We start from the raw sequence: 57,671 nt of genomic DNA, 5'->3' as shown, positions 1-57,671 counted from the left end.
TGGACAAGGGCGGCCACCGCCCCTTCACGGCGGAGTTCAACGCCCGTGGTCGGATTCAACCGCCAGCGCTGCTCGAAGCATTTGCCGAAGGTGGGGCCAAGGACAATGAAATCTGCCTCGAGCTTTCGTTCAAGGAGCGCGAGCCGAACGATCGGCAGGTGATCTCGCAGATCGCCGAAAGTGTCGCCTTCTGGGCTCCCTACATCGACACGGGCATCGACAGCCTGCATATCTGAGCGGGGAACGAACCAAAGCACACACAGGATAAGCGCGTGACACAATCAGGAAAGAGCCGCCGATGACAGATCCGGAACAGTCGCTCGCCGTGCGCGCTGCCTGGCTGCATTATGCCGGCGGCCTGACGCAGTCGGAAGTGGCCAAACGCCTCGGATTGCCGTCCGTGAAGACCCATCGTTTGATCGCCCGCGCCGTTGCCGATGGTGTTGTCAAGATCACCATCGAGGGCGATATCATCGAGTGCGTCGCGCTGGAAAACAGCCTTTCGGAGCGCTTCGGGCTGCAATATTGCGAAGTGACGCCCTATGTCGGCGAGGACGAATCGATCTTTCGCACGCTCGGCCTGGCAGGCTCGAATTTCCTGAAACGTGAGATCGAGCGCGGCGACAACGAGGTGATCGGCCTTGGCCACGGGCGGACGCTTTCGACCGCCGTGCAGTTGCTGCCGCGCGTCAGCGCCCGCAATCTTCGCTTCGTCTCGTTGCTCGGTGGCCTGACCCGAAACTATGCGGCCAACCCCTACGATGTGATGCACCGCATCGCCGAGAAGACCGGCATGCCTGCTTACGTCATGCCCGTGCCGTTCTTTGCCAACACGGCCGAAGATCGCGAAGTGCTGCTGGCACAGCGCGGCGTGAAGGAAGTGATGGATCTCGCCAATACTGCCACGCTCAAGCTTGTCGGTCTCGGCACGGTCGATACCCAGGCACAGCTCGTGCAGTCCGGCATGATCGAGGCACGCGAGATCAAGGATGTGGCTGAAGCGGGCGGCGTTGGTGAAATTCTCGGATATTTCTTCGATGCCAACGGTCGCATTCTGGAGACGGCGCTCACGGAGCGTACGCTGTCTGCTTCGCTGCCTCCACCGAGGACAGAACGGCTGGTGGCGCTGGCAGGCGGCAAGGGCAAGGTTGAAGCGATCCGCTCGGTGCTTCGCAGCGGCAGCCTCCACGGACTGATCACCGACGAGCGGACGGCGCAGGCGCTGCTGCAATAGCTGCGCCGGTGCAGTGAACACGACAGATAGAGATACGAATGGGATTGCACATGACCAAATCACCGCGGTTCTGGATTGGCACCAGCTGGAAGATGAACAAGACGCTGGCCGAGGCGCTGAGCTTCGCGAGCGGCCTGAAGGATGCCGATGGCGCCCGCGATCCGCGCATCCAGCGTTTTGTCATCCCGCCATTCACGGCAGTCCGTGAGGTGAAGGCGATGCTGGCTGACACATCTGTCAAAGTCGGCGCGCAAAACATGCATTGGGCCGATGAAGGCGCATGGACCGGCGAGGTTTCGCCGGTGATGTTGAAGGATTGCAATCTCGACATTGTAGAACTCGGACATTCAGAGCGACGGGAGCATTTCGGAGAAACCGATGAAACGGTCGGCCTGAAGACGGAAGCCGCCGTTCGCCACGGCCTGATCCCGCTGATCTGCATCGGCGAGACACTGGCCGACCGCGAAAGCGGTCGCGCGGCAGAGGTGCTGGCGACGGAGGTCCGCGGTGCGCTTTCCAAGCTCTCGGGCGCGCAAAGGGATGCGGACATCCTGCTCGCCTACGAGCCCGTCTGGGCCATCGGCGTCAACGGCATTCCGGCAACTGCCGCGTACGCGGACGCCCGCCAGGCCGAAATCATCGCCGTTGCGCAAGACGTGCTCGGTCGCCGAATTCCGTGCCTCTACGGCGGATCGGTCAACCCCGGCAATTGCGAGGAACTTATCTCGAGCCCACATATAGACGGGCTCTTCATCGGCCGTTCGGCCTGGAATGTCGAAGGCTATCTCGACATCCTGGCCCGATGCGCTGCCAAACTTGACGCAAAACTCGAAGGAGAAAAAGCATGAAACTCGCAATCGCAGGAGACAGCGCCGGCGAAGGCCTCGCCAAGGTTCTCGCCGACCATCTGAAGGATCGCTTCGACGTGTCCGAAGTCTCGCGCACCAGCGAAGGCCCTGATGCATTTTACGCGAGCCTTTCCGATCGCGTCGCCTCGGGCGTCATCGACGGCACCTATGACAAGGCAATTCTCGTCTGTGGTACCGGCATCGGCGTCTGCATTTCTGCCAACAAGGTGCCGGGTATTCGCGCCGCGCTGACCCACGACACCTATTCGGCCGAGCGCGCCGCACTCTCGAACAACGCGCAGATCATCACCATGGGGGCCCGCGTCATCGGAACCGAGCTGGCAAAGGCCATCGCCGACGCATTTCTGGCCCAGACCTTCGACGAAAAGGGCCGCTCCGCGGGCAACGTCGATGCGATGAACGAACTCGACGCAAAGTACAATCAGCGCTGAGACAAGGCGTCTGACGGAGGCCCGGGGATAGCGGGTCGCTGATGATCACATGACAGCCCCGTCGCGCAATCTCGCGGCGGGGCTTTCTGCTTTGCGGCGTTTCACAGGGCAAGTGCCGCGATCGATCATTTAATCGTGCCGCTGCCGAAAAGGTGATTGTAAATCCGCGGGCACCGACCCTACTTTCGGTTGGCCCTCAGTTGCTGGTTCACCCGGCGCCACCAAAGCTACAATCCATCGTCTGTCCAACATCAGAGTGAACCCATGACATGTGACCGGAAACTGCATCTCGGCGCCTTCATGCGCCCCGTCAGCCTGCACACCGGAGCATGGCGCTATCCCGGCTCGTATCCGGATGCGAATTTCAATTTTGCGCACCTGAAGTCATTCGCGCAGAAACTCGAAGCCGCAAAGTTCGACGCTTTTTTCATGGCCGATCACCTCGCGGTGCTGAACATGCCGGTGGAGGCGCTGAAGCGAAGCCACACGGTAACATCGTTCGAGCCCTTCACGCTTCTTTCTGCATTGGCCTCGGTCACCAGCCGGATCGGGCTGGTTGCCACGGCATCGACGACATTCGATGAGCCCTATCATATCGCCCGCAGATTTGCCTCGCTCGACCATATCAGCGAAGGGCGCGCGGGGTGGAACATCGTCACGACGTCAAACCCGGACGCTGCCTTGAACTTCGGGCTCGAGGAGCATGTCGAGCATGGAGAGCGCTATCATCGCGCCCGCGAATTCTACGACGTCGTCACCGGCCTTTGGGACAGCTTTGCCGATAATGCATTCCCCCGGGATGTGGAAAGCGGTGTTTATGTCGATCCCGCCAAAATGCATGTGCTCGATCACAAGGGCGAGGAACTGAGTGTCCGCGGCCCGCTCAACATCGCCCGCGCGCCGCAGGGCTGGCCGGTGATCGTTCAGGCAGGCCAGTCCGAGCCCGGCCGCCAATTGGCGGCGGAAACCGCCGAAATGGTCTTCTGCTCGCCGCGCGATCTTGCCGCCGGCAAGGCGCTCTAGGCCGATATCAAATCGCGCATGCGTGCGATCGGCCGCAATCCCGATCACCTGAAGATCCTCCCGGCGGCATTCGTCGTGATCGGCGATACCGTCGAGCAAGCCCGGGCCAAGCGAGCCAAGCTCGATAGTCTCGTCTACTATGAAAGCGCCATCGCCTCGCTGTCGATCGCTCTCGGCCATGATGCTTCCGGCTTTGACCCGGATGCGCCGTTGCCGGACATTCCGGAGACCAATGCCAGCAAGTCCGGCCAGGCGCAGGTCATCAAGCTCGCACGGGATGAAGGCCTGACGGTTCGCCAGCTTGCGCAACGCTATGGCGGCTATTCCGGTCTTGCCTTCGTCGGCACGGCCGCCACCATCGCCGACCACATGGAAGAGTGGTTGACGGACGAGGGGTCCGACGGCTTCAATGTCGTCTTCCCTTATCTGCCGCAGGGGCTTGATGATGTGGTGGAGCGACTGGTACCCGAATTGCAGCGCAGGGGCCTGTTCCGGGAAGACTATACCGGCGTCACGTTGCGCGACCATCTCGGCCTTCCCCGGCCCGCAAACAGGTTCTTCAGCACGACGGAGTGAGCGCAGACCGCCGGCCGATGCCTTCAGTCTGCCCTCGACAGGTCTCTTCTTAGGTGCTTTCTTGCGCCTGTGCTTATGCCTGCCGCACTACGCCCGAAACGGCGACCGCGCAGCCAGGCGGCAAGGGAGGTAATCATCTGTGACTGAGGCATGTGTTCCGCCGGGTGCGCCCGGAATTGCGCCGCGCTGGACGTCGAGCGCCAAGACGGCAGTGGGTACCGCTGCCGGCGAGGCCGGCCGCGTCTGGTTCACCGCCAGCCACGGCATTCTGAACGAGGTCTACGCACCGCGTCTTGACCAGGCAAGCATTCGCGATTTCGGCTTCGTGGTCACGGCGCAGGACTATTTCTCCGAAGAAAAGCGCGATGCCGTGCACACTGTCGAGACGATCGAGGATGGAGTTCCGGCCTTTCGTCTCGTCAACACTGCAGGTGACGGTCGATACCGCATCACCAAGACCATCCTGTCGGACGCCAATCGCGAAGTCGTCCTGCAGGACATCCACTTCGAGGCGCTGATCGGCGAGCTGTCCGATTACCGGCTGCATGCGATCGTCTCTCCGCATCTTGTCAACGGTGGCGCCAACAACACCGGCTGGTACGATGAGTTCAAGGGGCATCCGATGTTGTTTGCGCAGGGGTCGGGTCGATCGCTGGCGGTCGCCTCCTCGGTGCGCTGGCTTGCCCGGTCCGTCGGCTTCGTCGGAAGCTCCGATGCCTGGCAGACGCTGTCGCGCGGCGAGGGGATAAGGCAGGAGTATCAGCGTGCCGAAGACGGCAACATCGCGCTTGGTGCCACGATCGATCTCTCTGGGAGCAACGGGCGCGCCTTGCTCGCGCTCGGTTTTGGGATGCAGCCGGAGGAGGCGGCGTTGAGGGTTCTGCTCAGCCTGCGCCAGGGCGTGGGCCCCGTTCTGAAATCCTACACATCCGGATGGCGCAAATGGCAGCGGGGGCTTCTGGCATTGGACGAGCCCCACGATCCGAATGACCTCAATCGCTACCGCGTCAGCACCTCTGTTCTGGCAACGCATCGCGACGAGGCATCGGGTGCCATCATCGCCAGCCTGTCGATCCCCTGGGGTTCGACCAAGGGTGACGACGACCTCGGTGGATACCATCTGGTCTGGACGCGCGACCTCGTCGAGACGGCTGGCGGGCTATTGGCTGCAGGCGCTGCCGACGATGCGCTTGCAGTTCTGGATTATCTCGTGGCGACGCAGGAAAAGGATGGCCATTGGGTGCAGAATTCCTGGCTGGACGGACGACCATACTGGAAGGGAATCCAGATGGACGAAACCGCCTTTCCAATCCTGCTCTATGACATGCTGTTGCGCGCCGAAGTGCTCGGTGCGTCCGATGCCAAGCGCTACGAGGAGATGATCCGGTCGGCGGCGCGCTACATCGTTCGCAACGGACCCGCCACGCAGCAGGACCGATGGGAAGAGGACGGAGGATACTCTCCGTTCACTCTGGCAGTGGAGATCGCAGGGCTTCTTGCGGCTGCCGATGCAATGGATACGGCGTCATGCGCGGCGGTCGCGCGGTACCTGCGCGAGGTGGCCGACAGCTGGAACGAACAGATCGAAAGCTGGACCTATGCCACCGACACGGCGCTGTCGCAAAGCCTCGGTATCGACGGCTACTACATGCGCATCGGCAGCTTCACCGGAGAAGGCCATTCCAGGTCGCCGGCGCTGGTGCCGATCAAGAACCGCAGCGATGCGGAGATGACGCTGGAGGCGGGATTGCTGGTCAGTCCTGATGCTTTGGCACTGGTGCGTTTTGGCCTGCGCGCAGCCGATGACCCGCGAATCGTCAACACCGTCAAGGCGATCGATTCTCTCCTTAAACGCGAGCTTCCGGCCGGACCCTATTGGTATCGCTACAATGAGGACGGTTATGGGGAGCAGGAGGATGGCGCGCCGTTCAACGGTGCAGGCATCGGTCGCCTGTGGCCGCTCCTGACCGGGGAGCGCGCCCACTTCGAGATCGCCGCCGGCAGGATCGATGAGGCCACCCGCTTGCTGTCGGCTCTGGAGGCTTCGGCGAGTCCGGGTGGGCTGTTGCCCGAACAGATCTGGGACGAAGCGGATATTCCGGAAAGGGAGCTGTTTCTTGGCCGCCCGTCAGGCAGCGCCATGCCTTTGGTCTGGGCTCATGCCGAGCATATCAAGCTGCTTCGATCGCTCCGGGACGGCGCTGTGTTCGACATGCCGCCCCAGACCTTTGAGCGATACGTGAAGGGCAGGCCAGCGCCGGCGCCTTGGGTCTGGCGGACGAATTCGACGATCGATACCGTGATGTCGGGTCGCGTTCTGCGCTTCGAGTTCAATGAGGAGGCGATCGTGCGTTGGTCGATTGACGGCTGGGCAACGACGAACGACAGTCCTGCCGCAGACACAGGGATCGGGACCTATATTGTCGATCTGCCAACGGTGAAGCTGGCCACCGGATCAACGGTGTCGTTCACGATTTTCTGGACAGAAGGGAACATCTGGGAGGGCCGGGACTTTCAGGTCGAGGTCACGTCAACCTAGCGCCGCGCTCGCTGGCCGTCGCCTCTCTGCGCAGCGCATTTCCGGCCTCAGAACAGACTTGTCATTCAGAAACAGGACATTTCCATGGACGCGCCCAGCCAGAACGCAGAACTCCGCAAAGACGCCAAGACGGTTCTTGCCATTGATCTCGGTGGCTCGCATGTGAAGGTGCATCTCAGCACCGGCGGCGAGAAGAAGGCGATGGTATCAGGGCCTGACATGACGCCCGACGCCATGGTCAAGGCGGTCAAGGAAATGGCCGAGGGCTGGGACTACCATGTCATCGGCATGGGATACCCCGGGCCGGTCTCCAACAATATGCCATCACTTGATCCGCACAATCTCGGCGCCGGATGGAAAGACTACGACTTTGCAACGGCCTTCGGAAAGCCTGTCCGCCTGGTGAACGATGCGCTGATGCAGGCCATCGGCAGTTACCAGGGCGGCCGGATGCTGTTTATCGGTCTCGGCACCGGTCTCGGCTCGGCACTCGTGGCAGACCATATATGCATGCCGCTGGAACTCGCCCACCTCCCTTACAAGAAGAAGCAGACATTCGAAGATGTTGTCGGGTTGCGTGGTCTCAACGCCCGCGGGAAGAGCAGGTGGCGCAAGTCTGTCGATGATGTCTCGCAGCGATTGAAGGCGGCGCTTCAACCGGATTACATCGTCATCGGTGGCGGCAATGTCGACAAGCTCAAGGACATGCCGGACGGCTGCCGCCGTGGGGACAATGAGAATGCGTTTGCCGGTGGCTTCCGAATTTGGCTCGACCCCGCGCTGAAGCTCTGACGAGGCAGGCACTTGGCGCCACCCGGCGGCGGCGGGTTTTTCAAGACCGCCTCGCTACTTGATCGGCGACCAATCAGCATCGGCGCTGAGCATCCACGGGTAGGAAAACGCAGCAAAGCGTTCGGCAACATCTGCTGCGCCGGGCGACTTGCTGGCGACGCCGGCGACCAGCCCTTCGATCAGCCCAAGAATCGCCGTGTCCGATGGCGGATTGTATTCGTGATAGGCTTCGACGAAGAGAGATAGATCGCCCAGTGCGGCGAGCGGCGATTTCAGATGATCGGTGATTGAAAGCAGCGGGATTCCGTGTCGTTTGGCGTGGCCGGCGATGACGATGGTATCGCGCATGTAGAGCGAGAAGGCGATGGCGATCACCAGGTCGTCTGGCCCGAACTTGTAGAGCTGCCGGGCAGCACCGACAGCACCGCCGCTATTCTCGATCACCCGGACATTGGCGCCGGTCAGTTCCAGGCGGCAGGCCATGATGGCGGCGAGATGCCCGGCATTTTCAAAGCCGACGATAAAGATGCGCTTGGCGCCGATGATCATATCGACGGCCTGCTCGGCCCGATCATTGGTCAGGTTGCGGATTGTTGCCTCCAGGTTGGCAATGTCCTCGCGCATCGAGGCGATCATGGCCGAATGCGGCGAATGCCCCTCGGCGACCTTCTGCTTCAGACGTTCAACCGGCTCGAACAATGTTTCGAAGCCGCGGATCAGCTCCGTCCGAAAGTGGGGATAGCCTTCGAAGCCGATGGCGGTTGCAAACCGGTTGGCGGTAGCGACGGAAACCCCAACCTCGGCGACGGCATCATGGATGCTCAGCCTCGCCAGCCTGAGTGGTTCGGCGAGTACGAAATCAGCGAACTGGCGCAGCGCCGACGACAGGGTCGGATAGTGCTTGGCAATCCGCTCCGCCACCAGCGTTTGAGCCGGAAGCCCATTTTTTTGGCGCCTGTTGATGTCTGCCAATTTTTTCCTCATGGGCTATTGAAATATTTATTACATTGGATAGCATGACCTGTAATAAAATAAATATCCAGTTTCTTCCACAAAACCGTGCCAGCGGCGACGCTATGGAGTCCTCACCACATGCCATCTTCATTCAGTATGTCCGCCAGCCGCAGGCAGGTTCTTCTGGGAGCCGCCGGGCTGAGCATGGCATTATGCTCCAGACCCGCCGCTGCACAAGCGCTGGCTCCGGTAACGACGGCGCTTGGCTGGATTCCGAACGCGGAATATGCGGGTCTCTGGGTCGGCATCGAAAAGGGCTACTTCGCCGAGGGCGGCATCGACATCAAATATACGCCTGGTGGCCCGAATGCGCCGGGTGTGCTCGTCAGCCTCGCTGCCGGCAAGGCGGACTATGCCGGTGCCGACTGGATGCCATTCCTCGAAACGGTCGAGAAGGGCAATGATTTCGTCGTCCTCGGCGCCGCATTCCCGACCAGCCCGGCCGCGATCCTGTCGCTGGCAAAGCGCCCGGTCCTTGAGCCGAAGGATCTGGTCGGCGCCCGCATCCTCACCCAGATGCCGGCAGACAAGAATACGGTCGACTATATCCTCACCAAGGCCGGCCTGCCGCTCGATTACACTTTGGTGCCGACCGGCTTCTCGCCCGAGCCGCTTCTGGCCGGTGATGGCGATGCCTATTTCGCATTCGCGACCAATCAGCCAATCACGCTCGAAACCATGGGCATGAAGGAAGGCGTCGATTTTCATGTGACACTGATGGACACGCTCGGCTACAAGACGCCAGCCGGCATCATCGTTGCGAAGAAGTCCTATGTCGCCGAAAACCGTCCGCTGGTGGTTGCCTATCTGAAGGCGCTCATTCGTGGCTGGCGCGAAAATTCCAAGGACCCAAAGGTGGCCGCGCAGCTCATCATCGACAAGTATGGCGCCGATTACGGGCTGGAACTCAAGCAGCAGATCCGCCAGAACGAGCTGGGTATCCCGTTGATCGAGACAGCAGGATCGCGCGGGCCCTTCTGGTTCGATCCGGCGGTCGTTCAATCGACCATCGCCGAGATCGCCAAATCGGCAGGCCATGCCAAGATGCCGGCGACGGCCGATATCGTCGATCTGTCGCCGCTTGAAGACGCCATTGCATCGCTGTGAAGCCCGTATGCCAATCATCCAGGTTAGCAGCCCTCTAGGGCGGCCGGTACCCTCATGGCGGAGCATGCCTTGAACGCCTCAACAATCAGTGGCCCTCAGCCGGCGATCCACCTCGACGGCGTGAGCAAGTCTTACACGCTCGACAATGGCGACGAGGTGCGTGCGCTTGACGATATCGACCTGCGCATCGGCAAGGGCGAGTTCGTCGCACTGCTCGGGCCATCCGGATGCGGCAAAAGCACGATCCTCAGGCTCGTCGCCGCTCTCGAAGCGCCGTCAGCGGGCCAGGCGACGATCGAGGGCGTCTCACCCAACCTCGTCAGCAAAACGCACCGTTTGGGCGTAGCGTTCCAGGATCACGCGCTGCTTCCCTGGCTCGATATCGCCTCCAACGTCTCTCTGCCGTTTCAGATCGCCGGCCGGCGGGTCGATAGGCAGCGCGTGTCGGAACTGCTTGCTCTTGTCGGGTTGACTGAGTTCGAGAATGCCAAGCCCCGGCAGTTGTCGGGTGGGATGCGCCAGCGTGCCTCGATCGCGCGGTCGCTGGTGCTGGAGCCTGACGTGCTGCTGCTGGACGAGCCGTTCGGCGCGCTGGATGCGGTGACGCGGCGGCAGATGAACGTCGAGCTACAACGCATCTGGAGCGCCCAGAAAATCACCACCCTGCTTGTGACGCATTCGGTCGATGAAGCGCTGTTTCTGGCCGATCGCGTTCTGGTCATGAGCGGCCGGCCGGGGCGCATCATCAAGGACGTCGCGGTTCCTTTCGATCGTCCCCGGCTGCCGTCGCTGATGCGCGATCCTCTGTTTCATGCGCTTGCCGACGATCTCACGCTGGCGCTCGAACCGAACGAAGCCGGACACCCGTGATGCGTGCTTTCGGCGACATGGGACAGCGCTTCCTGCTCGGACTGATCGGCGTCGGCCTGTTTCTCGGCCTGTGGCAGGTGATCGGCGAACTGAAGCTTGCCGGCCTCACCTGGCCGCCGCTGACCACGGTTCTCGCATTCCTGTTCGACCCGGCGAAACGCGCGCTGATGGTTCGCGCAACACTTGCCACCTTTTCCTCTGTCGCGCTCGGCTATATCGGCGGCGCGCTCGGTGGTATCGCAGTGGCAATGCTTGGCCATGTGGTGATCGGGCTGCGACCCGGTATCGATCGGCTGGTCGCACTCATTCATGCCATCCCGTTGATTGCGCTTGGACCGCTCTTCATGGTGACGATCGAGCGCAATTCGACAGCGGCGGCAATCTCGGGGCTCGGCGTCTTCTACCTGATCTACGTTGCGACCACGTCAGGGTTTTCGGCATCGTCTCCCGGCCACAACGACCTGTTTCGGGTGTTCGGATCGAGCCCGCTGACGCGCTTCTGGCGACTGGATCTGCCGGCGGCAATGCCTTCCGTCGTCTCGGGCCTGAAACTCGCCATTCCCGTCGCTTTCATCGGCGGCATCGTCGGCGAGTGGTTCGGCGCCTCGCGCGGGCTGGGGCTGCTAATGGTCAGCGCGATGCAGAATTTCCAGATCCCGCTGTTGTGGAGTGCCGTTCTTGTCACCACCGTCACATCGCTTGCGCTCTTCGGACTGATGAGCATCGTCGAACGGTTGGTGAAGGCGCGGTTCCAATGAAGGCGCTCGTGCAAACCAGACCCAAGCGGGCAATGCGGTTGTTTGCCATGATCGTCAGCCGCTATTGGGGCGTGCTTGGCATTCTCGCGATCTGGCAGCTATGGGTCACGATTGGCGGCGTCAATGCCGTGGTGCTGCCAAGCCCCGCAGATGTCGTTGCGGATATGGCCGGCAATCCGGCAGTCTACATCAGCAATGCCAGCGAGACGCTGCTCGTCGCTTTTCTCGGCCTGGCAACAGGGTTCGCTGCCGGCGTGCTGCTTGCGGTCGTCGCCTGGGCGTCGAGAATCCTCAACGGGTTGCTGACACCCTTCGGCCTGGTGTTCTCGTCGATCCCGGTTGTGGCGCTGATCCCGATCATTGCCCGGCTACTTGGCTATAATGTCTACACGGTGCTGGCGATCGTCGCGATCTCGGCTTTCTTCCCGACCTTTGTCTTCGCCGGCGCCGGATTGCGGTCGATCCCGGCCGGTACGGACGATCTGTTCACGGCGCTTGGCGCCAGCCGGTGGCAGCGGTTCAGGCGTCTGGTGCTGCCGGCATCGGTGCCGAGCCTTATGGTGGCATTGCGACTGACGGCGCCGGAGGCGGTTCTCGCCGCCATTCTGGCCGAGTTGCTGATGGGCACATCAGGACTTGGCTACATGTTCCGCGAAGCGGCCGGTCGATTTGCCATGGAGCGTGCCTTCGGCACCTCGATCATTGCCACCGTAACCTCTGTCCTCTGCTTCGGCCTGGCGCTGACGGCGGAGCGGCGGGTGAATGCCCGCTGGAAATAGCAGCTTTCTCAGTTCCCAACACGTTAGGAGTACAATCAATGGTCAAAGTTCAACAGCCGCCGGATCCATGGCAGCGTACAACGACCGAACACGGCTTTCATGCCGACGAGGTGATCTCGGCGTTGCAGAAGTGCCTGCGCCGCGGGATGACCGATAATGTTCTGCTGCTCGCCTGGGAGATGTTCATCACCAGTCCCGAGATGGAAGAGATGCTGTGGTCGCGCCTTTGCGTCATCGCCGTCGAGGATATCGGTTTTGGACGGCTGGATGCGCCGGTCTTGATCGAGACGCTTTACCAGCAGCACAAGCGCTATCCGCGTCCGCAGGGTGATCGCTTCCTGTTCGCTGCCCATGCCGTTCGTGTCCTCTCGGGTAGCAAGAAGGACCGTACCACCGACGACATGGTGAACTGGGCCAAGCACGTCACCGGTCTTGGCGACCGCCTGCCGGAGATCCCGGATGTCGCGCTGGATATGCACACGCGCCGCGGACAGGAAATGGGCCGCGACTACCTGTTCTTCATGTCGGAAGCGTCGCGCGTCATTCCCGAGATCGAGGACAAGGACCAGACCTATCGCGACTGGATCATGAAGGCGCTGGCCGATGGCAGGCTGAAATGAGCAAGATGCTGAAAGTATACATCGCTGGACCGGACGTTTTCTTTCCGAACGGCGATGACGTCATGCGGCATAAGGGCGAACTCGCGCTGAGCTATGGCTTCGAGCCGAGCACGATGGCGGAGAATGATCTCGACCCGAAGGGCGTCTCGGCCTTTGCCTTCGGTTGTCAGATCAGCGCTGCGAATGAGCGCATGATGCGGGAGTCCGACTTCGTCATCGCCAATCTCACGCCTTTCCGCGGGATCGCGGCCGATGTCGGAACCGCGTTCGAAGTCGGCTTCATGCGCGCTCTCGGCAAGCCGGTGTTTGCCTATACGAACAGCGCCAGAGGCTATTTCGAGAGGCTGACCGAGGACTTTTACGAGGGTAAGGCTACGCGACAAAGCGATGGCTATATCCGCGGTCCCGATGGAATGATGGTGGAAAACCACGGCATGGTCGACAATCTCATGCTGGACGCCAGCGTCGATGAAAGCGGCGGCGTCCTCATCCGGCGCGACGTGCCAAGCGGTGACCTTTACAACGACGTGGCGGCATTTGAAGAATGCCTGATCGAGGCAAAACGGCGATTGGGCTGAGGTGATGACACGCGTGCCGACAGGGTGGTCCCGCGAGCGCGTCTGATGACTCCGGCTTCCGCCTCCAGGCGGGATGTTCGATAGGACAAAAGCGCGCACCCCATGCGTGCCTCTCTGGCCGAGACCTGCGGAGCCTTGTTCCGCAGGGTCAAGTCCAAAATCTTAGCAAAGTCGGTCACTTATGTGTGTATCGACGCTGATATATCTGTGGGCTAGGTGGGCTGGCGTCCAGCGAGCGGCGGACCACAGAAAAGCCTCCCAAGGCTGTTGCCGCGACCGGTGCCGTTTCGTCCATGTGACGAGCGCTACCGGTCGCGGCTTCCTGTTTTGATCCGGGCGATCCGTTGTCTGGAGCCATCTCACGGCACTGATCAAAGCAACTTCCATAAAGTCAGCCGCAACGGCCTGTGGTGAAGCACCTTTGTGGTTCTCCGATCCGTCTGCACACCATCGATAGTGCGCTGACGAACCGGAGTCGCTATGTCCCGGAGTAGCCGACCTTAACGCTTGCGCCGTGCGCGCACGCCTTCAGCGAGCGTTTCCAGTGCCACGATCGTTGTCGGCCAGTCGATGCAGCCGTCGGTGATGCTCCGGCCATATGTCAGTGGTTTGCCTTCGACCAGTTCCTGTCTTCCGCCAACGATGTTGCTTTCGAGCATCGCCCCGATGATCCGGCTATCGCCGGCCGCCAGTTGCTGGGCGATATCCTGCAGAACCGCCGGCTGGTTGTCGGGGTTCTTGCGGCTGTTGGCATGGCTGGCGTCGATCATGATGCGAGGCTGAAGCCCGGCTGCAACTGATGCGGCGGCGGCAGCTTCGACGCTTGCGTGATCGTAATTCGGCTCCTTGCCGCCGCGCAGGATCACGTGGCAATCCTCGTTGCCGCGTGTCGAGGCGATGGCCGCGCGGCCGTCTTTCGTCACGGCAGGGAAATGATGCGGCTGGGATGCTGCCATGATCGCGTCAAGCGCGATCCTGACGTCACCGCTCGTGCCGTTCTTGAAACCGATCGCGCTGGACAGACCGGAAGCAAGCTCGCGATGCACCTGGCTTTCGGTCGTGCGCGCGCCGATCGCGCCCCAGCTCACCAGGTCGGCGATGTATTGCGGCGTGATGGTGTCGAGGAACTCGCATCCGGCAGGCAGGCCCATCTCGTTGATGTCGAGCAGAAGCTTGCGTGCGATGCGAAGGCCGTCCTCGATGCGGAAACTGCCGTCGAGGTTGGGGTCGTTGATCAGGCCCTTCCAGCCGACGGTCGTGCGGGGCTTTTCGAAATAGACGCGCATGACGATATCCAGATCGCCCTTCAACCGTTCGCGCTCTCCGGCGAGCCGCTTGGCGTAGTCGATGGCGGCGATCGGGTCATGGATGGAGCAGGGGCCGACCACGACCAGCAGGCGGTCGTCTTTTCCGGTCAGGATGTCATGGACGTCGCTTCGCGCGTTTATGACGGTGCTGCTGACGGTTTCGTCGCGAGGCAGTTCGTCGATAATGCGGGCGGGCGTCGACAGTTCGACGATGTTGGCAATGCGCAGGTCATCAGTGGATTTAGACACGGTATTCTCCAGGAGGTCATACCGGGCGCATAAAAAACCGCCAGGTTGACTAGCGGTTGGTGGGGTTAAAATGCGTATCTCGACTTACGCGTTTCCCAGCCTCCGCACGCATTCGCGGAAGTAATAAAATCGGGAAACGTGGGTGCAGCCAGACAACATGGATTGTCTCCTACAACAAGCTTTGAGCCTTGTCACCTGTCCGGCAGCAATAACCACAGGGCGAAATCGGTGGCCTATCAAAAGTGCCTGTGGACAAGGCGGCTATGCAGCGCGGGTACCCATGGCTTGAAACCGCATTGTCGCATCCTCATCTCATATGCAAGTTCAACTCGCTGCACCGGCAGCCTCCAGCATGCAGTCGCCGGTCGTTAATATCCGATCTCCGTAGGAGCATCGGAGGAGTATTGCCATGGGAATGATCGATAGGGATATCGTTGCCGCCACCGATGACCAACTGATTGACGCCTACTCTCACAGTATTTCCGGCGCCGTCGAGCTGGTCGGGCCGGCGGTCAGTCGCATCGAGCGGATCGGCGGGCGTGCCGGCCATGGGTCCGGCTTTGCAATATCGCCCGATGGCCTGATCGTCACCAACAACCACGTTGTCGAGGATGCCAAGGCCGTCAGGATCAAGACCCCGGAGGGTCTTGTCACGGAAGGGCGGGTGCTGGGACGTGACCCCGATACCGATATTGCGCTGATCCGGGCGAATTCGAGTGTTGGTGCCTGGGCGCGTCTCGGCGATTCGCAGCAGTTGCGCAGAGGCCAGATCGCCATTGCGATCGGCAATCCGCTCGGCTTCGAATGGACCGTCACTGCTGGCATCGTTTCGGCTCTCGGGCGTTCGATGCGTGCGGCCAATGGCCGTCTGATCGACGATGTGATACAGACGGACGCTGCCTTGAACCCCGGCAATTCCGGCGGGCCGCTGATTTCCTCGAGCGGCGAGGTGATCGGCGTCAACACAGCCGTCATTCAAGGCGCGCAGAGCATCGCCTTCGCCGTCGCATCGAACACGGCCAACTATGTCGTGTCCGAGCTCCTGCGCTTCGGCCGGGTAAGGCATGGCTATATCGGCATCTCCGCCGATACAATCGCCCTGCACCGGCGCGTGGCGCTTGAGGCAGGCGTTGCCCAGACGACATCGGTTCGTCTGCGCCGTGTCGAACCCGGTAGCCCGGCGGAGATCGGCGGCCTGAAGGAGGGTGATGTCATTCTGGCGATCGACGGAAAAGCCGTTGCCGGTATTGACGACGTCATCCGCTTGATGGATGGCGATAGAATCGGCCAGGAAACATCGTTTCTGATCTTCTCCGTTCAGGGTATGATCGAGACGAAGTATCTGACGCCAACTGCGCGGCCTTCGTAGTATGATGGTTTGCCGAACACCGAGTCGTGAGGAATATAGCAATTGAGCGCCTTTTTGAATTCGACGCAGGGTACGATCTTCCTGGGCGCAGCCATCGCCCTGATTGGCGTACTGGTTGGCTGGATTATCTCAGCGCCGCTGAAGCGGAATGCTTCCCGCGCGCAGACCAAAGCAAAGCATGATGCCGCGGCGCGCGATCTGGCAATGCGAACGGTTCTGGCACTGGATGATTTCGTTGGCGGCTGTTATGCGGCTGCGCATGATGAGCCGGAGTTCAATCCGGCAGATCCCGGCGATTTCATCCTCCATACCGATGACCCGACACTGGTCCTGCCTCGCGATGCCAACTGGGCTCTGCTGAAGCCGGACATGATAGACGAGGTTATCTGGCTGCCGAACCGCCTGCGCAACGCTGTCGAGGCTCTGGAATCGCTCGATATATCGTCGCCCGATTTCGGCGACTACTTCGAGCATCGGGCCGAGGAGTTTTCGCGGCTTGGTTTGCGGGCGCTGGATCTGATGGAAGCACTGAGCGCTGCCTATTCCGTGCCTCGTCCCGAGCGTCCGGCGTTTTATCGCCCACGCGACGGCATGCAGGCCAAGGTCACCGAGATGACTGCGCTATGGAGCAGGCGTCATAAGGTGCAGCGCGCGATTGCCAACGAAACGTCGAACGTAACGCCGCTCTTCGTCGGCAGCGGCGTGCCCAAGTCAATGGTTGCCCCAGAGGGTGAACCGAAAGCTTGACCGCTATCATCTGATGCGCTGGCGTGGCGGAGCCTTGGCCCCGCGCGCCTTTGCATTGTCAGTCTTCCGCCAAAAACATGTGGCTATCCCGCGCCGCGCGCTCATTTTGGGCCCTGCGGCGTATCAATCGCGTGACTGGGCTTTTAGAATCAGACCGAATTTGAGAGCACAGATCCAGTCATGACATCCTTCAGATTCATTCACGCCGCCGACCTGCATCTGGGAAGCCCGTTTCAGGGGTTGGCGCTCAAGGATGCCGACATTGCGGCCATATTCGTGGAGGCAAGCCGTCGGGCGTTCTCGACCCTTGTCAGCCGCGCGATCGAACTCGGCGTCGATTTCTTCGTCATCGCCGGCGATGTCTATGACGGGGACTGGAAGGACAACAAGATCGGTCTGTTTTTCAATCGCGAAATGGGCCGCCTGGACCGCGCCGGCATTCCTGTCTACCTGCTTCGCGGCAATCACGATGCGCTCAGCGTTATCACCAAGACGATCACGTTGCCGGGCAACGTCCACGAATTTCCGACATCGAAGCCCGGTTCTGTCACCATCGATCACCTGAAGGTGGTGCTGCATGGGCAGGGTTTTGCGGAGCGATCCGCCAATGACAATCTGGCGCTCAACTATCCCGTCCCGGTCAAGGGCAGTTTCAACATTGGCGTCCTGCACACGTCGCTGACGGGCAGGGAGCCTCACGCGCCCTATGCGCCCTGTTCCGTGGATGACCTGCGCTCGCGTGGATATGATTATTGGGCGCTTGGCCACGTTCACGACTACGAGCAGGTGGCATCCGATCCGCTCATCGTCTTCCCTGGAAATCTGCAGGGCCGCAGCGTCCGGGAGCAGGGCGCCAAGGGAGCGGTTCTTGTCAGCGTCGATGACGGGCAGGCGTCCGTTGAGCGCCTGATTGTCGATGAAGCCCGCTTTGCCATGGCTGAAATCGCCATCGATGTCGATCATAGTGCGGCCGAGATATTGCAGCTCGTCGAGCAGTCCGCCCGGTCGATCCGCGCGGAAGCCGAAGACCGCACGACGGCCTTGCGTATCCGGCTTCGCGGTGCGTCAAGGCTGCACCGGCAGTTCGTCGCACAACGCCAGCAATGGATCGACGAGGTTCAGGCCGCTTGCCATCGGGCACACGAAGACATCTGGCTGGAAAAGCTCGAATTGCTGATCATCGAACCGCAGCTTGCGGTCAAGGCGGATGGCGCCGTGCTTGATCTCGGGCGGCTCGTTGCCGAGCATGGCAAGGAGGCCGATCTGCAAGCCGAGGCCGAGATCCTGATGTCCGCGATCCTGCCCAAGCTGCCGGCGGGCATCGGTGCTGGCGACCTGCCGCTGGATGTGAGCATCGACGCACTGATCGAGGAGGCCCGCAAGCTGCTTCTCGCCCGCGGCGAAGGGGCCGACTGATGCGTTTTGATCGCCTTGACATCCTGCGCTACGGCGCACTGACGGACAGGACCCTCGAGTTCCGTTCAAATGCCAAGCTTCATATCGTCTATGGTGCCAACGAGGCGGGAAAGTCCTCGGCGCTGAAGGCGATCTCGGATCTGCTGTTCGGCTTTCCCCACGAGGTCGAGCAGGCCTTCACCCATGACGCGTCAACACTCAGAGTGGCCGCCGAGATCAGTGCCCGCAACGGCAATCGCCTGCAGTTTCGCCGCCGCCGGGGACGCAAGAACACGCTTCTTGCCCATTCCGATCAGGAGGCGCCGCTTGCTGACGATGCGCTGGCCGCGTTCCTGGGCGCCATGGGTCGCCCGGTGTTCGAGCGCGCTTTCGGGCTGGATACAGACCGGCTTCGAACAGGTGCCGCCGCGATGCTTCAGAGCGGCGGAGAGATCGGCAGCCTGCTGTTTTCCGCCGCCTCAGGGCTGACCGGGCTGACCAACCTCCGGCGATCGCTCGACAATGATGCCGAAGGGATTTTCGCGCAGCGGCGCTCGAAGGATAGGCTTTTCTACCAGGCGCTGGAGCGCCACGAAGAGGCGCGCAAATCCGAGCGCGAACACGAACTCAAGTCCGGCGACTGGAAGCGGCTCGTGGAGCAGGGCGAAAGCTCTGCTGCGGCACTGGCCGCGCTGCAGGCGCAGCGCCTTGAGAAAAGGCGGGAGCACAGCCGGCTTACGGCATTGCGCAACCTCGAGCCCCTGATGCGGGAGATTGACGCGGATGAAGCGGCGGTTGCCGTCTTCCAAGACATTGAACCGCTTGCCGATACGGAAGAGCGGCTCGATGCGGCCAGTGACGCGCATCGCCAGGCTGTCGAGAAGGAAAGCCTGGCGCGAGGGGAGGTCCTGCGCCTGCGTGACGCGTTGAGCGTTGCCCAGGTCGATGAGGGGTTGTTCGCCGCTGCCGGCAAGATCATCGAGCGATATGCGGGGAAGTCTGCGTATCTTTCGGCGAAAGCCGATATTGCCCGGGTCCGCGGAGAAGTGGACGATTTCGACCTGCGGCTTGGCCAGTTGATGCGCAAGCTCGGGCTGGATGTCGATGTCGCGCAGCTGGAGATCTTGCAGCCGACGGATGCCGTTCTGGCCCAGTTGCAGCAACTGAAGGAGATCGGGCGCGAGTTGCGGCGGGCGCATTCCGAGATCGAACGAAACCTCGCCAGGGAACGCGCTTACCTCAGGGATCTGGAAAGCATCTATGACGGCCCGCAGCCCGTCGATCCGCGTCAACATGCCGACCGGCTCACGGCACTCCAGGCTGAACTTGGCGATATCGCCCGTATTGACGGCCTGCAGGTGCGCGTCGATCGCGCACGTTCGGAGCTTGATGACGGGATCGGCCGCCTCAGCCCTGCGATCTCGAGCCTCGATCAGATCGTCGCCGTCCCGCTTCCTGACGTATCGACGCTGTCCGACCACCGGCGGTTGATCGATGCGGCTTCCGCGGTCGTCCGGGACGTTGCAGGCCAACTCGCCGGCGCGGTCTCGGAAGCTCACACTGTTTCCGGCGAGATGGCGCGCCTCGAAGGTGGCGATGTCATCGTCACGCGTGACGAGATAATGGGCGAGCGAAAGCTTCGTGACAACCTCTGGCGCGAGTTCGCGGCCGCCCCGGCACCGGCAGCGCGTGTCGGTGTGGAAGCCGCCATGTCGCAGGCCGATCGGCTCGCGGATCTGGCGCTTGCCAATGCCGAGAGAGTGGCGCGGCACACACATCTGCAATTGCGCTCGACCGAGCTGGTCAAGACGCAGGAGCGGCTGGAGGCCGAGGCGCAGGAGGCGAAACAGAAGCTTGGCGCGCTTGAGGCAGATTACCGGGCGTTGTTTGCGCTATCCGGTGTCTCGCCGCTTGGCTGCGAACAGATGATCGAGTGGCGGCGCGCGATCGACGTGCTGGCTGGTCAACGAGCGGCGACGAACGTCCTGGCCGATGAGTTGTCTGTTCTAAGGTTAAGCGAGGAGCGGATCGCGCCGGTGCTTGCCGACATCGCCCGCGACACTGGCCTCAGCGATGCGCGTGCGCTTCCCTGTGCAGCACTTGGAAAGGCTCTTGCGCGCCATCTCGACGCCATGGAGCAGCGCTGGAGCGAGAGCCGCGCCACGGAGGGCAAGCGCACGTCGAGCCTTGAAAGCATCAGAGACCTCGAAACCGAAGCCGAGGCGCTAACCGTGCGGACCGAGCGTTGGCAGCTCGAATTCTCCGATGTCACATCGGAGCTCGGCCTTGGCGAGGGTGCGACGATCGAGATGGCCGAAGCCATCCTGGAGGTCTGGAAACAGGTGCCGCTGGTTCTGGCCGAACGGGCGAACCGCGACCGGCGGGTGAAAGGCATGGCGCGTGATATCACAGCATTCGAGGAGAGCATCAGCGCGCTGACCACGGACGTGGCTCCGGATCTTGCGCAACTGTCGGCCGATGCCGCGATCGATATGCTTCATCAGCGCGCGGTAGCGGAAAGCGCCGAGCAGCAAAGGCGCGTGAGGCTGGTTTCCGACCTTGGGATCGCCGAGTTGTCGCAGGGGCGATACGAGCAGGAGGCTTTGCGCTGCGCTAGCATACTCTCAGAGTTGACCAGTTCGCTGCCGCCGAACACCGATCCCGCAGCACTGCTGCAAAGGATGCGCGACAGACGATCGGCGCAATCGAGCCTCGCGGCCAGCCGCCGACGCTTTGTCGAACAGGCAAATGGCCTGAGCGAAAGCGATGTTCGTGCGCAGCTCGCCGGTTTCGACCGGGCAGAAGCGAGCCTTGCCGTCGAGCAGCTTGATCGCGAGGATGCGGAGCTGGTAGCCCGGCTTGGCGACGTGACCGCTGAAGTGGCCGAAAACAAGCGGAAGCGGCATGAGCTGGAGACGGCCAAGAGTGTCGAATACGCTGTCTTCGAGAGGCTGTCGGCCGAAGAAGAGACAAAGGATCTCGCCAGGCAATGGGTGGTTCTGAAGCTTGCCGCGCGGATGCTCGCCACCTCGATGGAAGCCTACCGCGAGGCTCAATCCGACCCTGTCATCACCCGCGCCGGCGCCTTGTTCTCCACTTTGACGGAGGGTGCATTCGGCGGGCTCGCGCAGGAATATGGCGAGGACGATACGCTTCATCTGGCCGCGGTGCGCTCAGGCGGCGAGCGCGTTCCGCTACCTGGGTTGAGCGAAGGAACGGGAGATCAGCTGTATCTGGCGCTGAGGCTGGCGTTCATCGAAGATTATTGTTCGCGTAACGAACCGGCGCCACTGATCATCGACGACATCTTCCAGACCTTCGATGACGATCGCACCCGATCGGGATTGAAGGCGCTGGCATCGACATCCGATGTTTTCCAGACAATCCTCTTTACCCATCAGGCCAGCGTCGTCGATATTGCAAGGCGGGCGCTGGCGGACGAGGTCGATGTGATCACCATGTAAGTGGTCGCAAGCGTTCTGCCTGCATTTCTTCAATCTCTTCAACGTGTCAGACCACGCGCCCGACATCATTGTGATCTCGGTCGTCCTCGATCTGAGCGCCGGCGATTCAGGTACGCCCGATCGCGTGGTACGTTGTCGATGCTGTAACGCGTTTCCCGCGAGCAGAAATTGCGCCCCGCGTGACAGATCGATGACGAAAATGAAACACGGGTGGAAAGGCGTGTTACGCCCACGACACATGATCGCTTTAAAGAGGCGCCGGAAGAGGTCGGCGGCCGTGGGCTTGGTCGGCTTCTTGGAACTGGAGAAGCGCCGTGAAGATCATTCATATCACCGATACACATTTCAGCCCGAGCAAGCCGCATTTCAACGGCAATTGGGCGCCGCTGGTCAGTTGGATCGAGGAAACCGGCGCTGATCTGATCGTCCATACCGGCGATCTCAGCGTCGATGGTGCCGACAAGGACGAAGATCTCTCCTTCTCCATGGATCTGATGCGCGAAGTTTCGATCCCGATGCTGATCGTGCCCGGCAACCACGACGTCGGGCACCTGCCTGGCTCGGCCCAGCCGGTCAATCCGGAACGTTTGGCGCGCTGGCGCAACATCGTCGGCCCCGACTATTGGGTGCAGGACATCGGCGAGTGGCGCATCATCGGCCTCAACAGCCTGCTGATGGGCTTTGAAGATGCCGAGGAGCAGGCGCAGTTCGACTGGCTGCAGAAGACCCTGGCAGAGCGCGGTGATCGCCGTGTCGCCATCTTCGCGCACAAGCCACTCTTCGTGGATGACGCCAACGAAGGCGACACCGGCTATTGGAGCGTGCGTCCGACAAAGCGCCGCCGGCTTTACGACCTGATCGCCGCCCATGACGTCGCGCTCTTTGGCAGTGGCCATCTTCACTGGACCTGGAAGGGCGAATTCGGCCAGACCTCGGTCGTCTGGGCGCCGCCGACAGCCTTCATCCTCGACAAGATGGAACGCGAGATGCCCGGCGAGCGTCTGGTCGGTGCCGCCATTCACCACCTCGGCGAGGACGTCACCACCGAACTGGTCGCAGTTGCCGGGATGACCGCCTATTTCCTTGATGATGTTGTCGAAGAAGTCTATCCGCAGGCGGCCCACAAGAAGCAGCCGGAGCGGGCGCAATGAGCGCGCTTTCGCTTCGCGGCATCACCAAGTCATTCTCCGGAAACGCCATTCTCAAGGGCGTCAGCCTCGACGTCGAGTCGGGTGAATTCATCGCGCTCGTCGGTCCGTCGGGCTGCGGCAAGAGCACGCTGCTGCGCATCCTTGCCGGTCTCGATCACGCCGATCAGGGGGAGATCGTCATCGGTGGCGAGGACATGTCGGCGATTGCCGCTGCCGATCGCAACATCGCCATGGTTTTCCAGTCCTACGCGCTTTACCCGCATTTGACGGCCGGCCAGAACATTGCCGTGCCGCTCGCCATGCGCCGCCTCTCGGGCACGCAGCGCCTGCCGTTCGTCGGCTCCTTCGTCCCCGGCCAGCGCACCACCCGCGCGGCGATTGCCCGCGACGTCAAGGAAATGGCGAAGTCGCTGAAGATCGACCATCTGCTCGATCGCAAGCCGGGCCAGATGTCCGGCGGCCAGCGCCAGCGCGTGGCGCTGGCCCGCGCCATGGTGCGCCAACCGAGCGTGTTCCTGATGGACGAGCCGCTTTCCAACCTCGACGCCAATCTGCGCGTGCATGCGCGCGGTGAAATCGTCGAACTGCATCGCCGCGCCGGCGTGCCGACCGTCTATGTGACCCACGATCAGGCAGAGGCGCTGTCGATGGCCGACCGTGTCGCGGTGATGATCGGCGGCAATCTGCTGCAGCTGGCCAGCCCGCAGGTCATCTACGACGATCCTGCCCATATCGAAGTCGCCCGTTTTGTCGGTCAGCCGCGCATCAACGTGGTGCCGGCACTGGCTGAAAACGGGCTGGTTTCCTTTGGTGGCATCCGGCTTGGCCTCCAGGCTTACATCGCTGGCCGCGCCGACGTCAGCCTCGCCATTCGCCCTGAGTTCGTCCGTCTGGCCAACGCGCCGCAGGACGGTCTTGCCGCCCATGTCGAGCGCATCGAGTTCCTGGGCTCGGAAGTCATCCTCTATTGCAAGCTCGATGCCATCGGCGAAATCATGATCGCCAAGCTGACGCCGGCGGAAGCAAGCGGCATCTCGGCTGGAATGCCCGTCACCCTCTCGTTGTCCCCGGGCAAAGCGATGGTGTTCGCCGAGGACGGCAACCGCCTGCAGGCGAGTCCGCTTACCGTCGATGCAACACTGGAGAGGGCGCATGGCTAGCATCGCCATCGACATTGCAGCTGCAGTTCGCAAGACCACCGCTGCCCATCAGCGCAACGAAGCCCGCACGGCTTGGCTGCTGGCGCTTCCCGCGATCGTGTTGATCGTGCTCTTCGTGCTGCTGCCCGTCGTTGCCGTGATTTTCCTCGGCTTCACCAATTTCGAGCTCGGCATGGGCAGGTTCCGCTTCGTCGGCTTCGAGAATTACGCGCATCTGATCAATGACCGCGCCTTCCGCAAGGCACTTTGGAACACCACCTGCTACACGGCGATCGTGGCACCCGTATCGATCCTGCTCGGCCTCGGTGTCGCCCTGCTGATAGAGGGCGAGACGACCGCGCGCAGTTTCTTCCGCACGGTCTACTTTCTGCCGGTCGCCTCGCTGATCGTCGCCATGGCAACCGTCTGGCAGTACCTGTTTCACCCGACCATCGGCCCGATCAACAGCCTGCTGGCGCTGGTGGGCATTCCCGGCCCCAACTGGCTCGCCGCCTCCGGCACCGTCCTCTACAGCCTGTCGATCATCGGCGTCTGGCAGTCGGTCGGCTTCAACATGGTGCTGTTCCTCGCCGGCCTGACCGCCATCCCGCGCGAACTCTATGCCGCGGCTGAGGTCGATGGTGCCCGCTCGTCATTCGATCGTTTCCGTCTGGTCACCTGGCCGATGCTTGGACCGACGACGCTGTTTGTCACCACGATCAGCATCATCAACTCGGTCAAGGTATTCGAGACCGTGCAGACATTGACCCAGGGCGGCCCGAACCATGCGTCCGAAGTGCTGCTCTTCAGCATCTATCAGGAAGGTTTCATCTATCTCCGCGTCGGTTACGCCTCGGCGATGACGGTGGTGTTCCTCGCGATCCTCGTGGTGCTCACCTTCCTCCAGTACAACGTCCTCGATCGCCGGGTGCATTACTCATGAGTACGAACATCATGACCGCCAACCGGTGGACGATCGGCCGTATCAGCCGCCTGACCCTTATGTCGTTCGGCGCATTGCTTTTCCTCGCGCCCTACATCTTCATGCTGTCGACGGCAGGCAAGGCGCAGAGCGAGATCTTCACCTCGGCCCTGACGCTGATCCCCGAGCATTTCTACTACGTCGCCAATTTCACCAAGGCGCTGTCGCGCGTGCCAATGGCAACGCTTCTGTGGAACGGCGTGCTGGTCTGCGGCCTGATCTTCTTCTTCCAGGTGCTGATCGCAATCCCCTGCGCCTATGCCATGGCAAAGCTGAAGTTTCGTGCGGCACGGCTGATGATGGTGCTTGTCATGCTCGGTTTGCTGGTGCCGATCCATGCCACCGCTCTGCCGCTCTACGTCGCCTTCAGCAGCCTGTCGCTGCTGAACAGCTACACAGCGCTGGTAGCACCGTTCTCGATCTCGGTCTTCGCGATCTTCATGTTCCTGCAGTTCTTCCGCGCCATGCCGGACGATCTGATCCACGCAGCCCGTCTCGACGGCATGTCCGAACTCGGTATCGTGGCCCGCGTCATCGTGCCCAACGCCTGGCCGGCCGTGACGGCCTTCTCGATCTTCTCGGTCGTCGCCCACTGGAACGATCTCTACTGGCCGCTCGTCGTCATCAGCAAGCAGGACTACGCCACGCCGCCACTCGGCCTGATGTATTTCCGCGCGGCAGAGGCTGGCGACGACTACGGCGCGCTGATGGCCGCCACCATGATCATTACCCTTCCCCTCGTCGCCGCTTTCCTGTTTGCGCAGAAGCGTTTCGTCGAGGGCATCACCATGACCGGTCTCAAAGGCTGACCGGTCGTATCAACAGGAGAACGAGCGATGAAACGTATCACCCGGCTTCTCGCCGCAGCGGCCATATCCATGGCAGTCACCGTGCCGGCCTATGCCGACACGACCCTGACGGTCCACTATCCTATGCCAGGCTTCTTCAAGGACGTGATGGACACGATCTCGAAGAAGTTCATGGAAGAAAACCCTGACATCAAGATCCAGTTCGCCAGCCCTTCGGCCACCTATGAGGAAGGCATCCAGACGATCCTTCGCCAGGTCGGCACGGCTGAAATGCCGGATCTGACCTTCATCGGCCTGAACCGCCTGCGCATGATCGACGAGCGCGACGTCGCCGTCGATCTTGGCCCGCTGATCAAGCAGGACGGCAACATGGCCGAGCAGGGCTTCTCGGACACGATCCTGAAGCTCGCACAGGTCAAGGGCAAGCAGATCGGCCTCGCTTTCGCGACCTCCAACCCGATCATGTACTACAACGCTGATCTGGTGAAGGCTGCCGGCGGCAACCCTGACGTTCCGCCGCAGACCTGGGACGAAGTCATCGCGCTCGGCGGCAAGATCAAGGCGCTCGGCAATGGTGTCGATGGTATCGATTTCCGTTGGCAGGGTGACGACTGGATGTTCTCGGCCCTGCTGTTCGGCGCTGGCGGCAAGATGCTCAGCGACGACGAAAGCAAAGTCACCTTCAACGGCCCTGAAGGCCAGAAGGCTGTCGAAGTTCTGTCGCGCATGGTCAAGGAAGGCGGCCTTCCCGTATTCACCAAGTCTGCGGGCGAGCAGGCGTTCGCAGCCGGCAAGGTCGGCTTCGAGTTCCAGACAACCGGGGCTCTGCGCAACACCATCAAGAATGTCGGCGGCAAGTTCGATCTGCGCACCGCGCAGATCCCGCTGCTCGACCCGGTCAACGGCAAGCTGCCGACCGGCGGCAACGCCATCGTCATCCTGACCAAGGATGCCGAAAAGCAGGAAGCCGCCTGGAAGTTCGCCAAGTTCGCAGCCGGCCCTTACGGCGCCTCGGTCGTCGTGCCGGGTACCGGCTATGTGCCGAACAACGAGCTGGCTGCCAAGTCGGCCGACTATCTCGGCGATTTCTATGAAAAGAACCCGCTTTTCAAGGCCGGTCTCAGCCAGATGTCGCGGATGATCCCGTGGTACGCTTTCCCCGGCGCGAACGGCGTTCGCGTCACCCAGACCATCGTCGACAATCTGTCGCGTGTGGTCGATCAGTCGGCCGAACCCAAGGAAGCCCTCGACGACGCCGCTTCCGACGTTTCGGGCATGCTGCCGCGCAGCTAAGCCAGAGTTCGGAATTTAACTTACGCCGCCGCATCCACCGATGCGGCGGCATTTCTCTTCGGTGTCACTGTTCAGATTGCGCACGGTGCCGCCTCTGCGCAGCGAATAGGCAAGTTCCAGATGCCGCTCAGGTGCCGCGTTCTCGGCAATGTCGAGAAGCAGGGAAGCGGCCGTCGTGCCCATGCTCGCATCCGGCATGTCGATCGTCGTCAAGGGCGGATCGACGAGCCTGCCGATGATGATGCCGTCGAAGCCGGCGACCGATATGTCGCGCGGAACCGAAATGCCTTCGCGCCGCAGGGCAGCAATGACCCCGAGTGCCAGGAGATCGTTCGAGCCAATGATCGCCGTTGGGCGCATTTCGCGCATCGCCGCGGCAATATCGATCTGGTCATAGTCGGAGACGAATGGGATTTGCATGGCGCCAAACGGCGTCTTTCCGGCGTCGCGAAGCGCCTGCAGGTACCCCCGATATCGACGCGAGGCCCGGTCTGAGGCGATGAAGCTGCCGGAGATGAACAGTATGCGTTCATGCCCCATCGACAGCAAAAACCGGGTGAGATCGCGTCCTGCCGCAAAATTATCGACGGTCACGGCGGCTGGAAACCGATCCGTCGGCAGATTGTGCAGCAGCACTGTCGGCGGCAGGTCGCCCTGCAGCGCCTGGCTGGTCATGCCGTCGCAGACCGTCAGGATCAGGCCGGTCGGCCGCTCGCTCATCAACCCGGAGATGGCGTCCGCCTCCTGATCCGGATCGTAATTGGATTGCGCGATCAGCACGCTATGCCCTGCATTCAGCATGCGGTTTTGAATGCCGGACAGGGAGGCGGCAAACACGGGGTTGGTGAGGCTCGGGACCAGCACACCGATCACCGGCCGACGCGCGCCCTTGTTGGCCACGCCTGGCGCGCGATAGCCGACCTCGCCTGCGGCCTTGCGCACCTTGCCGACCATGGCTGCGCTGACCGGGCCGCTGTGATTGAGAACGCGGCTTGCCGTCGCCAGCGAGCAACCGGCGCGTTCGGCAACTTGGCGCAATGTCGCCATGGCTTGGCTCTCTCGCTCTTTATGAAGAATAGTCCGTGCAGCCCTTACAGGGACATTGCGACCCGGCGCAATGGCTGGCCCTGCTCAGGCCTGCTGGATATCGGTCCTGATGGAATTCACTCGCCTTCATCGGGAATGTTCAGCAGATGTCCGCACGCCTTGCAGTGGACGGCATCGGCGTCATGTCGTTGCAATCCGCATTCCGGGCAGGCGAACCTGACTTTGTAGGGGCGGACCACCGCCTGGGCGAGGCGGACGAACAGCGAGATGCCGATGATCATCGTGACGATCGACGTCAGCTTCCCCGTCACGCCGGGCAGCGTGATATCGCCGAAGCCTGTCGTCGTGACGGTGGCGACGGTGAAATACAGCGCATCGACAAACCCTTCCCCGCCTCCCTGGTCATAGAAGAACGTGGTGTAGACGAAGCCGGTCACGATGAAGAGGAACACCAGCAGATTGACACAGGCGCGAACGATGTCGAGCAGATGGCCGCAACCGAGCCGTCTCAGACCCTCCTTCAGGAACGGGCTGTTGCCGATTGCCCAGATGCGCATGGCCCGCAGAAAGGTAAAATTGAACAGCAGGTCGGGAAACAGCAGGGTCGCCAGGATGAACAGATCGACCCAGCTCATCGGCCGCCGAAGGAAGGTCTTCAGATTTCCGGCGGTGATGGCCTGCGCAACCAGCTCGACGGTGACCCATGCGGCGATCAGGTAGTCGATGATGAGATAGGACGGGCCTGCCCGGAGATAGGGACCGAACAGGAAGAAGGCCAGGATCGCCAGATCGATGAATGCCAGCAGGCCCTGCAACTGCAGGGAACGGATGTCCTTCCCTCGTTGCAACCAGTTCAGTTGCTTTCTCAGATTTTTGAAGATATCCGCCGTTTGGCTTGAATCGGGATGGGTATTGCTCATCCGCAAGAACTATCAGCGACCGTCAGATTTTCAACCGCCGTGATGCGGCGTAACCGGTTTCAACGGCGATCCGTCTTGGTCATCTCAAATGCCGGAAAAGGCAAGGCTGGATGCAATCTGCCTAAAATCGCCCCGTGCTCAGCTTCTTTTTTCGGCACGTCTCAATGGGCATCTTTGAAATTCCAATGATTTCCAGTTGGCACGCAGGTTGCATGATAGTGAGCAGAGTTGGTGGCTAGGGTTCCGGCGCTTTGAGAGCGTGCTGGTCCGAGAGCTGCCACCGGTTGGGGGAGAAATCCCACCGGGTGCACGGCGGGACAAAAGCCCGGGAGACCTCGTAAGCCAAGGGATTGGCGGTGCGATGGTCTTTGCCAATCCCTTTTTCTATACGCAAAAGGGGAATTTCAATGCAGACTTTTTCGAAGATCATTTCAGTCGCAGCCCTCTCCACCGTTCTGGCCTTCGGGTTCGCGTCCGCTGGTCGGGCCGAGCAGAAGACAGACTTCAAGGTTGCCTGGTCGATCTATGTCGGCTGGATGCCTTGGGGCTATGCGGCAGACCACGGCATCGTCAAGAAATGGGCCGACAAATACGGCATCAAGATCGAGGTCACGCAGTTCAACGACTATGTCGAGTCGATGAACCAGTACACGGCCGGCGCCTTCGACGCGGTGACGCTGACCAACATGGATGGTCTGTCGATCCCGGCGGCGGGCGGCGTCGATACAACGGCTGTCATCGTCGGTGACTTTTCAAACGGCAACGACGCGGTCATCCTGAAGGACAAGACAAGCCTTGCCGACATCAAGGGACAGAACGTCAACCTCGTCGAATACTCCGTCTCGCACTATCTGCTGGCCCGCGCGCTCGAAAGCATCAAGCTGACGGAGCGCGACGTGAAGGTGGTCAACACCTCGGATGCCGATATGGTTGCCGCCTACAAGACCGCCGATGTGACGGCCGTCGTCACCTGGAACCCGCTGGTATCGAGTATTCTCGAAGACCCGACTGCCAAGAAGGTGTTCGACAGCTCGCAGGTGCCCGGCGAGATCATCGATCTGATGGCCGCCAATACAGGGGTCCTCAAGGACAACCCGAACTTCGGAAAGGCGCTTGCCGGCATCTGGTACGAGACGGCAGCCTTGATGACTGCCGATAGCACCGAGGGCAAGGCTGCGCGCGAGGCGATGGGCTCTGCCTCGGGCACCGATCTCAAGGGCTTCGAGTCGCAGATGGCTGCCACCAAGCTGTTCGACAAGCCGGCTGATGCGGTTGCGTTCACAGCCTCGCCAAGCCTGCCGAAGACCATGGATCTGGTGCGCAACTTCCTGTTCGAAAAGGGCCTGCTCGGCAACGGCGCACCGTCTGCCGATGTCATCGGCATCGAAATGCCGGACGGCAAGGTTTTGGGCGACAGCGGCAACGTCAAGCTTCGCTTTACGGAAACGTACATGAAGGCAGCGGCCGACGGGTCGCTTTAAGCGATCCCTCGACCGGCGCGGATCTCCGCGCCGGATTGTCGTCCCATGTGAACGGAGCATCTTCATGCGCTGGATAAACACGAGGCCAAGCAAAGGGGCGCAGCTCGCCCTGATGCTGCTGCCGTTCGTGCTGCTGGTGATCGCCTATGCCTTTGGCTCGGCGGCGCGGCTGGCAGACAACGCCAATGACAAACTGCTGCCGACACTTTCGGCGCTGACTGACGCGATCAACCGCATGGCCTTCATCGCCGATGCGAGGACAGGCCAGTATCTGCTGTGGTCGGATACGTCGGCCAGCCTGATCCGGCTACTGGCAGGTCTCGGCATCTCGACGGCCATCGCGCTGATCGTCGGCATGCTGATCGGCATGCTTCCCTATCTCAGGGCGCTGCTGGCGCCCTTCGTTGCTGCGGTCTCGATGGTGCCGCCATTGGCACTGTTGCCGATCCTGTTCATCGCCATGGGGCTTGGCGAGACCTCGAAGATCACGCTGATCGCCATCGGCGTTGCGCCGACGATGATCCGCGATCTGGCGCTCAAGGCGCTTGAACTGCCGCGCGAGCAGATCGTCAAGGCGGAAACGCTGGGTGGCTCCTCCTGGCAGATCGCCTTGCGCGTCGTGCTGCCGCAGGTTCTGCCGCGCTTGATCACCTGCCTCAGATTGCAGCTCGGTCCGGCCTGGCTGTTCCTGATCGCGGCAGAAGCGATCTCATCGGATTCCGGCCTCGGCTATCGCATCTTCCTGGTTCGCCGTTATCTGTCGATGGACATCATCTTTCCCTATGTCGTCTGGATCACGCTGCTGGCCGTGGCGATGAACTATGTCCTCGATCGCATCTCCGCCGCCGTCTTCCCCTGGTCTGTGCTGGAGAAACAGGCATGAGCGAGCTCAGGATCGAAAAAGTCTGGAAGGAATATGGCGACCAGATCGTGCTGGAGGACGTGTCGCTGACCGTCGCTTCACGCGCCTTCGTTGCCCTGGTCGGGCCATCCGGCTGCGGCAAGACCACGTTTCTGCGCATGCTGCTCGGGCAGGAGCAGCCGACGCGGGGAGCGATCCTGCTCGACGGCGTGCAACTGCCGCCCGAGCCGGGGCCGGACCGTGGCGTGGTCTTTCAGCGCTATTCGGTGTTTCCGCATCTGACGGTGCTCGGCAATGTGCTGCTGGGCAAGGAGTTCACCGCCGCCCGGTATCAGGCCAAGCTCTTCGGTGCGGCCCGTCGCGAGGCGATGGAGGAGGCTCGGTATCTGATTGCCCAGGTGGGGTTGGCCGGTGCCGAAAGCAAATACCCATCGCAGCTTTCAGGCGGCATGCAACAGCGTCTGGCGCTGGCCCAGGCGCTGATCATGAAGCCCAAGGTGCTGTTGCTCGACGAGCCGTTCGGCGCGCTCGACCCCGGCATCCGTGCCGAGATCCACACGCTGATGAAGCGGCTCTGGAACGAGACGCAGATGACCGTTGTGATGGTCACCCACGACATGCGCGAGGCCTTCACGCTTGCAAGCCGCGTCATCGCCTTCGAGCGTCGCCGCGATCGGCCGGAGGAGAAGATCCGCTACGGCGCGACGATTACCAGCGACATTACGATCTGGCCGCCGCGCCTTGCGGGCGAGCCATCCATTTTCAGCCCTGACCGGGACGGCCCGGTCGTATTTCCGGGGCAACGTCAGGACGACCTGACCCTATCTGGAGATAAGGCATGATGCATGTGAACCGCTCTGCGGAAGAAATAGCAGCCAACCGCGCCCGCTACGAGGAACACCAGAAGAAGGGGCTGGAATTTGCGCCCAAGGCATTGCCGGAGCGCAGCCCGCTGCCGGCACCGGCGATCGCTGATGGCGCCGTGATCCATCAGGAGGTCATCCCCGGCGGATGGTATTGGTCGACGCTGCTGAAGCGCGGCGAGGCGATCCGTGTCGATCAGGGCGAGGGTGGCTCGACGATCGCGCTCGTCGCCTGGAACGCCGCAGATACCAGCGAGCGGTTGAACCTTGTCGATACCGCCAAGGTGCAGTGGACGACGGCGCTCGGCAAGGGTCGGGTGCTGTTTTCCGACATGGGCCGGGTCATGTTTTCGCTGGTCGAGGACAGCTCCGGTGCCCACGATTGCCTCATGGGCGGCTCGACAGCTGCGACCAATGCCGAGAAGTATCCCGGTGAAAAGACGCGCAACACGCGCGACAACCTTGTTCTGCTGGCCGGCAAGCTCGGCCTGGAGCGTCGCGACATCCCGGGGATGATCAACCTCTTTGCACCCGTCAGTATCGATGAGGCCGGTGGTTTTACTTGGCGCGCCAAGCGCTCCAACAGCGGTGACTATGCAGAGCTGCGTGCCGAAATGGACATGCTGGTCGGCTTTTCCAATTGCCCGCATCCGCTCGATCCCGGCCCGGTCTATGCACCGCAGCCGGTGACGATCACCCGCTTTCACGCAGCTGTTCCGGCGCCTGCCGATCTCGCGCGCACGGCGACTGCCGAAGCCGTCAGAGGCTTCGAAAACAACGCAATGGCATCGGCGTAAGGAGGGCGATCATGAGAAATTTCATCCAGACATCCGACGCCCGCACGCTCGACAACGCCGTGCAGGATCACTTTATCCCGGCTGAAGCACCATGGTCCGGGATCGTCAGGAAGGGCCAGACGATCCGCATCGAGGACAGCTATGGCCAGCAGGCGATCGACACGCTGTTCTATCGTGCCGACGACTTTTCCGAGCGTTATTCCAACCAGGACACGATGCGGGCGCAGGGTGCCGCCTATGTCGGTGTTGGTACCCGGGTCATCTCAAGCGAGGGCAATGTCATGCTGCGCATGACGGCCGATAGCTGCGGCCGCCACGATACCTCTGCCGGCGCCTGCTCCTGCGAAAGCAACACGGTGCGTTTCGGCCATGCGACGAAATACCTGCACGCCTGCCGCGACAATTTCCTGCTTGAGGTGAGCAAGCACGGGATGAGCAAGCGCGACATCGTGCCGAACATCAACTTCTTCATGAACGTTCCGATCAAGCCGAACGGCGAGATGACGATTGTCGATGGCATTTCCGCGCCCGGCGATTACGTCGAGATGGTCGCGGACATGGATGTGCTCTGCGTCATCTCCAATTGCCCGCAGATCAACAACCCTTGCAACGGTTTCGATCCGACGCCGATCAGGGTTCTGATCTGGAACGCCGAGGGCTGATCGATGTTCAAGAAAATCCTGATTGCGAACCGGGGCGAAATCGCCGTCCGGGTGATCCGCACATTGCGGAACATGGGCATCGCGTCGGTTGCCGTCTATTCCGACGCCGACCGCTTCGCCATGCCGGCGCTGATGGCGGACGAGGCCGTGCGCCTTGGCCCGGCGCCGGCGACCGAGAGCTACCTCGATGTCGATGCGGTGATTGCCGCCTGCAGGGCAACGGGCGCGGACGCGGTGCATCCTGGCTACGGCTTCCTGTCGGAGAATATCGGCTTTGCCGAGCGCCTGGCCGCAGAGGGCATAGCCTTCATCGGCCCGCGGCCTGAGCATCTTTCGGTGTTTGGCCTAAAACACACAGCGCGAGAGCTGGCGCAGAAAAGTGGTGTTCCGCTGTTGCCCGGCAGCGGGTTGCTGCAGTCCGCCGAGGATGCGCTGTCGGCTGCCGATAGCGTTGGATATCCGGTGATGCTGAAGAGCACGGCCGGCGGCGGCGGGATCGGCATGCAGCTCTGCGCCGATGCGGAGAGCCTGAGGGCCTCGTTCGAAACTGTCCAGCGCACGGCAACCGCAAGCTTCGGCGATGCGCGCGTCTACATCGAGCGTTTTGTCGCCGATGCCCGACATGTCGAGGTGCAGATCTTCGGCGATGGCAAGGGCAGGGTGGTCGCACTCGGCGAGCGGGATTGCTCGTTGCAGCGGCGAAATCAGAAGGTGTTGGAGGAAACGCCTGCGCCGGGTTTGAGCGATGTTGTTCGCGCCCGGCTGCATCGCGCCGCCACCGAACTCGGTGCCTCGATATCCTATGCGTCAGCGGGAACCGTCGAGTTCATCTACGATCCGAAGCGCGAGGAGTTCTACTTCCTCGAGGTCAACACCCGTTTGCAGGTCGAACATCCGGTGACGGAAGCGGTCTATGGCATCGATCTCGTCGAGTGGATGATCCGCCAGGCCGCGGGCGAGGACGTGCTGTCAGGCGCCGAAGACCGAAAGCCGCAGGGCGCGTCCATCGAGGTGCGTGTCTATGCCGAGATGCCGCATGCCGATTTCCGCCCGAGCGCCGGCCTGCTCACGCAGGTGCAGTTTCCGGCCAATGCGCGCGTCGATAGCTGGATCGAAACCGGCACGGAGGTCAGTCCCTTCTACGATCCGATGCTGGCAAAGATCATCGTGGCCGCCAATGATCGGCCAGCCGCGATCGAGAAGCTGAACGCCGCTTTGGCGGAGACGTCGATCTACGGCATCGAGACCAACCTCGACTATCTCCGCGTCATCGCGCAATCCGAGCTGCTTTGTAGCGGCAATGTTTCGACCACTGCCCTTCGCACGTTGGAATTCGTCCCCAATGTCGTGGAGGTTCTGTCTCCGGGCGCGCAATCCAGCATACAGGAACTGCCGGGCCGTCTGGGGCTATGGCATGTCGGCGTTCCGCCGAGCGGGCCGATGGATGAGCGGTCGTTCCGCCATGCCAATAGGCTGGTTGGAAATGACGAGACGACCGCGGCACTGGAACTGACGGTATCCGGGCCGACGCTCAAATTCTTCCGCGACGCCACGGTCTCTCTCGTTGGCGCCAGAATGCCGATGATGCTTGACGGCGTTGCGGTGGAACATGGTCAGGCCGTCTCGGTTCCCGCTGGCGCGCTGCTGTCGATCGGCAGCATCTCCGGCCCGGGGCAGCGGGCTTATCTGGCCGTCGCTGGAGGCCTGGACGCGCCTGTCGTGTTGGGATCACGCGCAACATTCGGTCTCGGTCAGTTCGGTGGCAATGCCACCGGCACGTTGAAGACCGGACACGTCCTGCATCTGGCGCGCAAGGCGCAATCAACGCCGATTGCACCCGCTTCCAAGGCGCCGGACCTGACGAACGACTGGGAAATCGGCGTCGTCTACGGCCCGCATGGCGCACCTGATTTCTTCCAGGATGGAGACATCGAACAGCTGTTCTCCGCATCCTACGAGGTGCATTTCAACAGCGCCCGCACAGGGGTTCGCCTGATCGGGCCGACACCGAAATGGGCGCGCGTCGATGGCGGGGAGGCGGGGCTCCATCCGTCCAACCTGCACGACAACGCCTATGCGATCGGCGCCATCGATTTCACCGGTGACATGCCGATCATCCTTGGGCCCGATGGTCCAAGTTTAGGCGGCTTCGTCTGCCCTGCGGTCATCGCCCGCGATGAGCAATGGAAGATGGGTCAGTTGAAGCCCGGCGATCGCGTATGCTTCCGGCCGGTCGCGAGACCGGATGACCCGATTGCGACCCCGGCAGTGCATCGACCGCGGGAGGATGTTGGCTCACCGATCGTCGGCGCCAGCGATGACGGCCCGGTCTCCGTGCTGTACAGACGACAGGGCGACGACAACCTGCTAGTCGAATACGGGCCGATGACGCTCGACATCGCCCTCCGCTTGCGCGTCCATTTGCTGATGCAGGCGGTCACCGATGCCCATCTCCCCGGTATCATCGATCTGACACCGGGTATCCGCTCGCTGCAGATCCACTATGATGGAACGACGCTGACGCGAAAGCGTCTGCTTGGTCTGTTAACAGAAATCGAGCGGACATTGCCAGCCGCCCAGGATGTCAAGGTGCCAAGCCGCATCGTCCATCTGCCGCTCTCCTGGAACGATCCGGATGCCGAACTGGCGATGCGGAAGTATCAGGAACTGGTTCGCCCGAATGCGCCATGGTGCCCCTCCAACATCGAGTTCATTCGCCGCATCAACGGTCTTGCGGATGAACAGGCGGTGCGCGATGTCGTGTTCGACGCCAACTATCTCGTACTCGGGCTTGGCGACGTCTATCTCGGAGCGCCTGTGGCCACGCCGATCGATCCCCGGCACCGGCTGGTGACGACCAAGTACAATCCGGCGCGGACATGGACGCCTGAAAATGCTGTCGGCATCGGCGGTGCCTATATGTGCATCTACGGCATGGAAGGTCCGGGTGGCTATCAGCTTTTCGGCCGCACCATCCAGGTGTGGAACACCTGGCGGCAGACGCCGGTCTTTGCCAAGGGAAAGCCCTGGCTGCTGAACTTCTTCGACCAGATCAAGTTCTTCCCTGTTGATCACAAGGAACTCACGGAAGCGCGCAGTGCCTTTCCGCATGGTGGGTATCCGATCAAGATCGAAGAGACGGAGTTTTCCTACGCAGCCTACGAAAAAGAGCTGCAGGCGAACGCCGCCGCCATCGGCAGTTTCAAGGCCGGCCAGCAGGCAGCGTTCAACGCCGAGCGTTTTCGCTGGAAGGAAGCAGGGCTCGATAGCTTCGTGACCGACGAAGGAACTCTCGAGAACATGGATGGCGACATCCCTGCCGGTTGCTTCGGGGTTGCCAGCGCTGTTCCTGGCAATATTTGGAAGATGCTGGTCGAACCCGGCACCCCGGTTGCTGCCGGCGACACGCTTGCCATCATCGAATCCATGAAAATGGAAATCAACGTCACGGCGCATGCTGCAGGTCGCGTGCGGGAGCTGCGCGCCGGGCCGGGCCGAAACATCAAGGCCGGTGACATCATCGTTGTGCTGGAGGAAATCTGACATGCTGCCAATCATTCTTGATATCGTAACGTTGCGCGCCGCCTATGCCTCCGGACTGACCCCATTGGAGGTGGTCGAGGAAGTGATTGTAAGACGCGCTGCCTCAGCCGACCCCGCGATCTTCATCACCCAGGTCTCAGACGACATGCTGCGCGAGGCGGCCAGAGCGCTGATGGCGCGCGCGCCTGAGGCGAACAGCCTGCCGCTATGGGGCATTCCGTTTGCAGCCAAGGACAATATCGATGCAGCAGGCCTGTCGACCACCGCGGCATGCCCGGCCTATGCGTATCAACCGGCAGCGGATGCCACCGTCATCGCCCGGCTGCTCGCGGCCGGCGCAATCCTGATCGGCAAGACCAATCTCGATCAGTTTGCCACCGGCCTGAATGGCACGCGCTCTCCTTATGGCGCGCCACGGTCGGTCTTCGACGCAGACTATGTCTCCGGCGGCTCCAGCTCGGGATCTGCCGTGGCTGTCGCCTCCGGCCTGGCAGCCTTCAGCCTGGGTACGGATACGGCCGGTTCAGGTCGCGTGCCGGCGGCATTCAACAATCTGGTCGGTATCAAGCCGACGCCCGGCCTGGTGCCCAATACGGGTGTCATACCGGCCTGCCGGAGCCTGGATTGCGTCACGGTCTTTTCGGCAACGGTCGGCGACGGCGTCGCCGTTCGCAAGGTTCTGCAGGGACTTGACCGCAGCGATGCGTTTTCCCGCAGCGCGGGGCAGGTGGCGCTTCCGATCGACCGGTTACGCATCGGCGTGCTCGGGGAAGCGGAGCGCGAATTCTACGGGGATCACGAGGTCGAGCAGCTTTACGATCAGGCGATCGAGCGGGCGAAGATGCTGGGTTGGGAGATTGTCACCTTCGACTACGCGCCGTTCCGGCAGGCTGCGGAGTTGCTTTATAACGGCCCGTGGGTGGCTGAAAGGCTTGCCGCCGTCGAAGCGTTTCTCGGCACCAATGCCGGTGATTTCGACCCGACGGTGCGGCTGATCATCGAGGGAGCTCAGGGCAAGACGGCCGTGGAAGCCTTCAAAGGGCAATATCGTCTGGCGGAACTGAAGCAGGCGACCGAAGACGAGTGGGCGAAGGTTGATATCCTTCTGCTGCCGACATCGCCGACAACCTATAAGGTCGAGGATATGCGGGCAAACCCGGTCGAACTGAACGGCCGTTTCGGGCGCTACACCAACTTCGTCAACCTCCTCGATTGCGCTGCTGTCGCCATCCCCGCAGGCTTTGATCGTGCAGGTCATCTGCCCGGCGGTGTCACTGTCGTCGGCCGCGCGTTTACCGATGATGCATTGGCCATCGTTGCCGATGCGCTCCATCGCTCGGCACGCTGCGGGATGGGTCCCGACAAGTCTGCAGTGCTACCGGCGACCATAGCCATCGACGCGCCTGATGAAGGCCAGATCCCGATTGTTGTGGTTGGCGCGAATCTATCGGGCATGCCGCTCAATCACGAACTGACAACGCTGGGTGGACGGCGGGTGAAGGCCTGCCGGACGATGGCAGATTATAGGCTCTTTGCGCTGCGTGGCACGGTCCCGCCGAAACCCGGTCTTATCCGCGAGCCGGGGTTTGCAGGCCCCGGCCTGGAGGTGGAGGTCTGGACTTTGCCAGCAGAGGGGTTTGGTCGCTTTGTCCAAAAGATCCCGGCACCGCTTGGCATCGGCAAGATTGCGCTGGATGACGGAACCGGCATCTCGGGCTTCCTTTGTGAGGCCCACGCGGTTGCGGATGCAGCAGAAGTGACCGCGCACGGTGGCTGGCGGGCTTATGTGGCATCGCTCAAGGCTGCCGAGCTAAAGAACTGATTGCGCCGGTTTTATCGATCGCCACCATCGTCGCCTTGCTGCATCTGCCGCAGCGATATGGGCGGTAAGCCGCAAGCGGTATCGGGCGCAGGATCCCCCAATTTACGTCCTGCGCGGTACCGCTTCGGCCAGCCTGCTCGCCGCGGGCGATCTATGACCTGAGAGAACAAATGTCGGTTTCGGGCATCCCCGAGAGGCTGCTGCCCTCGTCATTGTCTGGGTTGTTAAAATCGCCCGGCCTATTTTCTACAAGTAATTACAGGTGAATTTCTGCAGTAAATCCCCTGCCTTCATTGTCTTTGTGACAATATAGCGACTAGAAATCGAAAATTTCTCACGTCTTTGTGTTGCGCTACAATACAACGTTCTAATTCCATGAGTTATTAATGTTCTCTCGCCTAAAACAGCTAAATCTCACAGCCATGTGAGGGAAAATGCTTCTGGTGAGAAAATATGTATCAAGTCCTGACCATTTTTGCGGTCGAATATGATGTTCGCGTTATCGCTGTTGCAGTGCTGTTTTGCCTGATTTCAATTTATCTGTACCTCACATGGCGCCATCCTGCCCGGCCGGTTTTCGGCTTCTCAAAGGCGGGCAGCGAACAGAGTTTCCAGCTTCTCGTCCAAGGCGTAACAGACTACGCCATCTATATGCTGGACCCTGATGGACGAGTGAGTAACTGGAACACGGGGGCGGAGCGAGCCAAAGGCTATACCGAGACGGAAATTGTCGGGAGGCACTATTCATGCTTCTACACCGCCGAGGACAAGCTGTCCGGTCTTCCAGGCATCAATCTGAGCATCGCTGCCGAAACGGGTAAATTCGAAGGTGAAGGCTGGCGTTTGCGCAAGGACGGCACGCGGCTTTGGGCGCACGTCGTTATCGATGCCATACGGTCGAAGGAAGGCGAACTGCTCGGGTTTGCCAAGATCACGCGTGATCGCACCGAGCAGATGCTGTCCGACGCCAAGCTCAAGAAAGCCTCCGATGATTTGCAGCTCGCGCTCACGCATATGGCCAACGCGATTTGCCTGTTCGACGAAGATGGCAAGCTGGCAATGCACAATCGTCGTCTCAGTGAAATAACGGGTGTGGATCCGTCGATTGATCTCACCGGAAAAACACTGGAAGAGCTTTGCCTCATCAATCCGACCAATGCCCAGGCGCGCCTTGGTCGCTACCAAGAGCTCATTCAGCAAGGTGGCGGCGAAGCGATCGTCGAGTTGCCGACCGGCAGGATCATCCGCAGCACCTGCATGCCGACAGACTCGACGGCGTGGGTCATGACGATAGAGGATGTGACGACGCGTGTTCAATCCGAGCGGCGTATAGCCCATCTTGCGCGACACGATGTCCTGACCGGACTCCCCAACCGCCGGCAATTCATCGACGCACTGGACAAGGCGATCGCCGAGTCCGGCGTCACGGGCTCACGGGTATCGGTCATCAACATCGACCTTGACCGCTTCAAGGACATTAACGATACCTATGGCCACGCCGCGGGCGACACTGTTCTGTGTGTGGTGTCGGAGCGTATGCAACGAAGTCTTCGCCCTGGCGAAATGGTCGCGCGCTTTGGCGGCGATGAGTTCGTCGCCATGAAGCACTACAGCCAGGCGGACCACTTGCATGAGTTCATTGCGCGCCTGCGCAAGGCTCTGACGGAAAACATCATCGTCAATATGGTTGAGATGAGGCCAGGAGCAAGCCTTGGCGTCGCCATCTATCCGATCGACGCAACGGATCGCGAAAAGCTGCTCGGCAATGCCGATATGGCCATGTACCGGGCAAAGGAAAATTTTGCAGAGACGGTCTGTTTCTATGAGGCCTCCATGGACGAGGCTGAGAGAGCACGCCGCGCCCTTGCGCTGGATATCTGGACCGGGTTGAAAGAGGGCCAGTTCTTCCTCAACTACCAAGTCCAGCGTGACGCGGGCACGCATGACGCCGTCGGCTATGAAGCGCTGCTGCGCTGGCGGCATCCCGTTCTCGGCATCGTGCCTCCCAATACGTTCATTCCGATTGCCGAGGAATGCGGTGCGATTTCCGCGCTGGGTGCATGGGTATTGCAACAGGCCTGCCGTGATGCGGTAACCTGGCCTCTCAACGAGAAAGTTGCCGTCAACCTGTCGCCGCTCCAGCTTTCAAACGTACAACTCGTGGACAAGGTTCGCGAGATCCTGCTGGAAACGGGTCTCCCCCCACACCGGCTGGAACTGGAGGTGACGGAGTCCGCAATCATCGGCGACAAGCAGCGCGCGCTTCATATCCTGCGTCAGATCAGGGCTATGGGGATCACCGTTGCCATTGATGACTTCGGGACGGGGTATTCTTCGCTCGAAACGCTGCGTTCCTTCCCGTTCGACAGGATCAAGCTTGACCGCAGTTTTGTCGCCGATCTCGCGACAAACAAGCAGTCGAAGGCTTTCGTTCGTGCCATTCTCGCCTTGGGAAAGAGCCTCGAGATACCCGTGCTTGCCGAAGGCATCGAAACCGAAGCGCAGATGACTGTTCTGACGCGGGAGGGATGCGACCAGTTCCAGGGATATTACTTCGGCAGGCCTGACGTTCTGGAAAAGGCTGTTCTGAGCGACCAACCTGTACGGAAGATGGCCTGATGCACAGCAATCAATTGAGGACAGTCTCCAAGCACGGAACGACAAAGCGCATCCGATTGCATCAGGCGCGGTTGGGCATGTTTGTCGAGGAGCTTGAGGGTGGTCAGCGCCATCGGCAGACTGCCGGCTTCATGATCGCTTCGCCGCAGGACATCGAGCGGGTTCTTCGCAGCAAGGTCATCAGCATTGTGATCAACACCGGCAAGGGTGTCGATGTGTTGAACACATCGCGCCCGGGCGGCTTGTATGATCCGAAGCAATTTGAAGCTGCGCTTTTTGCACGTCATTCCCAAGAGGAAATCCGAGAAGCCCAGGAGACCATCAAAGAGACCACGCCGCTCATTCGTGAGCTTTTCTCAGAGGCACGGCTCTCCGGTACTGTCGATATCCGTGACGCGCGCGCTGCCGCAGACCAGATCATATCGACTGCACAGAACAGTTCTGCGGCGATGATCGGCATTACGCGGTTGAAGAGCAAGGACGAGTATACGTTCCTGCATTCCCTGGCCGTCAGCGCTTTGATGGTGACCTTCGGCCGCACACTGGAGCTCAGTGAAGACACCATATCGACATTGGCCCTTGCGGGGCTGGTGCATGATATCGGCAAGGTCGCTCTGCCGCGTTCCATCCTGACGAAGACGGGGAAACTCAGCGATGAGGAGTTCGCGGTAATCAAGACGCACCCGGCGCGGGGTGCCGAGTTGCTGGCTCATTTTCAGGATCTGCCGCCGGCTGTCTTCGATATCTGCCTGCATCACCACGAGCGCTTTGACGGTGCCGGATATCCGCATGGCCTTGCGGGTAAAAAGATACCCTACGTGGCGCGGCTGGCCGCCATTTGCGACGTCTACGAAGCGATGACGACAATCCGGCCCTATAAGAAGGCTTGGACGCAGGCGCAGACGATCGACCTCATGCTGCGGTCGCCGGGTCACTTCGATCCGACGCTGCTTGGCGCATTTGTATCCAAGATGGTCATTTCAGGGGCGATCGCTTGAGAGCGATGGTCTCTGAACGATAATTTGGGCTGCTTGGTCTGTTGGGATGAAAAAGGACCGGCGCGGCGGCGCCGGTCCTTCCGAACGCTAGGCTGCAGCGAAGGGAACAGCCACGAAGGTTTTGTTGCCACCTCGCTGTACGAGAAGCAGCACGGACTTCTTCTCGGTCTTTGCTGCGTCTGCCACCGCGTTCTTAGCTTCATTCGCATCGCGAACGGTTTTGTCATTCACGGAGAGGATGATGTCTCCGGTCTGCAGGCCAGCCTTCGCGGCTGGCTTGTCAGGCGCGACATTGGCGACCACGGCACCTTCCACCTTCTGCGAAAGGCCAAGCCGCTCGCGGATGTCAGGTGTCAGGTCTGCAAGCCCGACGCCGATCTTCGGGCCGCTCGCAGCCTGCTTGTCGTCACCCTTGGCGCTGGCCAACTGCTGGCCGTCGTCGTTGCCGCCGATCGCGACCTTCAGATCGACACTCTTGCCACCGCGCCAGATCGTGACGGTCTGCTTGTCGCCCGGGGACAGATCGGCGACCAGACGCGACAGATCCTTCGGCGATGTCACATTGCCGCTGCCGACACTGGTCACGACGTCGCCAGCCTTGAAGCCGGCCTTGGCCGCAGGTGATTCTGCCGTCACATCGGCAACGAGTGCGCCCTGTGGTTTGGCAAGGCCGAGAGCATCGGCGACATCCTGGTTGACGGCCTGAATCTGGACCCCGAGATAGCCGTGTTCGATCGAACCGCTCTTCTGCAGCTTGGCAACGATCGTCTTGGCCTCATCCGAGGGAATGGCGAAGCCGACACCGACACTGCCGCCGTTCGGCGAATAGATGGCGGTGTTGATGCCGACGACATTGCCATCGCGGTCAACCAGCGGGCCGCCCGAATTGCCGTGGTTGATCGGCGCATCGATCTGGATGAAATCGTCGTACGGGCCGCTGTGCAGATCCCTGCCGCGTGCCGAGACGATACCGGCCGTGACCGTTGTGCCGATGCCGAAGGGATTGCCGATGGCGAGGATCTGGTCGCCGAGCTTCAGCTTGCTGGAATCGCCCCAGGCAATGGTCGGCAGTGGCTTCGGTGCCTCGATCTTGATAACGGCAAGGTCAGCCTTCGTGTCGGCGCCGATCAGTTTGCCCGGCAGTTCCGTTCCGTCATCGAGTGTCACCTTGATGTCGGTAGCATTGGCGATCACGTGGTTGTTGGTGACGATATAGCCTTCAGGGCTGACGATGAAGCCCGAACCGAGAGCCTGCGCATGTTCACCGGACTGCGGCTGCGGCGCCTGGCGCGGCATCGGGATACCCTGCTGCTCGAAGAATTGCTTGAACTGTTCCTGCATCTCCGAGTTGTCGGCGCTGTCTTCGGAATCTGCCGCCTTCGTGGTGGTAACGATGGTCACAACGGCTGGCTTGTCGGCATCGACGATGCTGGCAAACGAACCGTTGCCGCCAGCGGAAAGCGCGGCTGCTGCCGGCGATGCGACGGCGGGCGATGTTTCGAAGGCGTAGGGAAGCGAAGCCGCACCAACGATGATTGCTGCACCCAGCAAAGCAGCTGACCGGCGGCGATTGAGGATATTTGACATGGTGTCCGTCCTGAAAATGTGTTGCTCGATCGCGGGAGCTTTCGTCCGGAAAACTAAACGCGTGAGTTACATATGATTTGAGCGAACTATATTTTCAAATTAAATATACATTAGGTTTTCATTACGAAACGTCCATAGATTACAGCAATTTAATGTGTCACTACGAAAGTATATATTGGTGGCACGCAAGTGTAGCTGATCTCCACCTCTCCCGGCTGCGGATCGATCACGCAAGTTTGGGTTGTCCGGTGCCCCTCGCGACATGGCGCAGGCGCTCGGCAAAAACGCCATGGTTTTACCGCTTGCTGTTTTGCGTGCCGGCCCCGGCTCTGCTATGCATGTGTGCGCACAAAACGAAACTGAAGCGAAAGCACTCGCACTATGTTCCTGAGCGACCGTCAAACCGAAATCGTCGATATGGCCAAGTCGAAAGGCCGGATTTTTGTCGAGGAACTGGCCGCGCATTTCTCGGTGACGCCGCAGACCATTCGCAAGGACTTGAACGACATTTGCGACGCGCAGATCCTCACCCGGATACATGGTGGTGCGGTGTTTCCGAGCGGAACCGAGAATGTCAGATACGAGGCGCGGCGCCAGATTGCCTCTGGCGAGAAGCAGGCGATCGGCGTTGCCGCCGCCAGTCTCATTCCCAACAACGCTTCGCTGTTCATCAACATCGGCACGACGACCGAGGCGGTCGGTGAAGCACTGATCAATCATCATGAACTGATGGTGATTACCAACAACATCAACGTTGCCAACCGGTTGAGGCTGTTGCCCGCGATCGAGGTGGTCATCGCCGGCGGCGTGGTTCGCGGCGCTGATGGCGGTATCGTCGGGGAGGCGGCTGTCGATTTCATCCGGCAGTTCAAGGTCGATTACGCGGTGATCGGCACTTCCGCGATCGATGAGGACGGCGCGCTTCTCGATTACGACTTTCGCGAGGTGAAGGTGGCGCAGGCGATCATCGCCAATGCCCGACATGTCATACTTGTGGCCGACTCGACCAAATTCGAGCGAACAGCACCGGTTCGAATCGCGCAGCTGTCCCAGGTGCATACCTTCATCACCGACCGCTGTGTGGTTCCTTCCGTTCGGCAGTTCTGTCTCGATAACGACGTCAGGCTGATTGAAACGAACATGCAAAGACAGCTGCATCGCCCCGAGCCTGCCTGAGGCGCGCCTTTCGAGTTCCCTCCTATATGATTGTTTTGCCATGAGCATAGAAACTGTCCGCGCATTTCTCAGCGCATATGCCCCTGATATCACCGTTATCGAAACGGAGCAGAGTTCGGCGACCGTCGCGCAGGCTGCTGAAGCTCATGGCGTCGATCCCGCGCAGATCGCCAAGACGATATGCCTGCGTCTCGGAGATGAACCGATCCTGGTGGTGGCAGGCGGACTTGCGCGGCTCGATAACCGCAAGTTCAAGGATGCCTTTGGTTCAAAGGTCCGAATGCTGGGCGCCGATGAGGTCGTCGAGGTCACCAGCCACCCGGTCGGGGGTGTGTGCCCATTCGGGCTGCCGTCGCCGTTGCGGATTTATTGCGATGTCTCCCTCAGGCGTTTCGACCAGGTTGTGCCGGCTGCCGGATCGACGAATTCTGCGGTGAGAATAACGACAGACCGCCTTGCGGAGCTCACAAGCGCCACCTGGGTCGATGTGTGCCAGTGATCGCATTCACTGCCAGTGAACGAGCAGCGTGCAGACCTGAATTGTTCCGGCAGTTGTTCAACGAAATCCAGGTGCAAAGCTAATTACCATTCGATCGGCGAGCCGTCGTACGCAACGAACGATCCAGTCTCGCCGGTCTGGAGGTTGTCGAGCGTGCGTAGGATATTGGACGCCGCTGTCACCGCCGTGACGGTCTTGTGTCCTCGTGAGTATGGCGCCGACAACTTTGTCTCTACCGTGCCGGGATGAATTGCGACGACAGAAGCTGTTGGGTGGGTCCGCGCCATTTCGATCGAGGCGGTCCTGACAATTTGGTTGAGCGCCGCTTTCGCCGACCTGTACGATATCCAGCCGCCAATTCTGTTGTCGGCGATCGATCCGACCCTGGCGGAGAGAAATGCCGCAATTGTGCGATCTTGCCGCGATAAACGGGGCAGAAAATGCTTTGCGACCAGCGCAGGACCGATTGCGTTGGTCATGAACTGCGCCGCCATCACAGCAGGGTCGATGTGGCGTATCGACTTTTCCGGCGGTGTGCCATCGACGGTCAGCATACCCGTCGCACAGATCAGCAGATCGACCGGCTCACCGATCTCGACCACCTTTTCCGCGATTACGCGCTCGTTCGTGACGTCGAACCCGTCAATCGTTCTCGAGATCGCAACCAATTCGCCGATGCGGGGGTCAGATTCGAGATGAGCACAAAGAGCGGACCCGATGCCGCCGCTTGCACCGATGACAACCGCTCGGTAGCCCTGTCGAAGTGATCCAAGGCTGAAAGGTGACCCGTCTATTGGCGACTCTGCCTTGTTGTCGGAGAGTGTCACAGACTTGCTCCCAAGGCTTGTGAGAGTTTCCTTGCACTCAAGAATGCGGCCTCGACCCTGTTGCCGATGGTCCAATCCCCACATGCGGCCAGTCTGCTATCGACATCGATCAGCACGTCGTCTGCGCTAGCGACGTCCACATTGGCAAATCGCCAGCGGTGAATTTCGACAGCCGCGATGTTTGATGCAATGCCGGGCATCAACTTCGCCAGGTTGCCGAGCATAGCCGATCGAACGGCATCGAGGTCGCTCCCGATGTTTCGATCAGCCCAGGTGTTTTGGCAATGGACCACGAGCGACGGCTGAGCCGAGCGTTGCGGCTTGGATGAATTGTCCGCAACAAAACTGATGATCTCGTCGTCGTAGCGGAGCGCGCAGTGATCAGAAAGGGCAGGATATTCCAAGGTGATCATCAGCGTGAAACAGGCATTCATGTTCGCATTGGCAATCGGCTCGCGCCGACTGAAGCTGGCCGGCAACAGCGCCAAGGCTTGCGGCGCGGGGCATGCGGTGACAACCCAATCGAAAGGGCCGATCCGCTCCGATCCGACCGCGATCTCCCAACGGCATGGCACGCCTTCAATCGCATCGACCTTCGTTGCCAACCGCACGTCCAGACCGCGCGACAGCCATTTCGGCAAACCCGTCATGCCGGGCGTCCCGACAAACCTGGGTGATAGCACTGCTTCATGCCGGATGCCCGGAGACGTTCTCGAGCACGAGCCGATTGTGCCGGTCCAGGCTTGCACAATGCCTTCCTCGATTGCGGGCTCCAGCATTCTACGAAACGCATCGTCTCGGACCGTAAAATACTGCGCACCATGATCAAAGCCGCCCGCGCCCGCCCGGCGGGTTGCCATTCGACCGCCGACGCCACGGCTCTTTTCAAAAACGGTGACGTCGGCGATGTCGTGCAGTGACCTTGCCAGCGCCAGGCCCGCGATACCGGCACCCACAACTGCGATTTTCCGACGCTCGCTCATCATTTTTTCCTTTGTGAAATCACTACGCGGAAAACGCTCGCTCGGATCAGATCGGAGGTAGGGCATGCCGCACTCGTTGTTTGATCTACTTCGCTATTCCTGCCGTACAACCCGTGTTGAACAGTAAACGGAGCTTGACAGATGGATACGCTCTCACAACGTGATTGTGGCAGCATTGCCTATGGGCGACCGACTGCGGAAGAGGCTGAAGCAGCCGTCAGAACGTTGATCCGCTGGGCGGGCGATGATCCAGACCGGGAAGGCTTGCTGGAAACACCTGGCCGTGTTGCGAGAGCCTATCGCGAACTGTTTGGCGGCTATGACATAGCGCCGGAGGAGGTTCTGGCGAAGACCTTCGGAGACGTCGGCGGCTACAGCGACATGGTGCTGGTGAAATCCATCCCGTTTTTCTCGCATTGCGAACACCACATGGTGCCCTTCAAGGGGCAGGCGCATATTGCGTATATTCCTAACGAGCGAGTTCTCGGCCTGTCCAAGATCGCACGGCTCGTCGATATCTTTGCGAGGCGCCTTCAAACGCAGGAAGCGATGACCGCCCAGATCGCGAGTGCACTGACCGAATTTTTGAAACCCAGGGGCGTCGCCGTTTTGCTTGACGCAGAGCATATGTGCATGGCGATGCGAGGAGTGCAAAAGCAGGGCGCCACGACGGTCACCACGGCGTTCAAAGGCGATTTCGAGATGTCTGCGGCGCTTCAGTCCCGGTTCTTCTTGCTCGCCAGAAGCTGAGCCCACTGTACGCTAGACACTTGGAAGATTTTTTTACCGCTGTTCTGATCCGTATCCCGTTTTCCCCGTAATTGTGAACATGACGACGGAAATGCCGGTCCAACCGGTTCGCATCGAGTGATCGCCCCAAAGGCGCCGCCCCGATCAGCGTCTGAATTGGAACGAGAAGGTTGGCCCATTGGGGGAAGACGAAAAAAAAGCGAATGCAGTCAAAATCAATTCCTTGATGGCGGCGGTGGCTATATCGCGCGACGTCACCGCATTCGAAGAGCTGTACAAGTATTTTTCACCGCGTGTGCGGTCGTACATGATGCGGCTTACGAGGGGTGATCGGGTTCTTGCCGAGGAATTGACGCAGGAGACCATGATGAAAGTCTGGAAAAAGGCGGGCTTGTTCGATCCTGCAAAAGCTCAGGCATCGACATGGATATTCACGATCGCGCGCAATCAGCGGATCGACGCAATGCGCCGGACAGATCGCCCGGAATTCGACGCCCATGATCCCGCTTTTGTGCCCGACGAGACTGAAGCCGCCGATGCCGGTATCGAAAAGCGGCAGGACGCCCAGCAGCTACACCGTGCGATGCTGTCGCTGAAGGAAAAGTACGTCGAAGTGCTCCGGATGTCCTTTTTCGATGGAATGACCCATCCGGTGATCGCGGAAAAACTCAACCTCCCACTTGGTACGGTAAAATCGAGGATACGGCTTGCATGCGAGAAACTGCGTTTGGCACTTCAGGACGAACTCAAATGATCGAACACCATCTGGACGACGAAATGCTGCTCAGATATTCCGCCGGCACCTTGCCAGAGGGCTGGGGCGTTGCCGTCGCAACTCATCTTGCGCTTTGTCCGTCGTGCCGGGCAAAGCTTGGCGTGTTTGAAAGTGTCGGTGGCTACTTTCTCGACCGTGAAACGGCGGCCAACGACGATCAATCAGATGCCTGGTCCAAGGTGCATGCCAGAATTGAAGCAGGCGAAATCGATAAAGTCGTCGCGATCAGACGCGAAGGCAGCACAGATACGACATACCCTGAGCCCTTGAGATCCTATATCGCAAATACCGGCGGCCTGAAGTGGCGCCGAATGGGTGGCGGTGCCGCCCAGATGATCATTCCGACGTCAGACCCGACGACGACGGTACGGCTGCTCAAAATCCCTGCAGGCCAACCAGTTCCCGAACACTCGCATGCCGGGACCGAACTCACCCTCGTCCTGGAAGGGAGTTTCAGCGATGCCGTTTCCACCTTCGGCAGAGGCGACATTGAAATGGCTGACAGCGATCTGATGCATCAACCCCGCGCGAGCGAAGATCGGGATTGCATTTGCCTGGCTGTGACAGATGCGCCATTGCGCTTCAAAAGCAGATTCATGCGCTGGCTTCAGCCTATCCTGGGTATCTAAAGCAGATGCCGTTCGATGCCTGCTGATGTGTCAATGTTAGCCTTGGAAGCGGATAATCACCTGCAGTCCGCCACTGTCGACGTTCGCAACCTCAACTGCCAGATCATAGGCCTCGGCAATATCGCTGACGATTGCGAGGCCGATACCGGTTCCGGGCGTTTTCAGGTCAAGGCGCGTGCCGCGCTCCATCATGGTCGCGATTCCCTCAGGGCTCGCGCCGGGACCATTATCTTCGATCAGCAGGACAATGTTCCCATCCTGCCGCCGTGCAAGGATGCGGATGGTTGACCGGCTCCATTTCACCGCATTGTCGATAACGTTTCCTAGGAGTTCCTGCAGGTCGATGGGCTCAATTTGAACAACCAAACCATCTTCGACGTCGATGGTCCACGTCAACGTCTCGCCTCGCGGCGTCCGTCTCAGTGTCCGAGCAATCGTGTTGAGGGATGCGGCCAGATCCGTGTCAGACGGTCGCAAGACGACGCTTCCGACCATGCGACTGCGTGTGAGCTCCCGATCGACATGCGATCGCATGACGTCCGCCAGATGGGTCAGTTCATCGGCGATCTTGCCTTCGCCGCGTTCCCGCAGCGTCTCTGCGTCGTTGAACAGAACAGTCAACGGAGATTTCAGGCCGTGTGCCAGGTCCGCTGCCCGTGTGCGGGCCCGGGCAATAAGCTGAGACTGCGCTTCTAGCAATCGGTTGACGGCATCGACGATCGCCTGAAGTTCCTTCGGAAAGGAGCCGTCCAGACGATCCGACTTGCGCTCACGGATGCGATCAAGCCCTTCGGTGACCGACGAAAGCGGCCTCAATCCGTAAGTCAACTGCGCCAGTGACGCGGCAATCAGGAAAACGGCAAGCGCCACCATGTAGGGAATGATATCCAGAGCGAACGTATGGCTGGGCCCCGTGACCTCGGAGGCGTTGATTGCCGCAGCGACGCGGATCGCTCGCCTGCCGTCTGGAGCGGCGACAATGATCTTTCGCTCCTGTACGATAAGGTCGGCTTTGTCAGGGCCCTGAAGATGGTAGCGATCGATGGTGCCGGTTTCCTGCCCGTCCTCTGGCAAGGGAAGCGAATAGTCCCAGAGGGATGCTGAGCGTAGCTGGTCGCCGCGCTGGTCGTCTTCCACCTGCCAATACAGGCCGCTGTAGGATTGATCAAAGCGCCCATCGACGGGGCGATCGGAAAGCTCAATCTTTCCGTCGCCGGCAAAACGCAACGCTCCTGCAATGTTGTTGATGTGAGCTGTCAGCTCGTGGTCGATCCGTCGTTCAAGATTGCGCGTGAACAGCGCAATCATCACCAGGCTTGCCATGAGCAGGGCAAGAGCGACACTGACCAGTGAGACCATCAGGAAGCGACGGCGTATCGAGCGCATCAGATGCTGCTTCCGTTGATGCGATAGCCATAGCCCCGCCGTGTCGCAATGAACTCGTGGCCAAGCTTGCGACGCAGACGCGCAACAAGAACCTCTACGGAATTGCTGTCACGTTCGAAGTCCTGGGCGTAGAGCTGCTCCGTCAATTCGATCTGGCCAACGTGACGCTCACCGTTGTTCGCAAGGAACGCAAGACACCGGTATTCAAGGGGGGTGAGGTCGATCGGCAGGCCGAGACGCGTGACAGTCTTTGTCCTGAGATCGATGGTCACGTCGCCGAAGCTGACGGTGGAACTTGCTTGTCCGGCACTGCGCCGAATGATCGCCCGCAGACGCGCCAGCAGTTCCGCCATCTGGAATGGCTTCGCCAGGTAGTCGTCGGCTCCGGCATCGATACCCTCGACGCGTTCCTGCCAGTTTCCGCGCGCAGTCAATACCAAGACCGGGGTCGTGCGGCCCTCGGAGCGCCAGCGTTTGAGAACGGACAGACCGTCCATCCGGGGCAGTCCGAGATCAAGTACGATCGCGGCAAATTCTTCTGCATCGCCCGTAAACCAGCCGGCCTCGCCGTCCCTTTCGTGGACCACAACGAAACCTGCGCGCTCAAGATGAACGATAACATCGCGTGCGATGAGTAGATCGTCTTCGACGAGCATCACTCTCATTCGTCGTTCTCGATTTCGAGGATCACCCCGGACGCCGCATCGACCTCGACCTCGACCAATCTGTTGGCGGAGTTCAGAATCCGGAAATCATAGACTGTCGCACCGTTCTCCTGATCCACCGATGTCGAGACGATTTCGCCGGGTACCTTGGTCATCACAGTATCACGGAGGTCGGCAAGTGATTTGATTTCACCCCTTCTTACGCGGTCGCGCAACATATCGCGCGCCTGGTCCTGGCTTGTCATATTTGCCTTATCGTCGTCATCAGCGCGGAGAAGCGATGCCGTCCCAAAGGTCAGCCCTGTGAAAATCGCAAAGGCCATTCCGGCCTTTGCGATACATCCCGATGCTTTGTCGCGCGCGTGTTTCATTCCCAATCAATACCACCGTGAAGCTGAAGTTTCGCTGACAATTCGCGTCAGCTATCGCTCAGCTCCCTTCGCTTAGTTTGCAGTCAACGGTTCGGAGCAAGGGTGCCCGGCCGGGTCAACGAAGGATACGGACAATGAAGAAAATCATGATTGCCTCCCTGTTCGCTGCCTCCCTGCTTGGTGGCGTCGCCCATGCCGAAGACGCTGGAAAGTGCGGCGACATTCCGCAAGCCAACTGGATGACGAAGGATGCCATCAAGACCAAGGCCGTCGGCATGGGCTTCGATGTCCGCCAGGTAAAAGCCGAAAAGGGTTGCTACGAGGTCTACGGCGTGAAGGACGGCAAGAAGATCGAGGCGCTGTTCAACCCTGAAACCGGCGCTCAGGTCGGCATCGACGGAGACGATTGATGTGTGACGCCGAGCAGAACATGCAAGGCTCTGTTTCCGGTCGCCAGCGGCGACCGGAACGGATCAAGGTCTGGGATCCCATCGTCAGAACCTTCCATTGGGCGTTGGTCGGGTTCTTCACCTTCTCGTTTTTCACGGGAGGGGAATGGAAGTCGGCGCATATCCTGTCTGGCTATACGATCGGCAGCCTCGTCGCGATCCGGGTCTTGTGGGGCCTCTTCGGCTCCGAGCACGCGCGGTTTGTCAACTTCGTCCGCAATCCCGTGACCGTCATCGGCTTCCTGGCGGACACGGCAAGATTGCGGGCAAAGCGCTATATCGGCCACAATCCGGCCGGCGGAGCGATGGTCATCGCTTTGCTCTTGATCATATCGGGTATCGTGACGACCGGATACATGATGACGACGGATGCCTACTGGGGCGTCGAATGGGTGGAGGATACCCACCAGACACTGGTCTATTCTACGCTGGGCCTTATCGTTTTCCACGTCGTCGGGGTGGTGCTGGCCAGCGTCGAGCATCGGGAGAACCTGGTGCACGCCATGATCACGGGCTGGAAACGCCGGAGTTGAAGTTAGCCGCGTTCAGTTTCCTGTCAGTATCATTTCATATGCGCTCCCCTGGGCTGCTCAAACTAAAAGGTGAACACCACATGCGATTTACCAGATACACCGTTGCTGCCATTGCCTTTGCATGTCTTGCAACGCCATCATTTGCCGCGACGACAATCAAGGTTGTCGAAGGCGGTGAGGGTGGCGGGCCAATGACCCTGACGCTCGACCAACCGTCTGTAAAAGCTGGCGAAACGACGTTCATGGTTCACAACGATGCCATGACCGAAGAGCACGAAATGGTGCTGGTCAAGCTGAAGTCAGTCGACCAGAAAATTCCGTACATCGATGCAAAACACCGCATCGACGAGAAGCAGTTGAAAAGCATGGGTGAGGTGTCCGAGCTGAAGCCGGGTGCTGATGGCCTGTTGAAGACAAAGCTGGCACCGGGCTCCTATCTGCTGGTGTGCAACATCAAGGGCCATTACGAAGCTGGCATGCATGCCATGCTGACGGTCACCAACTAGCACCTAAATAACAAGCGAAAATGTCTATCGATGCTGGCGATCTCGGCATATTGTCGATCGCCGGCATCACAGGCTTCCGCGACAAGGGCGCAGATCCATTGCAACCAATCTCATTTTCTGTTCCGCAACGCGTCCTTCATTGGCTGACCGCCGCGCTGGTTTTCTTCAATCTGCTGCTACCGGATGGTATGAACGAGTGGCATCGCAGCATGAGGCGAACGGGCTCAGCGTCGGCCGACCAGATCGCCAGCGCCAATATCCATTCCTATGTCGGCATTGCCATATTGCTGCTTGTGATCCTGCGTCTGGTCCTCCGGTTCTACCAGGGCACGCCTCCCGCGCCATCGAAGGAGCCCGCGATCTTCCAATGGGCGGCCAAAGTCGCGCATGTGGTTCTTTATCTCCTCCTGCTTGCCATGCCGGTGACAGGGGTGGCCGCCTATTATCTGGGGTATGAGAGCATCGGTGGCATTCATGCCGATATTCTGAAGGTTGTCCTCTGGGCCGTGCTGGCTGCTCATGTCCTCGGCGTATTCGTGCACCAGTTCTACTGGAAAACGAACGTTCTTCGTCGGATGACGGTCGGCTGATCTTTGGGCAACGGACAATCATATTCCTGGCGCGGCTTGTCGTGCGCCGCTCTCGCCGCCGGTCGAGCTTCGTTGCAAATAACGAAGTGATCAAATCTGGATTCATTTCTTTTACTACTTGTCTATACGAAGGGAACATCCTCAATCCGAATTAAAAAACGGAGCGATATGTGAAGAAAGACAAGCTTCTGACCCGTGAAATTTCTGTTGTTGCCAAACGTGCAGACGCCATGAAACCCAATCTGCTGGATCTGGACACGATGGCGAGGTTCCTTTCCTACGAATTCCCCCATCGCTCAAGAGACGAAGTGAAAGAGCTTCTACAACGTCACTTCGAGGACGCTGGCCTCTCCTGGAAATCACCGGACTGAGCTGGCTTTCGATGCGGCCGCGACGGCGAAGTTCGCCTGCTAGCCAAGGTTGTTTTTGACGAGCTCGCCGTCCTTCATGATGATCGGAAAATTCTTTCCGGGGTCTTCGATCAACGCGATATCGGCAATGGGATCGCCATCGACAAGCAGGATATCCGCCAAGGCACCTTCCTCAATCACCCCGAGCTTGCCCTCGTATGGACTACGAAGGCCTGAAAGTGCGAGCAGTTCGCCATTGTCTGCCGTCGCCATTTTCAACACTTCGGCGGGTTTGTACCACCGGGTCAGCTTAGACAACTGTGCACCCTGCCGTGTCGCGACCTTTGCGTCGAAGAGCGTATCGGTTCCCCAGGCCGTCTTGATCCTGTGCTTTTTGGCGAGCGCATAGGCATTGTCGGTGCCTGAGAACATTTGAAGCTGCTTTTTCCGGTTCGCAGAGCCTTCTGCGAAGGGCGTCGCATCCTCATCGTCAAGAAAGGGCTGGAGGCACCACCAGATGCCCATTTCAGCCATCGTCGCGACCGTAGCATCATCCAGCAGGTTGCCATGCTCGATGCATTTGACGCCGGCCTTCAATGCCTGCTGAACAGCCTTCGGTGTATAGGCATGGACCGTTGCGTAGGTGCCCCAGTTCTCCGCAGCACCAACGGCAGCCTGAATCTCTTCGAGCGTGAACTGCGTAACGTCGAGAGGATCATATGCCGACGACACGCCGCCGCCGGCCATCAGCTTGATCTGAGACGCGCCAAGGGCCAGTTGCTCGCGGGCGCGTTTGCGAACATCGCCAGGATCATCGGCGATGGCGGCAGCTCCAACACGCTCGGAGAAGCTGAAATCACCAGGCGCTGCCGGCAGCTCATTCGGAAGTCTGAAGTCGCCATGTCCACCCGTCTGCGAGATGAACGCGCCCGACGGCCAGATGCGCGGCCCCGGCACCAGCCCCATGTCAATGCCTCGCTTGAGGCCAAGGCATGGCCCGCCCATATCGCGGATCGTCGTGAACCCTCGCTGCAGCGTATCGGCGGCCGCTTTCACTGCCGCCACATTGATGAAGCCGATATCCGACGTCAGAATTGCCATTTGGGGGATGGTCGCGAACATGATGTGGGTATGAGCATCGATCATGCCGGGCATCAGCGTGCGGCCACCGCCTTTTATCCGGGTGACGGTGATGTCAGCAGGAGGCGTGATCGGCGTCGCCGAGATCGCGCTGATGACATTGCCGACAACCAGCACGTTCGAGGCTTTCGACAGCATCTCGGAACGCCCGTCAAAGATCCGGACCTCCTCGAACAGGACGCCTTTCGCCTTCTTCGACTGGGCTTGCGCACTGTCCGGCAAAAATGACAGCCCGAGGGTGGTCAGCAATGCCCCCGCGCCAAGCAATGCGGTTCGACGGGAAAATTCTGTGTTCATCCGCAACGTCAATTCCTGCAGCCGCCGATCGCAGCACAGGCATGCCCCGGCGTCCACAAGATCCCCGTACTTGCGCCCAAACCTGCCAACCATGCCGGCATCCCCTTGCTGTCGCTAATGCAAGTGACACTAGCATTTCATCCTTGCCTGGCAACTGCTTGGCAGCGCTGGCGCGTAAACAAGGTTCTTGGGTAGCGTATAGGTGGTTTGGGCAACATCGAGGTGAGAAGCGCGCCGTTCTGTTTCTACGTTGATGGCCAGCTCGTGCAGACAAGTCAGGACGAGGAAATTCTTCATAACGAACTGGCACTCAAGATCACCACGACGAACTTGAGCGGGGGCGCGTCCTATCGTGCCTACGAGGCCGACATTGGCGGCTTTGGCGTCGGATCGAAACTAAGCTGGAATGCCCAAGCGTATTTGGGATATCGAACAATGGTCGCGGACCATCCGACCGTTCTTCGAATTGGGTATCGCGCGCTTTCCCAGGATTACGAGTCCGACGATTTTACCGGTTCCAACAAGTTCAAGTGGGACGTTGTCCAGCATGGTCCGGTGATTGGCATTCTCAATGCAGTTCTAGGCGCGCGCTGCGGACTTTTTCACGCTTGAGCCAGCTTGGTCATGCGAAGCGTTGCCCTAACGGCAGGAATGGCGTCAGGGCTTGCTTGTTCCCGGCCTCCCTGTCCCGGCGGCCAGATCTTTCCGGGATCGTTTTTCCCTGGCACTCTGCAAGGCTTGATCGACAAGCGGTGCGTCGGTTGGCTTGCTTCGCTGATTGCGAGTGGACGCGTCGTCAGGACAGTCGGGGATGTCATTTTCGGTGTTGCTGGTCATGGTATCTTTCCTTTCGAGGAGCGGCCAACGGATTGCCGACCGCTCCCCGGCTCCGAGCGTCCGCCGCCTGGCGCTCGAGGAGTGGCATACCATAACCGCGCAGGGCCGCGCGCGGTATCCCGCATATAAAACTCCGGGATGCTGTCGCATCGATATGACACTCGCTCGACCAGCCCTCGGTGAACACGACGCAATCTCAATACGTTCGCCTGTGGACATCCTGTGGAAAACCTGTGCACGAAATGGAAAACGTACTGCAAATGTTCCGGTTTCGTTCGACGTCTTGCTTGCCGGAATTTGCGACTCGCATCAGATTGACCGCAACCAATCCCCTGCACCGCCGCAATCGACGCTGAGGAATGGTGATGGGCGCTCCCTTTCGGTCGAGCGCCCTTTTTCGTTGGAGCAGGGTGTTTTGCAGGTTCCCAATATCACCGAAGCGTTGCCGCGGCGGCGGACCTCGCCTGCGCTTGGGGTAAAAACGTTCGTCAAAGCCGTTGCTTACGACCATCGGGGCAACGACGGACCACAGCATAGCGAAGCGCTTTTCTGCTCCTCCAGCCAGGATGCCCAGGAGCGTACCGCGATCAATGTCAGTCTGCGGGGGGGGGG

The 57,671-nt window shown here is 60.4% G+C and carries 52 protein-coding genes, 2 pseudogenes and 1 riboswitch (1 of these 55 running past the window's edge); of the genes and pseudogenes, 43 read left to right on the top strand and 11 right to left on the bottom strand.

Features of this window, described 5'->3' with window-relative positions; translation table 11 throughout:
• The 7 genes and pseudogenes from GVL52_RS15425 to GVL52_RS15395 all read left to right on the top strand — a co-directional run.
• Positions 1–236, top strand: the final stretch of a protein-coding gene (locus GVL52_RS15425; protein WP_160008608.1) for a sugar phosphate isomerase/epimerase. 697 nt of this gene lie to the left of the window's left edge; only the last 236 of its 933 coding nucleotides appear in the window; the start codon falls outside the window, past its left edge; its stop codon occupies positions 234–236.
• A gap of 62 nt (positions 237–298) precedes the next feature.
• Positions 299–1,234 carry a sugar-binding transcriptional regulator gene (locus GVL52_RS15420; protein ID WP_160008606.1) on the top strand — a complete coding sequence of 312 codons (936 nt, stop codon included), beginning with the start codon at positions 299–301 and terminating at the stop codon, positions 1,232–1,234.
• 50 nt (positions 1,235–1,284) lie between these two features.
• Positions 1,285–2,082: a triose-phosphate isomerase gene (locus tag GVL52_RS15415; RefSeq protein WP_160008604.1), complete on the top strand. Its 798-nt coding sequence runs from the start codon at positions 1,285–1,287 to the stop codon at positions 2,080–2,082.
• The gene (locus tag GVL52_RS15410) at positions 2,079–2,534 is read left to right on the top strand and encodes an RpiB/LacA/LacB family sugar-phosphate isomerase (protein WP_160008602.1); all 456 of its coding nucleotides are present in this window, start codon (positions 2,079–2,081) and stop codon (positions 2,532–2,534) included. The genes GVL52_RS15415 and GVL52_RS15410 overlap by 4 nt, the downstream gene beginning before the upstream one ends.
• A 264-nt stretch (positions 2,535–2,798) precedes the next feature.
• Positions 2,799–4,133 (top strand): annotated as a pseudogene (locus GVL52_RS15405) (LLM class flavin-dependent oxidoreductase).
• A gap of 139 nt (positions 4,134–4,272) precedes the next feature.
• On the top strand, positions 4,273–6,672 hold the full coding sequence (locus tag GVL52_RS15400; RefSeq protein WP_160008600.1) for a glucan 1,4-alpha-glucosidase: 2,400 nt from the start codon (positions 4,273–4,275) through the stop codon (positions 6,670–6,672).
• Positions 6,673–6,756: 84 nt separating this feature from the next.
• A complete protein-coding gene (locus tag GVL52_RS15395; protein WP_160008598.1) occupies positions 6,757–7,464 on the top strand; it encodes an ROK family protein in 708 nt (235 codons plus the stop codon).
• A gap of 54 nt (positions 7,465–7,518) precedes the next feature.
• On the opposite strand, the gene GVL52_RS15390 is transcribed toward GVL52_RS15395, so the two are convergent.
• A complete protein-coding gene (locus GVL52_RS15390; protein WP_200847830.1) occupies positions 7,519–8,436 on the bottom strand; it encodes a MurR/RpiR family transcriptional regulator in 918 nt (305 codons plus the stop codon).
• Between the two features lie 120 nt (positions 8,437–8,556).
• Between GVL52_RS15390 and GVL52_RS15385 the strand changes: the two genes are divergently transcribed.
• From GVL52_RS15385 to GVL52_RS15360, 6 genes are read left to right on the top strand one after another with little or no spacing between them, the layout of a single operon-like run.
• Entirely contained in the window at positions 8,557–9,585 is a 1,029-nt protein-coding gene (locus GVL52_RS15385) for an ABC transporter substrate-binding protein (protein WP_160008594.1), read from the top strand.
• 54 nt (positions 9,586–9,639) lie between these two features.
• Entirely contained in the window at positions 9,640–10,455 is an 816-nt protein-coding gene (locus GVL52_RS15380) for an ABC transporter ATP-binding protein (protein WP_160008592.1), read from the top strand.
• The gene (locus tag GVL52_RS15375) at positions 10,455–11,213 is read left to right on the top strand and encodes an ABC transporter permease (RefSeq protein WP_200847829.1); all 759 of its coding nucleotides are present in this window, start codon (positions 10,455–10,457) and stop codon (positions 11,211–11,213) included. Before GVL52_RS15380 ends, GVL52_RS15375 begins: the two co-directional genes overlap by 1 nt.
• A gap of 8 nt (positions 11,214–11,221) precedes the next feature.
• Positions 11,222–11,992 carry an ABC transporter permease gene (locus tag GVL52_RS15370; RefSeq protein WP_244619185.1) on the top strand — a complete coding sequence of 257 codons (771 nt, stop codon included), beginning with the start codon at positions 11,222–11,224 and terminating at the stop codon, positions 11,990–11,992.
• A 38-nt stretch (positions 11,993–12,030) separates the two neighbouring features.
• A complete protein-coding gene (locus GVL52_RS15365; RefSeq protein ID WP_160008590.1) occupies positions 12,031–12,612 on the top strand; it encodes an AAA family ATPase in 582 nt (193 codons plus the stop codon).
• A gap of 5 nt (positions 12,613–12,617) precedes the next feature.
• Positions 12,618–13,190 carry a nucleoside 2-deoxyribosyltransferase gene (locus GVL52_RS15360; RefSeq protein WP_244619184.1) on the top strand — a complete coding sequence of 191 codons (573 nt, stop codon included), beginning with the start codon at positions 12,618–12,620 and terminating at the stop codon, positions 13,188–13,190.
• 500 nt (positions 13,191–13,690) lie between these two features.
• Here the strand turns inward: GVL52_RS15360 and GVL52_RS15355 are convergent, their stop codons facing one another.
• Positions 13,691–14,746: a 3-deoxy-7-phosphoheptulonate synthase gene (locus GVL52_RS15355; RefSeq protein ID WP_160008586.1), complete on the bottom strand. Its 1,056-nt coding sequence runs from the start codon at positions 14,744–14,746 to the stop codon at positions 13,691–13,693.
• 409 nt (positions 14,747–15,155) lie between these two features.
• Here GVL52_RS15355 and GVL52_RS15350 point away from each other — a divergent pair, with 409 nt between their 5' ends.
• The 9 genes from GVL52_RS15350 to GVL52_RS15310 all read left to right on the top strand — a co-directional run bounded on the left by GVL52_RS15350 (position 15,156) and on the right by GVL52_RS15310 (position 27,095).
• Positions 15,156–16,115, top strand: coding sequence for a S1C family serine protease (locus tag GVL52_RS15350; RefSeq protein WP_160008584.1), 960 nt, complete (start codon positions 15,156–15,158; stop codon positions 16,113–16,115).
• Between the two features lie 42 nt (positions 16,116–16,157).
• A complete protein-coding gene (locus GVL52_RS15345; protein WP_160008582.1) occupies positions 16,158–16,862 on the top strand; it encodes a hypothetical protein in 705 nt (234 codons plus the stop codon).
• A gap of 180 nt (positions 16,863–17,042) precedes the next feature.
• Positions 17,043–18,278, top strand: coding sequence for a DNA repair exonuclease (locus GVL52_RS15340; RefSeq protein WP_160008580.1), 1,236 nt, complete (start codon positions 17,043–17,045; stop codon positions 18,276–18,278).
• Positions 18,278–21,721, top strand: coding sequence for a YhaN family protein (locus tag GVL52_RS15335; RefSeq protein WP_160008578.1), 3,444 nt, complete (start codon positions 18,278–18,280; stop codon positions 21,719–21,721). Before GVL52_RS15340 ends, GVL52_RS15335 begins: the two co-directional genes overlap by 1 nt.
• A 314-nt stretch (positions 21,722–22,035) precedes the next feature.
• Positions 22,036–22,872, top strand: a complete 837-nt coding sequence (locus GVL52_RS15330; RefSeq protein ID WP_160008576.1) for a metallophosphoesterase — start codon at positions 22,036–22,038, stop codon at positions 22,870–22,872.
• Positions 22,869–24,032 (top strand): ABC transporter ATP-binding protein, encoded by a 1,164-nt coding sequence (locus GVL52_RS15325; protein ID WP_160008574.1) that lies wholly within the window; start codon positions 22,869–22,871, stop codon positions 24,030–24,032. Before GVL52_RS15330 ends, GVL52_RS15325 begins: the two co-directional genes overlap by 4 nt.
• Entirely contained in the window at positions 24,025–24,954 is a 930-nt protein-coding gene (locus GVL52_RS15320) for a carbohydrate ABC transporter permease (RefSeq protein WP_160008572.1), read from the top strand. Before GVL52_RS15325 ends, GVL52_RS15320 begins: the two co-directional genes overlap by 8 nt.
• 11 nt (positions 24,955–24,965) lie before the next feature.
• Positions 24,966–25,802 carry a carbohydrate ABC transporter permease gene (locus GVL52_RS15315; RefSeq protein ID WP_160008925.1) on the top strand — a complete coding sequence of 279 codons (837 nt, stop codon included), beginning with the start codon at positions 24,966–24,968 and terminating at the stop codon, positions 25,800–25,802.
• A gap of 27 nt (positions 25,803–25,829) precedes the next feature.
• Complete coding sequence (locus GVL52_RS15310; RefSeq protein ID WP_160008570.1) at positions 25,830–27,095, top strand: ABC transporter substrate-binding protein; 1,266 nt, start codon at positions 25,830–25,832, stop codon at positions 27,093–27,095.
• Between the two features lie 15 nt (positions 27,096–27,110).
• On the opposite strand, the gene GVL52_RS15305 is transcribed toward GVL52_RS15310, so the two are convergent.
• Positions 27,111–28,142 carry a substrate-binding domain-containing protein gene (locus GVL52_RS15305; protein ID WP_160008568.1) on the bottom strand — a complete coding sequence of 344 codons (1,032 nt, stop codon included), beginning with the start codon at positions 28,140–28,142 and terminating at the stop codon, positions 27,111–27,113.
• Between the two features lie 116 nt (positions 28,143–28,258).
• Positions 28,259–29,062: a potassium channel family protein gene (locus GVL52_RS15300; protein WP_160008566.1), complete on the bottom strand. Its 804-nt coding sequence runs from the start codon at positions 29,060–29,062 to the stop codon at positions 28,259–28,261.
• Positions 29,063–29,286: 224 nt separating this feature from the next.
• A riboswitch (guanidine-I (ykkC/yxkD leader) is annotated at positions 29,287–29,396 on the top strand.
• Positions 29,397–29,469: 73 nt separating this feature from the next.
• On the opposite strand from GVL52_RS15300, the gene GVL52_RS15295 reads away from it, so the two are divergent.
• The 9 genes from GVL52_RS15295 to GVL52_RS15255 all read left to right on the top strand — a co-directional run bounded on the left by GVL52_RS15295 (position 29,470) and on the right by GVL52_RS15255 (position 42,709).
• Positions 29,470–30,543 (top strand): putative urea ABC transporter substrate-binding protein, encoded by a 1,074-nt coding sequence (locus GVL52_RS15295; RefSeq protein WP_160008564.1) that lies wholly within the window; start codon positions 29,470–29,472, stop codon positions 30,541–30,543.
• 64 nt (positions 30,544–30,607) lie between these two features.
• On the top strand, positions 30,608–31,426 hold the full coding sequence (locus GVL52_RS15290) for an ABC transporter permease (protein WP_160008562.1): 819 nt from the start codon (positions 30,608–30,610) through the stop codon (positions 31,424–31,426).
• Positions 31,423–32,247 carry an ABC transporter ATP-binding protein gene (locus tag GVL52_RS15285; RefSeq protein ID WP_160008560.1) on the top strand — a complete coding sequence of 275 codons (825 nt, stop codon included), beginning with the start codon at positions 31,423–31,425 and terminating at the stop codon, positions 32,245–32,247. The genes GVL52_RS15290 and GVL52_RS15285 overlap by 4 nt, the downstream gene beginning before the upstream one ends.
• A complete protein-coding gene (locus GVL52_RS15280; protein ID WP_160008558.1) occupies positions 32,244–33,065 on the top strand; it encodes an urea amidolyase associated protein UAAP1 in 822 nt (273 codons plus the stop codon). The genes GVL52_RS15285 and GVL52_RS15280 overlap by 4 nt, the downstream gene beginning before the upstream one ends.
• A gap of 11 nt (positions 33,066–33,076) precedes the next feature.
• The gene (locus tag GVL52_RS15275) at positions 33,077–33,727 is read left to right on the top strand and encodes an urea amidolyase associated protein UAAP2 (RefSeq protein WP_160008556.1); all 651 of its coding nucleotides are present in this window, start codon (positions 33,077–33,079) and stop codon (positions 33,725–33,727) included.
• A 3-nt stretch (positions 33,728–33,730) separates the two neighbouring features.
• Positions 33,731–37,270 (top strand): urea carboxylase, encoded by a 3,540-nt coding sequence (gene uca / locus GVL52_RS15270; RefSeq protein ID WP_160008554.1) that lies wholly within the window; start codon positions 33,731–33,733, stop codon positions 37,268–37,270.
• A 1-nt stretch (position 37,271) separates the two neighbouring features.
• A complete protein-coding gene (gene atzF, locus GVL52_RS15265; RefSeq protein WP_160008552.1) occupies positions 37,272–39,092 on the top strand; it encodes an allophanate hydrolase in 1,821 nt (606 codons plus the stop codon).
• A gap of 453 nt (positions 39,093–39,545) precedes the next feature.
• Positions 39,546–41,711, top strand: a complete 2,166-nt coding sequence (locus tag GVL52_RS15260) for an EAL domain-containing protein (RefSeq protein WP_160008550.1) — start codon at positions 39,546–39,548, stop codon at positions 41,709–41,711.
• Positions 41,711–42,709: an HD-GYP domain-containing protein gene (locus tag GVL52_RS15255; RefSeq protein WP_160008548.1), complete on the top strand. Its 999-nt coding sequence runs from the start codon at positions 41,711–41,713 to the stop codon at positions 42,707–42,709. Before GVL52_RS15260 ends, GVL52_RS15255 begins: the two co-directional genes overlap by 1 nt.
• Positions 42,710–42,796: 87 nt before the next feature.
• Here the strand turns inward: GVL52_RS15255 and GVL52_RS15250 are convergent, their stop codons facing one another.
• Positions 42,797–44,296, bottom strand: a complete 1,500-nt coding sequence (locus GVL52_RS15250) for a DegQ family serine endoprotease (protein ID WP_160008546.1) — start codon at positions 44,294–44,296, stop codon at positions 42,797–42,799.
• Between the two features lie 381 nt (positions 44,297–44,677).
• Between GVL52_RS15250 and GVL52_RS15245 the strand changes: the two genes are divergently transcribed.
• Together GVL52_RS15245 and GVL52_RS15240 are read left to right on the top strand one after the other, a co-directional pair.
• Positions 44,678–45,472 carry a DeoR/GlpR family DNA-binding transcription regulator gene (locus GVL52_RS15245; RefSeq protein WP_160008544.1) on the top strand — a complete coding sequence of 265 codons (795 nt, stop codon included), beginning with the start codon at positions 44,678–44,680 and terminating at the stop codon, positions 45,470–45,472.
• A 40-nt stretch (positions 45,473–45,512) separates the two neighbouring features.
• The gene (locus tag GVL52_RS15240; RefSeq protein ID WP_160008542.1) at positions 45,513–45,971 is read left to right on the top strand and encodes a YbaK/EbsC family protein; all 459 of its coding nucleotides are present in this window, start codon (positions 45,513–45,515) and stop codon (positions 45,969–45,971) included.
• A gap of 83 nt (positions 45,972–46,054) precedes the next feature.
• Here the strand turns inward: GVL52_RS15240 and GVL52_RS15235 are convergent, their stop codons facing one another.
• Both GVL52_RS15235 and GVL52_RS15230 read right to left on the bottom strand, forming a co-directional pair.
• Entirely contained in the window at positions 46,055–46,798 is a 744-nt protein-coding gene (locus GVL52_RS15235) for an SDR family NAD(P)-dependent oxidoreductase (protein WP_244619183.1), read from the bottom strand.
• Positions 46,795–47,847 carry an NAD(P)/FAD-dependent oxidoreductase gene (locus tag GVL52_RS15230; RefSeq protein ID WP_160008538.1) on the bottom strand — a complete coding sequence of 351 codons (1,053 nt, stop codon included), beginning with the start codon at positions 47,845–47,847 and terminating at the stop codon, positions 46,795–46,797. Before GVL52_RS15230 ends, GVL52_RS15235 begins: the two co-directional genes overlap by 4 nt.
• 75 nt (positions 47,848–47,922) lie before the next feature.
• Between GVL52_RS15230 and folE the strand changes: the two genes are divergently transcribed.
• The 3 genes from folE (at position 47,923) to GVL52_RS15215 (ending at position 49,935) form a co-directional block, all read left to right on the top strand.
• Positions 47,923–48,531, top strand: a complete 609-nt coding sequence (gene folE / locus GVL52_RS15225; RefSeq protein ID WP_160008536.1) for a GTP cyclohydrolase I FolE — start codon at positions 47,923–47,925, stop codon at positions 48,529–48,531.
• 178 nt (positions 48,532–48,709) lie between these two features.
• The gene (locus GVL52_RS15220; protein WP_244619182.1) at positions 48,710–49,285 is read left to right on the top strand and encodes a sigma-70 family RNA polymerase sigma factor; all 576 of its coding nucleotides are present in this window, start codon (positions 48,710–48,712) and stop codon (positions 49,283–49,285) included.
• Complete coding sequence (locus tag GVL52_RS15215) at positions 49,282–49,935, top strand: ChrR family anti-sigma-E factor (RefSeq protein ID WP_160008534.1); 654 nt, start codon at positions 49,282–49,284, stop codon at positions 49,933–49,935. Before GVL52_RS15220 ends, GVL52_RS15215 begins: the two co-directional genes overlap by 4 nt.
• Positions 49,936–49,971: 36 nt before the next feature.
• Here the strand turns inward: GVL52_RS15215 and GVL52_RS15210 are convergent, their stop codons facing one another.
• Genes GVL52_RS15210 through GVL52_RS15200 form a run of 3 tightly spaced genes read right to left on the bottom strand, consistent with a single transcriptional unit; the run spans position 49,972 to position 52,204 of the window.
• Positions 49,972–51,321, bottom strand: a complete 1,350-nt coding sequence (locus tag GVL52_RS15210) for a HAMP domain-containing sensor histidine kinase (RefSeq protein ID WP_244619181.1) — start codon at positions 51,319–51,321, stop codon at positions 49,972–49,974.
• Complete coding sequence (locus tag GVL52_RS15205; RefSeq protein ID WP_160008532.1) at positions 51,321–51,986, bottom strand: response regulator transcription factor; 666 nt, start codon at positions 51,984–51,986, stop codon at positions 51,321–51,323. The genes GVL52_RS15210 and GVL52_RS15205 overlap by 1 nt, the downstream gene beginning before the upstream one ends.
• Positions 51,983–52,204: a PepSY domain-containing protein gene (locus GVL52_RS15200; protein WP_280179106.1), complete on the bottom strand. Its 222-nt coding sequence runs from the start codon at positions 52,202–52,204 to the stop codon at positions 51,983–51,985. Before GVL52_RS15200 ends, GVL52_RS15205 begins: the two co-directional genes overlap by 4 nt.
• Before the next feature lie 287 nt (positions 52,205–52,491).
• Here GVL52_RS15200 and GVL52_RS15195 point away from each other — a divergent pair, with 287 nt between their 5' ends.
• The 5 genes from GVL52_RS15195 (at position 52,492) to GVL52_RS15175 (ending at position 54,806) form a co-directional block, all read left to right on the top strand.
• Positions 52,492–52,767, top strand: a complete 276-nt coding sequence (locus GVL52_RS15195) for a PepSY domain-containing protein (RefSeq protein ID WP_160008528.1) — start codon at positions 52,492–52,494, stop codon at positions 52,765–52,767.
• Positions 52,767–53,339 carry a cytochrome b/b6 domain-containing protein gene (locus tag GVL52_RS15190; RefSeq protein WP_244619180.1) on the top strand — a complete coding sequence of 191 codons (573 nt, stop codon included), beginning with the start codon at positions 52,767–52,769 and terminating at the stop codon, positions 53,337–53,339. The genes GVL52_RS15195 and GVL52_RS15190 overlap by 1 nt, the downstream gene beginning before the upstream one ends.
• An 80-nt stretch (positions 53,340–53,419) precedes the next feature.
• Complete coding sequence (locus GVL52_RS15185) at positions 53,420–53,845, top strand: sulfocyanin-like copper-binding protein (RefSeq protein WP_160008918.1); 426 nt, start codon at positions 53,420–53,422, stop codon at positions 53,843–53,845.
• Between the two features lie 56 nt (positions 53,846–53,901).
• The gene (locus GVL52_RS15180) at positions 53,902–54,435 is read left to right on the top strand and encodes a cytochrome b (RefSeq protein ID WP_244619202.1); all 534 of its coding nucleotides are present in this window, start codon (positions 53,902–53,904) and stop codon (positions 54,433–54,435) included.
• Positions 54,436–54,605: 170 nt separating this feature from the next.
• Positions 54,606–54,806 (top strand): hypothetical protein, encoded by a 201-nt coding sequence (locus GVL52_RS15175; protein ID WP_160008524.1) that lies wholly within the window; start codon positions 54,606–54,608, stop codon positions 54,804–54,806.
• 39 nt (positions 54,807–54,845) lie between these two features.
• On the opposite strand, the gene GVL52_RS15170 is transcribed toward GVL52_RS15175, so the two are convergent.
• Entirely contained in the window at positions 54,846–56,222 is a 1,377-nt protein-coding gene (locus GVL52_RS15170; protein WP_244619179.1) for an amidohydrolase family protein, read from the bottom strand.
• 207 nt (positions 56,223–56,429) lie between these two features.
• Between GVL52_RS15170 and GVL52_RS15165 the strand changes: the two are divergent.
• Positions 56,430–56,834, top strand: a pseudogene (locus tag GVL52_RS15165) (hypothetical protein); the annotation flags it as partial.
• A gap of 199 nt (positions 56,835–57,033) precedes the next feature.
• Positions 57,034–57,671 (top strand): hypothetical protein (locus GVL52_RS15160; protein ID WP_160008518.1); only part of this gene is annotated, 638 nt, incomplete at its 3' end.

This window comes from Rhizobium sp. 18055 (assembly GCF_902706285.1).
Classification (GTDB): Bacteria; Pseudomonadota; Alphaproteobacteria; order Rhizobiales; family Rhizobiaceae; genus Rhizobium.
The sequence above is the reverse complement of the archived record's forward strand: the minus strand, read 5'-3'. Positions and strand labels throughout refer to the sequence as shown.

Excerpts from the sequence above, each read along its gene's own strand:
- GVL52_RS15410 (WP_160008602.1), top strand. The coding sequence starts at position 2,079 with ATGAAACTCGCAATCGCAGGAGACAGCGCCGGCGAAGGCCTCGCCAAG.
- GVL52_RS15250 (WP_160008546.1), bottom strand. The coding sequence starts at position 44,296 with ATGTCAAATATCCTCAATCGCCGCCGGTCAGCTGCTTTGCTGGGTGCA.
- GVL52_RS15305 (WP_160008568.1), bottom strand. The coding sequence starts at position 28,142 with ATGGCGACATTGCGCCAAGTTGCCGAACGCGCCGGTTGCTCGCTGGCG.
- atzF (WP_160008552.1), top strand. The coding sequence starts at position 37,272 with ATGCTGCCAATCATTCTTGATATCGTAACGTTGCGCGCCGCCTATGCC.
- GVL52_RS15285 (WP_160008560.1), top strand. The coding sequence starts at position 31,423 with ATGAGCGAGCTCAGGATCGAAAAAGTCTGGAAGGAATATGGCGACCAG.
- GVL52_RS15290 (WP_160008562.1), top strand. The coding sequence starts at position 30,608 with ATGCGCTGGATAAACACGAGGCCAAGCAAAGGGGCGCAGCTCGCCCTG.
- GVL52_RS15190 (WP_244619180.1), top strand. The coding sequence starts at position 52,767 with ATGTGTGACGCCGAGCAGAACATGCAAGGCTCTGTTTCCGGTCGCCAG.
- GVL52_RS15315 (WP_160008925.1), top strand. The coding sequence starts at position 24,966 with ATGACCGCCAACCGGTGGACGATCGGCCGTATCAGCCGCCTGACCCTT.
- GVL52_RS15240 (WP_160008542.1), top strand. The coding sequence starts at position 45,513 with ATGAGCATAGAAACTGTCCGCGCATTTCTCAGCGCATATGCCCCTGAT.
- GVL52_RS15280 (WP_160008558.1), top strand. The coding sequence starts at position 32,244 with ATGATGCATGTGAACCGCTCTGCGGAAGAAATAGCAGCCAACCGCGCC.
- GVL52_RS15200 (WP_280179106.1), bottom strand. The coding sequence starts at position 52,204 with ATGTTGCGCGACCGCGTAAGAAGGGGTGAAATCAAATCACTTGCCGAC.
- GVL52_RS15230 (WP_160008538.1), bottom strand. The coding sequence starts at position 47,847 with ATGCCCTACCTCCGATCTGATCCGAGCGAGCGTTTTCCGCGTAGTGAT.
- GVL52_RS15320 (WP_160008572.1), top strand. The coding sequence starts at position 24,025 with ATGGCTAGCATCGCCATCGACATTGCAGCTGCAGTTCGCAAGACCACC.
- GVL52_RS15205 (WP_160008532.1), bottom strand. The coding sequence starts at position 51,986 with ATGAGAGTGATGCTCGTCGAAGACGATCTACTCATCGCACGCGATGTT.
- GVL52_RS15375 (WP_200847829.1), top strand. The coding sequence starts at position 10,455 with ATGCGTGCTTTCGGCGACATGGGACAGCGCTTCCTGCTCGGACTGATC.
- GVL52_RS15395 (WP_160008598.1), top strand. The coding sequence starts at position 6,757 with ATGGACGCGCCCAGCCAGAACGCAGAACTCCGCAAAGACGCCAAGACG.
- GVL52_RS15185 (WP_160008918.1), top strand. The coding sequence starts at position 53,420 with ATGCGATTTACCAGATACACCGTTGCTGCCATTGCCTTTGCATGTCTT.
- GVL52_RS15215 (WP_160008534.1), top strand. The coding sequence starts at position 49,282 with ATGATCGAACACCATCTGGACGACGAAATGCTGCTCAGATATTCCGCC.
- GVL52_RS15380 (WP_160008592.1), top strand. The coding sequence starts at position 9,640 with ATGGCGGAGCATGCCTTGAACGCCTCAACAATCAGTGGCCCTCAGCCG.
- GVL52_RS15340 (WP_160008580.1), top strand. The coding sequence starts at position 17,043 with ATGACATCCTTCAGATTCATTCACGCCGCCGACCTGCATCTGGGAAGC.
- GVL52_RS15245 (WP_160008544.1), top strand. The coding sequence starts at position 44,678 with ATGTTCCTGAGCGACCGTCAAACCGAAATCGTCGATATGGCCAAGTCG.
- uca (WP_160008554.1), top strand. The coding sequence starts at position 33,731 with ATGTTCAAGAAAATCCTGATTGCGAACCGGGGCGAAATCGCCGTCCGG.
- GVL52_RS15295 (WP_160008564.1), top strand. The coding sequence starts at position 29,470 with ATGCAGACTTTTTCGAAGATCATTTCAGTCGCAGCCCTCTCCACCGTT.
- GVL52_RS15195 (WP_160008528.1), top strand. The coding sequence starts at position 52,492 with ATGAAGAAAATCATGATTGCCTCCCTGTTCGCTGCCTCCCTGCTTGGT.
- folE (WP_160008536.1), top strand. The coding sequence starts at position 47,923 with ATGGATACGCTCTCACAACGTGATTGTGGCAGCATTGCCTATGGGCGA.
- GVL52_RS15300 (WP_160008566.1), bottom strand. The coding sequence starts at position 29,062 with ATGAGCAATACCCATCCCGATTCAAGCCAAACGGCGGATATCTTCAAA.
- GVL52_RS15335 (WP_160008578.1), top strand. The coding sequence starts at position 18,278 with ATGCGTTTTGATCGCCTTGACATCCTGCGCTACGGCGCACTGACGGAC.
- GVL52_RS15420 (WP_160008606.1), top strand. The coding sequence starts at position 299 with ATGACAGATCCGGAACAGTCGCTCGCCGTGCGCGCTGCCTGGCTGCAT.
- GVL52_RS15310 (WP_160008570.1), top strand. The coding sequence starts at position 25,830 with ATGAAACGTATCACCCGGCTTCTCGCCGCAGCGGCCATATCCATGGCA.
- GVL52_RS15385 (WP_160008594.1), top strand. The coding sequence starts at position 8,557 with ATGCCATCTTCATTCAGTATGTCCGCCAGCCGCAGGCAGGTTCTTCTG.
- GVL52_RS15260 (WP_160008550.1), top strand. The coding sequence starts at position 39,546 with ATGTATCAAGTCCTGACCATTTTTGCGGTCGAATATGATGTTCGCGTT.
- GVL52_RS15210 (WP_244619181.1), bottom strand. The coding sequence starts at position 51,321 with ATGCGCTCGATACGCCGTCGCTTCCTGATGGTCTCACTGGTCAGTGTC.
- GVL52_RS15360 (WP_244619184.1), top strand. The coding sequence starts at position 12,618 with ATGCTGAAAGTATACATCGCTGGACCGGACGTTTTCTTTCCGAACGGC.
- GVL52_RS15365 (WP_160008590.1), top strand. The coding sequence starts at position 12,031 with ATGGTCAAAGTTCAACAGCCGCCGGATCCATGGCAGCGTACAACGACC.
- GVL52_RS15170 (WP_244619179.1), bottom strand. The coding sequence starts at position 56,222 with ATGAACACAGAATTTTCCCGTCGAACCGCATTGCTTGGCGCGGGGGCA.
- GVL52_RS15350 (WP_160008584.1), top strand. The coding sequence starts at position 15,156 with ATGGGAATGATCGATAGGGATATCGTTGCCGCCACCGATGACCAACTG.
- GVL52_RS15255 (WP_160008548.1), top strand. The coding sequence starts at position 41,711 with ATGCACAGCAATCAATTGAGGACAGTCTCCAAGCACGGAACGACAAAG.
- GVL52_RS15415 (WP_160008604.1), top strand. The coding sequence starts at position 1,285 with ATGACCAAATCACCGCGGTTCTGGATTGGCACCAGCTGGAAGATGAAC.
- GVL52_RS15275 (WP_160008556.1), top strand. The coding sequence starts at position 33,077 with ATGAGAAATTTCATCCAGACATCCGACGCCCGCACGCTCGACAACGCC.
- GVL52_RS15325 (WP_160008574.1), top strand. The coding sequence starts at position 22,869 with ATGAGCGCGCTTTCGCTTCGCGGCATCACCAAGTCATTCTCCGGAAAC.